Source organism: Enterobacter sp. Sphag1F (genome assembly GCF_014193275.1).
GTDB lineage: Bacteria > Pseudomonadota > Gammaproteobacteria > Enterobacterales > Enterobacteriaceae > Pantoea > Pantoea symbiotica.
In genome coordinates this window covers 230341-287444 of the sequence record NZ_JACHZD010000002.1, presented here as the reverse complement: position 1 = coordinate 287444, position 57104 = coordinate 230341, and the positions used below count along the sequence as shown (strand labels likewise).

The following is a 57104-nucleotide window of genomic DNA, read 5'->3' as shown; positions in this document are numbered from 1 at the left end:
AGTGCCGGCTGCGCCACCACTGTTACGGCAGCGGCGGTGAGCGCCGTGAAACTGCTGGAATACGCCGATCATGCTTTGTATCAGGCAAAGCGTGAAGGGCGTGATGGGGCGAAAGGCATGAATATCGCCTCGCTGCCAGAAGAGCAGAAATAACCGTGGGCTTATTCCACGGCAGGCAGCTGGTATTTTATATATTGACGCAGCGCTTCGTGCATCTGGCTATTCCTTTCGTCCTCTAAGCCGCGCTCTTCATATTCTTTCGCCAGCTGAATAATCACCTCATCATATTTCCCTTTGAAGGTGATGTTATTTACCGCCACCTGCTTAATCATTAACTCGCGCAAGGCAGCGACTTCAATCTGCAGCTGGTTTACCGTTTCTTCCAGCTCGTTTACGCGTTCTTCATTCGACATAGGTTCTCCGGATGTTATTAAGCTGTGGCTGTGTCAGGGCCTGAATATCGCATTGGCATGCGCGTAATTCAAGCGTGAAGCGGTTACTTCGCCAGCGGAAGATCCTCTAAGGGCTTGAGTCTGCGATGCGCTGTGAAAATAAAAACCAGCGCTGCTTCTTGTTGGGAAATGTACGATAAAGCTGGAAGCATAAGGGATTATAAAAGTTGTTTGAAAAAGGTGATATCAGCGGCGTCCAGGCGCAGGACGCGGAATGCATTCGGCTTCTGGTCATCTATGAAGCGCTCTCCACGGATGAATTCAGAAACTATCCGCGCTGACTGGCGTAATGCTTGTCAGTTAAACCAACGACGAGTGCGCTGACCGGGGACACTTTTGGTCCGGCGGTCCTCGCGCCGCTAGCGCGGTACCTTCACTTCGCTCGTCTGCCTGACGGACCGGCGGAGACGGGACGTCCCTGTCCCGGCTCCGCCTTTCGCCCGCGTCCTGCGGGCTCTCCTGACATCCTCGCTGCGTTCAGCGCTGCGGATTGCCTGCCCAAAAGCGCACCCGGCCTGCTTAAACTTCAGTGCGTGTTATTGAAAAGGGCACATTTGTTTCAGGCGCTGGCGGCGCGAGGACGGCCCGTGACGCAGCAGATGTGTCAGAGCCCGCAACAGATTAGCTGTGGCCGTGTCAGGGCCTGAATATCGCATTGGCATGCATCTAATTCAAGCGTGAAGCGGTTACTTCGCCACAGGCAGATCCGCCAGCCGCGTGGTGTACGCCGGTGACAGCATCTCGCGCTTCATCGACCAGGGTTTCTGAATCCCCTGGCCAGCAAACCATAGCGCGCCGCGCTGGTGAGCATTCATCTTATCGATCAGGGCCATCAGTTGGTCACTATTATGACGCGGCTGATATTCCGCAAACAGATCAAGCTGCGCCACGCCATCGCTAAAGAAATCGCCCAGCATCACGCCGCCTTTCATATAACGCTTACCGGGAACCCAGATACGATCTAAACAATTAAGCGTGGCCTGAATAATATCGCGACTGTCAGCGGTCGGCGTAATCAAAGTTTGACTGGCCGCATTGGCGTAATAAGGATGATGCGCATCGTGCGGGCTAGTGCGAATAAACGTACCGATATGACGACAATATTGCCGCTCGCTGCGCAGCTTTTCTGCGGCGCGCGCGGCGTAATTGGCGATGGCTTCGCGCATATCCTGATATTCGGTAATACGATCGCCAAACGAGCGTGAGCAGAGAATATTTTGTCGGTTGGGAATCACCTCCTCAAACGCCAGACAAGACTCGCCACATAATTCACGCACCGTGCGCTCCAGCACCACGCCGAAGTGTTTCCGGATCAGCGCGGTTGGGGTTTCCGCTAATTCCAGCGCGGTGTTAATCCCCATCAGGTTGAGCTTTTTCGATAAGCGGCGGCCAACGCCCCACACCTCTTCAACCTTGACGAGTTTCATCAACTCGCGCTGACGGCGGGGCAAAGAGAGATCCATCACGTTCTCGGCTTTGGTCCAGCGTTTGGCCGCCCAGTTGGCGAGTTTGGCGAGGGTTTTGGTCGGTGCAATGCCGACACCCACGCGCAGATGGGTGTCCCGATAAATGCGGTCGCGAATGTCGCAGCCTAACTGTTCAAACGTCATGCAGGCGTTGATGCCGGTGACGTCAACGAAGGCTTCGTCGATGGAGTACTCATCCACGCGCGTGGATATCAGCGCCAGCGTCTCCATCACGCGGCGCGACATATCGCCATACAACGCATAGTTAGACGAGAACACCACCACTTTATGGCGCATCAGCTCTTCGCGATGTTTGAAGTAGGGCGCGCCCATCTTGATGCCCAGCGCCTTGGCTTCTCTGCTCAGGGAGATAATGCAGCCGTCGTTATTCGACAGCACCACAATCGGTTTGCCACGCAGATCCGGGCGAAACACCGTTTCACAGCTGGCATAAAACGAGTTCACATCCACCAGGGCAAACATCAGCGGCCTATGGTTTTAATCACGTGTTTAACGATACCGAAGACTTCGAACTCATCGGCGTCAGGAATAGCAATAACCGCATGCGCAGCATTCATCGGTTTGAGATGCAGGTAAGGCTGCAGCATCAGCTGTTTCACAGTGAACTCGCCGGAAAGCGACGCCACCACAATGTCACCGTGTTTGGGTTTCAGCGAGCTGTCCACTACCAGCATGTCGCCTTCATTGATACCGATGTCGATCATTGAGTCACCGCTGACTCGGATGAAGTAGGTTGAGCTGGGGTGGTCGACTAAAAAGTCGTTGAGGTCGATGCGTTGTTCAACGTAGTCCTGCGCCGGGGACGGGAAGCCGCAGGGCACGCGGCTGATGAACAAGGGTAAGGCGAGAATGGCGCGGATTTCCGCGGGTTGATAAAACTGCATGGCTGCGATCTCAAATCATTACTGTATATGTATACAGTAATGTCGATTGGGCAGTTTGATCAAGCCAGAACCCGCAATGATTTGCAAAACAGTTGGCAACAAAGGAAATTTATTTTGTGCCAAAGGGCTTGCCGCTGCGCTTAAATCATCATTCCCATGATCTGCATCGTGCTCTGCTGCGAAGCGGTGACAAACGGAATGTCTTTGATGTGCTGCATACCAAAGGCTTCATAGAATTTACGTGCACGCACGTTATCGCCTAACACTTCCAGCCACAGATAGCCTTCACGCTTGTCGCGCGCCTCATTGATGATGCTCTCGAACATCCAGCGACCGTAGTTTTTGCCGGTTTCTTCCGGATTGAGATACAGCTTATTCAGCAGCGCGCCGCTCATGCCGGAATCCGGTACCGGCGTGTTCCAGGTGACTTTGGCAAAGCCAATCGGCTTGTCGGTCTCGGCGATCAGCCAGCTCTCGTTGGGCGCCGCCAAGCTGCTATTCAGTTCCGCCAGACCGTATTCCTTGTCGATAAAGGCATCCAGCTCTTCTGCGGAAACCCACATATGTTTAAAATGCGCGCTGTAGGTCATGCGGCCCAGCAGGTGCAGCAGCTCTGCATCCTCTGCCTTGGCTTTGCGTATGGTGAACTCCATGCCAGATTTCCTTGCTTCATTCTTGTTATTAATCACATCGTCGGTGCGAGCAGAGGCCACCGAAGGGCAGTTACCATAACGTGTTAGTAACAAAAACCCAAGATAACCAGAGCTTTCTGTTAACAAGGCACCACGCTGATGATCTATAGTGAGTAGTGAGAAGCAAGCGTAAGCCCATATTCTCAGGAGGTAGAAGATGTCAGATTCGCAACCTAAAATTATCGGCGAAGCGGCCTATGCGTTACTGCTACGTCGTGAGGATGTCAGCGTCTCCTCACTGCTGGCAGAACTCGCGTGCATGGCGAGAAAAGAGCAAAACACGCAACAGCAGCAGCGCATTAGCCAGGCTCAGCAATGGCTGCTCACGCACCGTCAACCGGCGGGCAGCGATAACCGCGTCCATTCCGCGTTGCGCGGGTTGAGTCGTCAGGAAGGCAGCGTCAGAATGCCTTCGGCCGATGCCGACGACAGTTGACTAGCCCAACAGGCTCACGCGTCGATGACTTTCGGCGCTGAGCGCACGGATTTGGAAACAAAAGCTTTCCAATTATCCTAATTCACCTTTATTAGCACTTTTTGCAACAAATCCCGCCTGCTAACTTGAGTAAGCTCCTTGTACAGCTTTTTGCTATCTGTACAACTTTACTTAGGTCAAATGACCTAACTTTTTTAATTATTGGGGTCAATTATGCGTCAGAACGGATACACGCCGAGTTCAGTCGAGGCCATTGCCAACTACTTCAGCAAAGCGTCGCTGCCATCGCAGCAGGAAACATTGGGTCAGATCGTGGTTGAAATCTTACGCGAAGGCCGTAATCTCAACCGCAAATCGCTCTGCACTAAGCTGCTGCGCAGACTGGAACTGGCCGCCAATGCCGAAGAAGAGCATCATTATCATCAACTGATTGGCTTGTTATTCGAACGCGAAAGCTGAGAGCCTGTCAGACGTCAAACTTGTACAAGTATTAAAATTTTACTCTGAATACGCTCCCACACTGGCTTCGCCCCGCACCGGGGCGAAGCGGCGATCAGAGATTCGTTATGAATGATTCGTTATGAATAGAAGTGAACAGCAGAAAATAATCGATGAAATTATTGGCGAAGCCGCGCTGGCGTTGCTGCAGCAGCCGGGCCCCGTTAATACTCAGGCGCTGATGGATCAGCTGACGCTGATGAAACAGCAGAGCACCGATGACGAACAGCGTAAGGCGATTACTGCCGCCATCACCGATGTGCGCAACAGCATTTCGGCGGGGAAAAAACTGCGCGAAGAGCAGCCGCAAAGAGATAACGTTCTCCAGCTGTTTGGTCATAACCAGCAGTCTGGCAACAATCGTAAACATTGACCGATTGGCTCGCGTTTAGGACATAGCAATGCGGGCACACACGCAATCACGGGACTGGAATCATGTCGGAAAATCACAACCTCTATGCTGCACTGCCTGATACCGAGTTGGCAGAGCATTTTCGCAATGCAGACAGTACGTTAAGAAACGAAGCTGCCGTATTGGATAGGGTTATCCGCCACGTGCTGGCCACGGAAGGGCGCGTCAGTAATAAATCGATTATTCTTTGTCTGATTATGGCGCTGGAAACCGCAGAAAGTGATGCTGAAGCCGATGTGCTGCGCAAAACGCTGGAAATTGTGGTGGGCTATACGCCTGACGACGCCTGATATTCCTTTCTGTCCCCCATGCGGGGACAATCTCATTACTCCTTTCGTAACAGAGCCAACCGGCGTTTTGCTTTACCAATGTTAATTCTGTGTAACCAGGTGCGAAACTGTTTTAACTGAATATGTGACGCAATCTCAGTAGAAAGCGTGCAAATATAAAGTTGACTCTGGGTATGATTATTGGTGCCGGTGGCGTAAATTTCGCTTTTATTATCACGCTGTTGTAATTCTATTCCTGTGAAGTGTAAATCCCCCCACAGCTGAAGAGTGGCCTCGAACTTTTTAAAGTCCATCATGATTACCTTATTATTTTGACTTATTATGGAGTGTTGCTGGCTCGGTACAACATAAATAATTAAGCCAGCATCTTTGATTATTAAATTATGGATAGTCGCGTTTAGGCGCAGACTTCCGGATCCATTTGCGTTTATTACCGCTTTGCTTATCCATGGCTAATGCGCTGGCGCTAGCCGGATCAAACAGCGACAAACTTTCTATTTGATGCACCATAATCACTTTGCGAAACTCAAGGGCACTTTTCGGTGACGAAGAGAAATCGATGTCGTGATTGTGGTACCACTTGCTGTAATTATGCTCAATTGCCAAATTTAACGTGCGTGAATCGCGATAGCCGCTCAGCATCGGGATCAACACAATATTGGCGGTATTGGCATACTCAAAGGTCGCCGCGTGAATCATGCCGATATAGATACGGCGCGATTTCAGCGTAACCCACGCCAGTTCGCCTTCTTCCATACACTGCAGCAGCAACTGTTCGATGCCGTTGGAGCGTGAAAGGCGCTGATACAGCTCTTTGCGCCCACCGGCGTTGAGCCGGGCGCTCACCGCCCAATTGGAGCGATACATACAGAACAGAATGGCAAAGGCCAACATCAGCACTACCGGCGCCTGAATGCCTAAAAAACTCCACGTCATGAAATCGACGTTCCAGTGCACATTTTCTGCTGAAGTCAGGGCAAAGGCATTGTTCACGCCGGATGCGGCCAGCAGAATTAGCCAGATAATGGCGGTCGCCAACACGCCTTGCAGTACAAATATGCAGCCATACAGTGCAATAAGAAAATAGACATCCCAGCCAAAAGAGCGCTTAATTTTCAAACGGCTCGACATGTCGCGGCTAGTATACCAATAACCGCATACCATCATTACCATAAATATCGCCGTGCCCATTTAAATATCCTTTAATGTGCTGACATGATGGGCAAAATCGCGCTGTACTTCAGGGCTCAATGGATTAACCGAAGCGTTACCATCTTCGTCAATAATAATTCTGTCACCTTCCTCAATCGATTCCTGAATGTCCTGGCGCGTCATGACTTGCACTAATGATTCTGGACTACCAAAAAGAGAGGTTAAAAAGCCAAACATAGCAGGATCCTTTATATTTCATATCAACATGAACTATGGCACATCCTGCAAAGAGAACGCCTCATAACCGAATATTAAGCAAAATTTCCAGATTAATCTGCCGATAGATCTAGCGTAATTGGCGATAAAACGGGAATAACCGATGCGGCTAATAACAGGCAATGCTGTTCATTCAGCATCGCCTATTTAGCATTAATCAGAACAGTTCACGATAAAGCGATCTAATCATTTCAACGCTGCACTCACGTGGATTGCCCGGCGTACACACATCAGCGAAGGCGGCGGCGGCGAGCGCATCCACATCCTGCTCCTGCATGCCGATATCACGCAGTCTGAGCGGAATACCGATATCGTGGTTCAGGGTGATCACCGCATCAATCGCCAGCGCACGTGCGTCGGCTAATGAACAGGCATAGGCACCTTCCATGCCAAGCGCATGCGCGATAGCGCGGTACTTCTCGCCGGTATGCTCAGCATTGAACGCCATGATGTGCGGCAGCAGGACTGCATTGGCGATGCCGTGCGGCGTGCCATAAAACGCGCCCAGCGGATGCGCCATACCGTGCACCAGACCTAATCCGACATTCGAGAAGCCCATTCCGGCGATGTACTGACCCAGCGCCATATCGGCAACGCCCGCCGGCACGCCTTTGACCGAGTCACGCAGCGAGCGGCCAATAATTTCGATTGCCTTGAGATGGAACATGTCGGTGAGCTCCCACGCACCGCGCGTGATGTAGCCTTCAATGGCGTGGGTCAGCGCATCTACACCGGTCGCCGCTTTCAGGCTGGCGGGCATGCTGGCCATCATGTCGGGATCGATGATGGCAATCGCCGGAATATCGTGCGGGTCGTAGCAGACGAACTTGCGCTTCTTCTCTTCATCGGTGATGACGTAATTGATGGTCACTTCCGCTGCGGTACCCGAAGTAGTCGGTACCGCAATGATCGGTACGGAAGGATTACGTGTGGCAGCACCGCCTTCCAGCATGCGCACATCGCTGAACTCGGGATTGGCAATCATCATGCCGATGGCTTTGCAGGTATCCTGCGGCGAGCCGCCGCCCACGGCGATCAGATAATCGGCACCCGAACGACGAAAAGCATCGACGCCCGCATGCACCACATCAACGGTGGGATTAGGAATCACTTCATCATAGATTTCGAAACTGAGGTCGTGCTGCGCCAGCAGATCGGTAATGCGGGTGGCGACAGCAAACTTGATCAAATCTTTGTCGGTGACCACCAACGCTTTAGTAAAACCGCGCTTGTGAATCTCATCGACAATCGAATTAATCGCGCCCGCACCGAAATAAGCGGTCTCATTGAGGATCATTCTGTTAATCATATTAATTACCTTCACGTAGATGCCAGATTTAAGTTTTTTCGATTAAATTCATCAAGATAAGAAGATTTAACCTGATCTAGATCTACGGGGTAATCGGCGGGCAGGTATTGAGATTTCTCAATAAAAACGTGGTTTCCGGGTGGCTGGAATTTTGCGGGCAAACTTCCCCTAACGCGAGATCAGGGGAAGGGGAGAAATTAACGCATCAGAACAAATAGCGTGCGCCCAGCGTAAACTGGTTCTCAACCAGATGGGCTTTCATTTGCTCATCCTTCAAACCACGCGCATTGACGAAGGTGTTATAGCCGCTCTCAATTTTGCCCATATCCACGTAGCGATAGCCGACGTCGATGGCGATGCGATCGATCGGTGCGTAACTCAAGCCGGCACCAATGCTGTAGGTGAGATTGTTTTGCGTGCTTGAGGCGTACTCACGCGATGGCACGCCTTGCCAGCCGCCCGCTTTGATTTTGCTCACGCCCACGCCAGCGGTGCCGTACAGCGAAACGTTATAGCCGAGCTCGATATCACGATAGAGGTTGAACATCAGGCGCTGCACATCGGTTTGCAGATGGTTGTAGCTGGTGGCGAAGGTGGATGAACCGCTGGTGAACTCCGCGCTTTGACCAAAGGTGTATTCACCTTCGGTGCGCCAGCCGTTGCCCCATTGATAACCGAGCGCCAGCGCGGCAGTGGCCTGATGCGCCTTCTCGTTACCCGCAACAAACTGGCCCACGCCCGGACGCGCGCTGGTGTTCATCTCTTTGGCATTCTGTTGGTTTTGCAGATATTTCGCCGAAGCGTAATAGCCTTGATTCACATCCGCTGCCACGGCCGAACCGGCGATGATCATCAAGGGCAGAGCGCAGCATAGTTGTTTTAATTTCATCTGAATCCATTCTCTTCGTCAGGTGGAAAGGAGGAACGCGACTGTTCCTGATGACGAATCATAGGTAATGCTCAGGCGGGAAAAAATGCGGTTGAATACGCAGGGGATTAGGTAGAACTACGCAGGCAGCGCGCCGGAAAACCGGCGCAACAATCACGAACCTAAACGCAGGGTCTCGGCACGCTTTGCGGTGTCGTAGACGTATTGCAGCATCGGTTCCAAATCGGTGTCGGGCCCGGAGCTGATGATCTTGGCGCGCAGCCACTCAATCTCGCTGGTTATATCCGGCGGGAAAATGGTGTTGTTCTGCGCATTACGCAGCCATTTCAGCAGGAAGTTATTCTTGCCGCGCACACCGCCAGACTTCTTAGTTTTGGCGTTGATTTTCAGGGCGACCAGAATGCAGTAATAGAAGTGAACGCGTTGGCTATAGCTCTGCGGGATCATCGTCGTTCACCCGCCATGACATATGAAAAATGTGATGTCGATCGGTTTTCCATCATCTGGATTCCTGCCTGAATTCATCTAAAAGCCGTGATCTATGCGGTTCAGGGCTCTATCTCCGCGCTGTAGCCGCACGGTAAACGCACCATATGATAATCCGCGCGGCGGATGCAAGTCGGCATAATCCGGGAATTAAGGCGGGAGAAGGGCGTAATACTGCCAGAAATAAGCGAAGCGTATGAAAAACCCGTGAGGCGATTCTTTTGCGGCATAACCCCTAAAACTGCCACTTATCCTATAGCGAAGCCGCATGAATCTGGCAATATCGTGATCTGCGTCTACACTTAAAGCTGACGATGTTCGCAGTCAGCCTGGCGAGTGAGTTCAAATGATGTTTGTTTGTGGAGAGTTATCTATCGAAATTCCGTGTTATCTGCAAAACCTCCTCGCACACACTTCTGCGGTTGTAACCGCCTCGATCGCCCAGCCAGCTTCCGAACATCCTGTGATGGTAAATTCCACAAGACAGGAGAAGAGTCGTGACCCCCGCGGTTAATCAGAACAGCACCTTGCCGTCGTTAAGTGGCGGACTTTATGCCTTCTTTTTTGATGTCGACGGCACGCTGGCAGCGATTCAGTCGCAGCCCGAGTCGGTCTCCATTCCCGCCTCGGTACGCCAGCTCCTGCAACAAATTTCCAATCTCAGCCACGGCGCAGTCGCGCTGGTTTCCGGACGTCCGATTGCGCAACTCGACGCCTTAGTGGCACCGCTCGAAGCGCCAGCCGCTGGTGTGCACGGTGCAGAACGCCGCGATGCGGCGGGCCGCGTACATCGCCACAGCTTGCCGGGCGATGTTGCGCAAACGCTGCAAACCGAACTGCAGCAGACGCTGGATCAATGGCCGAATACGCTTTTAGAAGTGAAAGGCATGGCGTTTGCGCTGCACTACCGCAATGCGCCGCAGTATGAAAACGCCATCATGAAGCTGGCCGAAGACGCCGTTGCGCGCTTTCCCGAGCTGGCGCTGCAGCCAGGCAAATGCGTGGTGGAACTGAAGCCGCAAGGCATCGATAAAGGTGCCGCCGTGCGTGAATTTATGCAGGAAGCGCCCTTTGCCGGACGCATTCCGGTATTTGTGGGAGACGACCTGACAGACGAAAAAGGATTCCTCGCGGTCAACGCCATGCAGGGCATTTCTGTCAAAGTCGGTGAAGGGGCCAGCCATGCACGCTATCGCCTCGACAGCGTTGAGGCCGTATGGCACTGGCTTGAACAACTATTATTACAACTAGAACATGACAATGTGGGTAAGGAGTTTAGGTTATGAGTCGTTTAGTCGTCGTATCTAACCGTATCGCGATTCCCGATGGTAGCAAGGCCAGCGCAGGCGGGCTTGCTGTCGGTATTTTGGATGCTCTGCGAGATACCGGAGGATTATGGTTTGGCTGGAACGGAGAGATCAGCGAATTCTCGGGCGAAGAGGAAGATGAAGAACTTTCGCAGATCGAAAAAGACGGCATTACCTACGCGTCACTGCCGCTGAATCAAAACGATTACGATCAATATTATCTCCAGTTCTCCAATACCGTGATTTGGCCGGCTTTCCACTATCGTCTCGATCTGGTGCAGTATCAGCGCGAAGCCTGGGATGGCTATTGCCGCGTCAACACCTTGCTGGCGCAGCGCCTTAAACCGCTGCTCAAGCCTGACGATATTCTGTGGATCCACGATTACCATCTGCTGCCGTTTGCCGCCGAGCTGCGCAAACAGGGCATTAATAACCGCATCGGATTCTTTCTGCATATCCCGTTCCCAACGCCTGAGATCTTCAACGCGTTGCCGCCGCATCAGGAACTGCTGGAGATGCTGTGCGACTACGATCTGCTGGGTTTCCAGACAGAATCCGACCGCGTTGCCTTCCTCGATAGCCTGAGCCAGCTGACGCAGCTGCAGAATAAAGGAGAGAAGAAGCATCGCGCCTTCGGCAACACCTTTATGACCGAGGTCTATCCGATTGGTATTGAGCCGGACACCATTAAAGAGATGGCGGAAGGGCCGTTGCCACCGAAAATGGCGGCGATGAAACGTGATCTGGGCGATCTGCAGAACATCATCGCCTGCGAGCGTCTGGATTACTCCAAAGGGTTGCCGGAGCGTTTCCTCGCCTTTGAAGCCTTGCTGGCCAACTTCCCGCAGCATCGCGGCAATGTTCGCTACTCGCAAATTGCGCCCACCTCGCGCGGCGACGTGCAGGCTTATCAGGACATCCGTCACCAGCTGGAAACGGAAGCGGGGCGCATCAACGGTAAATACGGCACCTTGGGCTGGACGCCGCTCTATTACCTCAATCAGCACTTTGATCGCCGCCTGTTAATGAAGATCTTCCGTCTCACCAACGTGGGCTTGATTACGCCACTGCGTGACGGCATGAATCTGGTGGCGAAAGAGTATGTGGCGGCGCAGGACCCGGATAATCCTGGCGTGCTGGTATTGTCACGCTTTGCCGGTGCGGCCAATGAGCTGACGTCGGCGCTGATCGTCAATCCATACGATCGTGATGAGGTGGCGGCGGCGCTGGACCGCGCGTTGACCATGCCGCGTACCGAACGTATTTCGCGTTATAACGACATGATGGCGGTGTTGCGCAAACAGGATATTTCGCACTGGCGCGAAAGCTTCCTGAAAGATTTAAATACATTGCCGGTACGCAGTGACGATCACGGCACGGCAAATAAAGTCGCTACCTTTCCGAAATTAGCGTAACGCGCACTCAACAAGTAGGGTCGCCATTAATGGCGACCTTTTTTCCAAAAACTCCCAGCCATCAATGACAATCTCCTCACCAAAAAACTTCCCGCCATTACGCCACCGATCGCCACCGCATTTCTGCTTCACTGCACAGCGTTTTCACGCGCCATCCTAACTTCACGAAATCGATTTCATTTCTTTAAGCGCTAATGCGCTGACTCATCAGCAAAAAGCGCACATTTTGGTTAAAAAGCACGCAATCGAAAGGCCAAAAAAGCTTTTTTTCATCTCAACCCTAAAGATCTCAGGTGGTACGCCGATAGTAATCGCGTAGCAAACCGAAAAAACACCGATTCATTCATTTCTCTAATGTAACGCTCTGTTACATCCCCTGCCGTGCGCTAAACACTCCCTACAATCCATTGACAGTTCCCAGGCGCTCTACGCCCAGTCTTCACGCTTCGCTAGCGTCTCGCTTTACGGCACATGGGCAATATTCCCTGTAAGTGATTAATTTAGAAGCGAATAGTTTCGCGCTAATTCAGAGTATTATGCTGCATATAATTCTTTATATGGCGCGTTATAGCACTCTAATTCCAACAAAACAGATATCTGATCGTGTGGTAATGACAATCTTCCGCAGAGCCTAAAATCCGCCTTACTTCAGCAAAATATTAAAGAAATAATCAGAAATCGCGCAAAAAACAGACAACAGAAAAGCGATGCTGAAGGGTTAGCGAAAAAATTTGCCTTAAAAGTGTGACGCAGATCACACTTTATCTAAAATTTCGCGCCACTCACGTTGTATGTCGAAATCAGACGATATAGATTTGCCTTGTTTTCAGATTAGTCTTAAAAAACTGTAAGCAGACGTCACGGAAGATGGTTACTACTCAAGCAAAGAATGGCCTGGAGTTTTGATTACTACTGATCAGTGTCCTGACGGGAAGTGAAACAGTTAGGTACGCGTTGGCTCAAGCCTGATTATTTTTTGCCATCTTTAGATTTACCAACCAGCAGCCCGAACCATAGAACAATTTAATTCTGTGGCCGTATATGTGTCGCGTCTATCAGGATGGAAAAAAATGGGTACATCAGAATTACTAAAACATATATATGACATCAATCTGTCATATTTGCTTCTTGCTCAGCGTTTAATTAACCAGGAAAAAGCTTCAGCAATGTTTCGTTTAGGCATCGATGAATCGATGGCTGATGCATTGTCGCAATTAACCTTACCTGAAATGGTAAAATTAGCGGAAACCAATCAACTGGTTTGCCAGTTCCGTTTTACCGATCACAACCATATTAATCGTCTGACTCAAGAGTCACGCGTGGATGACTTGCAGCAAATCCACACCGGTATTTTATTATCCAGCCGCCTGCTGCGGAATGCGTCTAAAGATGACGTCTCCGCGAAGAAGAGGGCAGTTTAATGACCGAAAAAAGTATTGTTCAGGAAGCGCGCGATATTCAGCTGGCAATGGAGCTGATTACGTTGGGCGCACGACTGCAAATGCTGGAGAGTGAAACGCAGCTGAGCCGTGGTCGCCTGATTAAACTGTATAAAGAACTGCGTGGTGCTCCACCACCGAAAGGCATGCTGCCATTCTCTACTGATTGGTTCATGACCTGGGAACAAAACATCCACTCTTCTATGTTCTGTAACGCCTGGCAGTTCCTGCTGAAAACCGGCTTGAACAGTGGCGTTGAAGCGGTAATCAAAGCTTATCGCTTGTATCTTGAGCAGTGTCCGCAATCGGACGAGGGCCCGCTGTTGGCGCTAACGCGTGCATGGACCCTGGTGCGATTCGTTGAAAGCGGCATGCTGGAACTTTCTGACTGTAAGTGCTGTGGTGGAAGCTTTATTAACCACGCGCACCAGCCCGTTGGCAGCTTTGTCTGCAGCCTGTGCCAGCCGCCATCACGTGCCGTAAAAAGACGTAAACTTTCTGCAGATTCTGCCGATACCTTTCCACAACTGCTGGATGAACAGGTTAAACGCGCCGTTTAAGTTTGTTCGCATCGTGGAAAACATCCAGCAGCGGTTAATACCGCTGCTTTTTTTTTGCCTGCGATAAACGAATAACACCTGCGGCTCTCTGGCTTAACTTCCATCAACACGTTACGGACGTAAGGATTTTTTGTGCTGATAATTCTGGGTTATATCGTGGTCGTCGGCTCCGTGTTGGGCGGCTACGCGATGGTCGGCGGACATTTAGGCGCGCTATATCAACCGGCGGAGCTGATCATTATCGGCGGTGCCGGTATTGGTGCTTTTTTAGTCGGCAATAATGGCAAATCGATTAAGAAAACATTAAAAGCGCTGCCATTGTTAATGCGCGGCTCGAAATATAACAAAGCGGTATACATGGATTTAATGGCGCTGCTGTATCGCCTGATGGCGAAATCGCGTCAGCAAGGCATGTTGTCATTAGAACGTGACATTGAAGATCCCAGCCAGAGTGAAATTTTCGCTAACTATCCGCGTATTTTGTCCGATAAACAGTTAGTCGATTTTATTACCGATTATTTGCGTTTAATGGTCAGCGGAAATATGAACGCCTTCGAAATCGAAGCATTGATGGATGAAGAGATCGAGACCTACGAGCACGAGTGCGAAGTACCAGCGCAAAGTATATCGGCGGTGGGTGATGGCTTACCGGCTTTCGGTATTGTCGCGGCGGTAATGGGCGTGGTGCACGCACTGGCATCAGCCGACCGTCCGGCGGCCGAACTGGGTGCGTTAGTGGCCCACGCGATGGTCGGTACCTTCCTCGGAATTTTGCTGGCTTACGGCTTTATTTCTCCGCTGGCGTCGGTGCTGCGTCAGAAATGTGCCGAAACCACCAAGATGATGCAGTGCGTGAAGGTGACGTTGCTCTCCAGCCTCAATGGTTACGCGCCGCAAATCGCCGTGGAATTTGGGCGTAAAACGCTGTACTCCGCCGAGCGTCCATCGTTCTCAGAGTTGGAAGAGCACGTGCGTAACGCCAAGAACCCGGCGAAACAAACTTCGGATGAGAATTCATGAAAGCAGGCAATCGCCCCATTGTGCTGGTTAAAAAGCGCAAACATAAAGGTCACCATGGGAGCCACGGTTCGTGGAAGATTGCCTATGCCGACTTTATGACGGCGATGATGGCGTTCTTTATGGTGATGTGGTTGCTCTCCATCTCCAGCCCCAAAGAGTTGGTCCAAATTGCGGAATACTTCAAAACGCCGTTGAAAGTGGCGTTAACCGGCGGTCAGCGCAGCAGCGACAGCGAAAGCCCGATCCCCGGCGGCGGCGACGATCCAACGCAGCAAAAGGGTGAAGTAAAGAAGATTGTCGATATGGATGCGCAGAAGAAGAAGCTGGAGGAGATCCGCCTGAATCGCCTGCGTGAAAAGCTCGACCAGCTGATTGAAGCCGATCCGCGTCTGAAAGCGCTGCGTCCGCACCTGATTATCAACATGGTGGAAGAGGGACTGCGCATTCAGATTATCGATAGCCAGAACCGCCCGATGTTTAAAACCGGCAGCGCGGACGTGGAGCCTTATATGCGCGACATCCTGCGCACTATCGCGCCGGTACTGAATGATATCCCGAACAAAATCAGCCTCGCGGGTCACACCGATGATTTCCAGTATGCCAACGGCGACCGTGGCTACAGCAACTGGGAACTGTCGGCGGATCGTGCCAATGCCTCACGGCGCGAGCTGGTGATTGGTGGCCTCGACGGCGCCAAAATGCTGCGTGTGGTCGGTATGGCCGACACCATGAAGCTGAAAAACCGTGGTGCTAATGATGCAGTCAACCGCCGCATTAGCCTGCTGGTGTTGAATCACGACACCGAAGCGGCGATTGAAAAAGAGAATGCCGAGAGCGATGCCGTTCAGGTAAGCGACCCGGCGCAAATTATTCCCGACATTACCGCACCCGCTGTACCGGCTGCGTCGACTGCCCCAACAGGTTCCACTGCGACACCGGCTGCGCCGGCTGCTGCAACGGCACCTGCGGCAGCGGCGACGCCCGCGGCGAGCGCGGTGACACCAGACCAACCCTCACAGCCGAGGTGATCCCGTGAGCATGGACATCAGCGATTTTTACCAGACGTTTTTCGATGAAGCCGATGAGCTGTTAGCGGATATGGAGCAACACCTGTTGGGACTTGATCCCCAGGAGCCCGATTCCGAGCAGTTGAATGCCATCTTCCGCGCCGCCCACTCCATCAAGGGCGGAGCCGGTACGTTTGGCTTTACGGTTTTACAGGAAACCACCCACATCCTGGAAAACATTCTGGATGGTGCGCGCCGCGGCGAGATGCAGCTCAGCACCGATATCATCAACCTGTTTTTGGAAACCAAAGATATTATGCAAGAACAGCTCGATGCCTATAAAACGGCGCAGGAGCCGAATGCAGAAAGCTTTAAATACATCTGCGAAGCGCTGCGTCAGCTGGCACTGGAAGCGAAAGGCATTGCGCCTGAAGTACCGAAAGTGGCCGAAGTGGTTGAGATTGCTGCAGCCGTTGTCGCCAGCGGTCTGCGCCTGCAACTGGTTGACCTGAAAGAGAAAGAGCCGGAGCTGATGCTGGAAGAGCTCGGCAATCTTGGCACCGTCAGCAACGTGGTGAAAGGCGCCAATTCGCTGGAAGTCACCATTGATGGCGTCGGCAAAGATGACATCGTAGCGGTGCTCTGTTTTGTGCTGGATGAAGCACAGATTCACTTCCCGACAGGCGCAGCGGCAGTTACCGAAGCGCCGGTAGCGGAAGTGGCTGCCGAAGCGGTGCAAACCGCCACCGTGACCGATATTACGCCAGCGGTGAAACGTGAACCTAAGCGTGCCGCCGCACCGGCTAAAGGCAGCGAATCCAGCAGCATCCGCGTGGCCGTGGAGAAAGTTGACCAGCTGATTAACCTGGTTGGCGAACTGGTGATCACCCAATCGATGCTGGCGCAACGCTCCGGCGCGCTGGATCCGGTGGCGCACGGCGACCTGCTGAACAGCATGGGTCAGCTGGAGCGTAATGCCCGCGATCTGCAGGAATCGGTGATGTCGATTCGTATGATGCCGATGGAGTATGTCTTCAGCCGCTTCCCGCGTCTGGTGCGCGATCTGGCCAGCAAGCTGGGCAAAGAAGTGGAACTGACGCTGCTCGGCAGCTCGACCGAACTGGATAAGAGCCTGATTGAGCGCATCATCGATCCGTTAACGCATCTGGTGCGTAACAGCCTCGATCACGGCATCGAAACCCCGGAAAAACGTCTGGCGGCGAATAAAACCGCCGTCGGCAACCTGACGCTCTCTGCGGAACATCAGGGCGGCAACATCTGCATCGAAGTGATCGATGACGGTGCCGGTCTGAACCGCGAACGTATTCTGGCGAAAGCGCTGTCGTCTGGTCTGCCGGTGAGCGACAGCATGAGCGACGAAGAAGTCGGCATGCTGATCTTCGCGCCGGGCTTCTCCACCGCTGAGCAGGTTACCGACGTGTCGGGCCGTGGCGTGGGCATGGACGTGGTGAAACGTAATATTCAGGAGATGGGCGGTCACGTCGAAATCTCCTCGAAGCAGGGCAAAGGCACCACCATTCGCATCCTGCTGCCGCTGACGCTGGCGATCCTCGACGGCATGTCAGTGCGCGTGGCTAACGAAGTGTTCATTCTGCCGCTCAACGCAGTGATGGAATCGCTGCAGCCAACCGCCGAAGAGCTGAAACCGCTGGCCGGTGGCGAGCGCGTGCTGGAAGTGCGTGGCGAATATCTGCCGCTGGTGGAGTTGTGGAATGTGTTTGAGGTGCAGAACGCCAAAACCGACGCCACCCAAGGCATCGTGGTGATTCTGCAAAGCGCAGGCCGTCGCTATGCGCTGCTGGTTGATCAGCTGATTGGTCAGCATCAGGTGGTAGTGAAAAACCTTGAAAGCAACTATCGCAAAGTGCCGGGCATCTCTGCCGCCACCATTTTGGGCGATGGTAGCGTGGCGCTGATTGTGGATGTCTCAGCACTGCAATCGTTGAACCGTGAAAAGCGTGTGGCCGGTGCCGCAGCGTAATAGATAACGAAAGGGTAAAAAAATGACTGACATGGCAACCGTGACCAAAATCGCTGGCGAAACCGTGGGCCAGGAATTCTTAGTTTTCACACTGGGTGACGAAGAGTACGGCATCGACATTCTGAAAGTGCAGGAGATTCGTGGCTACGATCAAGTAACCCGCATCGCCAACACGCCGGAATTCATCAAAGGCGTGACCAACCTGCGCGGCGTGATCGTGCCGATCATCGACCTGCGCGTGAAATTCTCGCAGCCGGATGTGGTGTACAACGAGAACACCGTGGTGATCGTACTGAATCTTGAGCATCGCGTGGTGGGCATCGTGGTCGATGGCGTTTCTGACGTGCTGTCGCTGACGCAAGAGCAGATTCGTCCTTCACCAGAGTTCGCCGTCACCATGTCCACCGAGTACCTGACCGGACTGGGCGCGCTGGGTGAACGCATGTTGATTCTGGTCGACATCGAAAAGCTGCTGAGCAGCGAAGAGATGGCGCTGGTGGACAACCTGCGTACCGCATAATCCCCGCAACGGGCCGCGCTGCTGCGGCCCGTTATCATCACGCGCGTGAATTAATTCCTTACAAATCAACAACAAAACCGCGAAAAACCTCTGTAATATCCCTCAATATTCTCCGCCTTTGGTCGATAACGGGTCTGTACCATTTTTCTTCATTTTCCAGGGCAAACTATGTTTACGAGAATCCGCGTGGTCACTAGCTTATTGCTGGTGTTGTTGGTGTTTGGCTTTTTACAGCTGGCATCCGGCTCACTGTTTTTCAAAGCGTTAAGCGATGACAAAAACAGTTTTAACGTTTCACAACTGGCGAGCAAAAACACTGCCGCCATCAACGACGCCTACATGAGCCTCAACCAGAGCCGTGTGGTGTTAACGCGTATTCAGTTGCGCATGGCAACCAGCAAACTCACCGGCAGCGAAGCGGATATCGCCGGTTTGTATGACGACAGCAAAGCCTTCCAGAAAGATGCCGCCGATAACTATCAGCTGTTTAAAGCCACGCCGGACACGCCGGGACAGGATGCTGCACTGAATAAGCGTGTGGATGAAACCTATACCGCCTATGCCAGCGCGCTGGGCCAGTTGCACGATGCGCTGGTGGCAAAAGATCTCGATCAGGCAGCCAAAGCGCCGGTTGCGCCGAGTCAAAACGCCTTCCTGAAGGAGTATCGCCAGTGGCGTGCCGATCAGGATCGCCTGACCGCTGCGGGTGTCGAAGCCAACAGCTCAGCCTACGACCACATGATTTGGCTGTTAGGCGCGGTTCTGGCGATTGTGGTGGCGGTGATTGTGCTGTGCTGGTTTGGCATGCGCAAAATTCTCATCAAGCCGCTTAATGAGAACATCCAGCATATTCAGCACATTGCGCAGGGCGATTTGACGCAGAGCATCGCGGTTGAAGGGCGCAACGAAATGAGCCAGCTGGCGGAAAGCCTGCATGAGATGCAGCAGTCGCTGGTGCGCACGGTGAGTGATGTGCGTGACGGTTCGGATGCCATCTTTACCGGGGCGAGCGAAATCTCTGCGGGCAACAACGATCTCTCGGCACGTACCGAAGAGCAGGCGGCTTCACTGGAGCAGACCGCCGCCAGCATGGAACAGCTGACTGCCACCGTGAAGCAGAACGCCGAAAACGCGCGTCAGGCGTCACAGCTGGCGCTGAGCGCCTCCGAAACCGCGCAGAAGGGCGGCGACGTGGTGCAAGGCGTGGTGCGCACCATGAGTGACATCGCCGGCAGTTCGAAGAAGATTGCCGACATTACCAGCGTGATCGATGGCATCGCTTTCCAGACCAATATCCTGGCGCTGAACGCGGCAGTAGAAGCGGCGCGTGCCGGCGAGCAGGGCCGTGGCTTTGCAGTGGTCGCCGGTGAAGTGCGTAATCTGGCGCAGCGCAGCGCGCAGGCGGCGAAAGAGATCAAAGGGCTGATTGAAGATTCCGTCCAACGTGTGAACAGCGGATCTGAACTGGTTGGCACCGCCGGTGAAACCATGAGCGATATCGTTAATGCGGTGACGCGCGTCACTGACATCATGGGCGAAATTGCCTCGGCGTCGGATGAGCAGAGCCGTGGTATCGATCAGGTTGGTCAGGCGGTAACGGAGATGGATCGCGTGACGCAGCAGAACGCCTCGCTGGTGGAAGAGTCGGCGGCGGCGGCAGCATCGCTGGAAGAGCAGGCCAGCCGCCTGAGCCAGTCGGTAGCAGTGTTCCGCGTACCGCGCGCGGCGCAAGCGCAGCCGCAGGCCAAAGCCGGCGTACGTCATCCACAGATAGCACCACCAACGCTGGGCACACCGCGTAAAGCGGTGACTGCGGCGGCGGGGGACAGTAACTGGGAGACCTTTTAACGCGTTAAATAGCGGTCGGCATTAATGCCGACCCTACGCAAACCTCACTTGTAGGGTCGCCATTCATGGCGACCAACATTAAAAAAATGCGCCTTTATCGCTCACCCGATAAAAGGCGCATTTTTTTTTTACTGTTAATTTTTTTAGTTATAAAACACTGCAATCATGCTCAAACGCAGAGTTTTAATTCGTAAAGTAGCTTAAGCACCCTGAAATATTCAGATTACCGGTCGATAACTGGGGGAGCCGAAACGCATCCCTGGAGAACCCATGTTAAAACGAATCAATGTAGTGACCAGCCTCATCGCCGTATTGCTGGTTTTTGGCGCTTTACAATTACTGTCGGGCGGCCTGTTCTGGTCCGCCTTACAAAAAGATAAAGAGGCGTTTGCGGTAGCGCAGATCTCCTCCAATAACGTCGGCGCGATGTCCGATGCCTGGATTGAATTGAACCAAACCCGCACGGTACTCAACCGCGCCATGTTGCGTATGCAGGGCACCATGGCCGCGCAGGCGAATGGCGGCCAGTTGGCGGCGTTAATTGCGCAAACTGAAAAGCAGCTCAATGTGGCTGCCGGTCACTATCAACGCTACTACGACTTACCGGCCACGCCGGGCTTGCCGGAAGCGCTGCGCGACAAGCTGGAAGCGAACTACGCTGCCTTTAACGACGGATTGAAAGCCATGCTGGATCGCCTGAAAGCCAACGATCTGCAAGGCATGTTTGCGCAGAATATCGAAGCGAAACAGGTGGCGATGAAAGCCACTTACGAAGAGTGGCGGACTGAGCAAAGCAAACTGGCGGCAGAAGGCGTGGCGCAAAACCAGCGCGCCTTCCAGACCATGATGTGGTTGCTGGCGTCCGTGGCGCTGGTGGTGGTGGTGGTGATTGTTGGCTGCTGGTTTGGCCTGCGTAGTGTGCTGATTCAGCCGCTGCATCAGCTGCTGGCGCATATTCGTCATATCGCTGCTGGCGATCTCACGCAACATATCGTGGTGGAAGGGCGCAATGAAATGAGCCAGCTGGCCGGTAGCCTGCACGAGATGCAGCAGTCGCTGGTTAGCACCGTTGGCAATGTGCGTGACGGTTCCGATGCGATTTTCACCGGCGCCAGCGAAATCGCCGCCGGGAATAACGATCTCTCTGCGCGTACCGAAGAGCAGGCCGCCTCACTGGAGCAGACTGCAGCCAGCATGGAGCAGCTCACCGCGACGGTGAAACAGAACGCCGAAAATGCGCGTCAGGCATCGCAGCTGGCGCTCAGCGCGTCCGACACCGCGCGCAAGGGCGGCGAAGTAGTGGATGGCGTAGTGCGTACCATGCAGGATATTGCCGGCAGTTCGAAGAAGATCGCCGACATTATAAGCGTGATTGATGGCATCGCTTTCCAGACCAACATCCTGGCGCTGAACGCGGCGGTTGAAGCGGCGCGCGCCGGTGAACAGGGCCGTGGTTTTGCCGTGGTGGCAGGTGAAGTGCGTAACCTGGCACAGCGCAGTGCGCAGGCGGCGAAAGAGATTAAAGGCTTGATCGAAGACTCGGTGAACCGCGTCAATAACGGTTCGCAGCTGGTAGGCACCGCCGGAGAGACCATGAATGATATCGTCGGTGCCGTCACGCGCGTCACCGATATTATGGGCGAAATCGCTTCGGCATCGGATGAGCAAAGCCGTGGTATCGATCAGGTAGGACAAGCGGTGACCGAGATGGACCGCGTCACCCAGCAGAACGCCTCGCTGGTGGAAGAGTCCGCTGCTGCCGCCGCGTCACTGGAAGAGCAGGCGAGCCGCCTGAGCCAGGCGGTTTCGGTGTTCCGCATTCCACGCGCCGCGCAGGCGCAACCGAAGGCGAGCATGGTACGTCAGATCGCCAGCGCACCGCGCAAAGCGGCTGCCGCGCCGGTGAGTGACGGCAACTGGGAGACGTTTTAACCGTTAGTAACAGGTCGGCATAAATGGCGACCCTATAAAATCCCCCGTAGGGTCGCCATTTATGGCGACCTTCTTCATCTCCAAGCTGGTCCAACCCCTACGAACACACATAAAGATCCCTCTTTGAGCGCCGATAACAGAGGCGATCCGCCAACCAATGAGGTGTTTATGTTTAGTCGTATTCGTGTTGTATCCGGCCTGCTTTGCGTGCTGGCGCTGTTTGCCTTACTGCAGCTGTTCTCCGGTGGAGTGTTCTACTCCACGGTCAAAGCCGATAAAGATAATTTTGCCTATAACCAGCGTCTTAGCACGCTGCAGCGGGCGATGGGCACCTCATGGGTATCGCTGGTTCAGGCGCGTAACACGCTGAACCGTGCGGGGATCCGTTACCTGCTGGACAGTCAGCAGGCTGGCTCAGGCGCAACCGTGAAAGATCTGGTGGCGCTGGCGAGTGAGGAGTTGAAGAACGCCGATCAGGGTTTTGCCGAATTTAACGCCAACCTGTCTGAAAAGGGCAAAAAGGCCGAGAACGTGCTGACGCTGCAGGCCAACTACAACGCCTATCGGGGTGCATTGGGTGAGTTGATCGATTTCCTCGGTAGCGGAAATTTCAAAGGATTTGTTGATCAGCCGACGCAGGGATTCCAGGACAAATTTGCCAAAGATTACAACGCGTGGCTGAGCTACAACATTGTGCTCGCTAATCAGGGCATTGAAGCCAATGACGCGGCGTATACCAAGTCAATCATGCTGGTGGTCGGCACGCTGCTGGTGACCTTGCTGGTGATTGCGCTGGTGTGGAGCGGCATGCGTACGGTACTGATCCGTCCGCTGAAGCAGAGCATCGAGCACATTCGTCACATCGCACGCGGTGATTTGACGCAGCAGGTCGACATCACGGTACGCAACGAGATGGGCGAGCTGCTCACTTCGGTGCAAGAGATGCAGCAAGAGCTGGCGCGGACGGTGCGTACCGTGCGTGACGGTTCCGATGCCATCTACACCGGTGCCAGCGAAATCGCCATGGGCAACAACGATCTCTCCTCGCGTACCGAGCAGCAAGCGGCTTCGTTGGAAGAGACCGCTGCCAGCATGGAGCAATTGACTGCTACCGTGAAGCAGAACGCCGAAAACGCCCGTCAGGCGTCGCAGCTGGCGCTTACCGCCTCGGAAACCGCGCAGCAGGGCGGCAAAGTGGTGGATGGTGTGGTCACCACCATGAAAGAGATCACCGGCAGTTCGAAGAAAATCGCTGACATCATCAGCGTGATCGATGGCATCGCCTTCCAGACCAATATCCTCGCACTGAACGCCGCAGTAGAAGCTGCGCGCGCCGGTGAGCAGGGACGTGGATTTGCTGTGGTAGCGGGCGAGGTGCGCAGTCTGGCACAGCGCAGCGCACAAGCGGCGAAAGAGATTAAAGGATTGATCGAAGATTCGGTCAGCCGCGTCAACACCGGTTCTGTGCTGGTGGAGAGCGCCGGGGAAACCATGACCAACATCGTGAATGCGGTTACGCGCGTCACCGACATCATGGGCGAAATCGCCTCGGCGTCGGACGAGCAGAGCCGTGGTATCGATCAGGTCGGTCTGGCGGTGAACGAGATGGATCGCGTGACGCAGCAGAACGCCGCGCTGGTTGAAGAGTCTGCGACTGCGGCAGCGGCGCTGGAAGATCAGGCCAGCCGACTGAAACAGTCAGTTGCGGTGTTCAATATCGGTAAAGAATTTGTCGTTCAGGCCGTTAACGTATCTACAGCGGCAAAAAATTTGCGTTCTGGCACGCCAAAAGCATTGGCACCGGCAGGCGCACGTAGCACTGACGATAACTGGGAAACCTTTTAATCCTTGTGGCCGCCGCAAGGCGGCCCATAAGAATGGCGCGACTGGCAGCACAGTAGCAACCGCAGTATCACAATTTAAACAGTTTGTTGCCGGGTGACCTGAAATGAAGAAATCGACGTTATTGGATCAAAGTGAAGCGACGACGCTGCTCTCGCAAATGGTGCAGCGCTTACCCCTCTCAGATACGCATTTTCGTCGCATTAGCCAGCTGATCTATCAGCGTGCGGGCATTGTGCTGGCCGACCATAAACGCGAGATGGTTTACAACCGTTTGGTGCGTCGTCTGCGCATGCTGAATATTGATGACTTTGGCCGCTATCTGGCGCTGCTGGAGCAAGACCAAAACAGTGCGGAGTGGCAGGCGTTTATTAACGCGCTGACCACCAATCTGACCTCTTTCTTCCGCGAGGCGCATCACTTCCCGATCCTCGCGGATCACGCGCGTAAGCGCACGGGTAATTACAGCGTCTGGAGCACCGCCGCCTCAACCGGCGAAGAGCCGTACTCCATCGCCATGACGCTGGCGGAAACGCTGGGCACCGGTCCGGGTAAATTCCAGGTCCATGCCAGCGATATCGACACGCAGGTATTAGAGAAAGCCGTGGCGGGCGTGTATCGCCAGGAAGAGCTACGCACGCTATCGCAGTCACAGCTGCAGCGCTTTTTCCTGCGCGGCACCGGTCCGCACGAAGGCATGGTGCGCGTGCGTTCCGACCTCGCCAACATGGTGAACTATACGCAACTGAATTTACTGGCTAACGACTGGGCGTTGCCGGGTCCGTTCGACGCAATTTTCTGTCGCAACGTGATGATCTATTTCGATAAAGAGACGCAGGAACAGATTCTGCGCCGTTTTGTGCCCCTGCTGAAACCCGGCGGTCTGCTGTTTGCCGGGCATTCCGAGAACTTTAGTCAGATCAGCAAAGAGTTCTGGCTGCGTGGACAGACAGTCTATGGACTGAGCAAGGAAAGACGATGAGCAAAATCACCGTGATGTGCGTGGATGACTCTGCGCTAATGCGACAGTTGATGACGGAAATCATCAACAGCCATCCCGATATGGAGATGGTCGCGAGTGCGCCAGATCCGCTGGTGGCGCGGGATTTAATCAAACAGTACAACCCGCAGGTGTTGACGCTGGATGTCGAGATGCCGCGCATGGATGGCCTCGATTTCCTCGAGAAGCTGATGCGCCTGCGCCCGATGCCGGTGGTGATGGTCTCCTCGCTGACCGGTAAAGGTTCAGAAGTAACGCTGCGCGCGCTCGAGTTGGGTGCGGTGGATTTCGTCACCAAGCCGCAGCTTGGTATTCGCGAAGGCATGCTGGCATACAGCCAGATGATTGCCGATAAGATCCGCGCCGCCGCACGCGCCAAGCTGCATGTGCGTGCCTCCACGCCGATGCCGGTGACGCTGAAAGCGGGTCCGCTGCTGAGTAGTGAAAAGCTGATTGCCATCGGCTCTTCCACCGGCGGTACCGAGGCGATTCGCCATGTGCTGCAGCCGCTGCCGGCGACCAGCCCGGCGCTGCTGATTACTCAGCATATGCCGCCTGGCTTTACCCGCTCGTTTGCCGAGCGTCTGAACAAACTGTGCCAGATCACCGTGAAAGAAGCGGAAGACGGCGAGCGTATTTTGCCGGGCCACGCCTATATCGCGCCGGGCGCCATGCACATGGAGCTGGGCCGTAGCGGTGCCAACTATGTGGTGAAACTGAATGACGGTCCGCCAGTGAACCGACACAAGCCATCGGTGGATGTGCTGTTCCGTTCGGTGGCGGTGCACGCAGGACGAAATGCGGTGGGTGTAATTCTGACCGGGATGGGTAACGACGGCGCGGCCGGGATGCTGGAAATGCATCGCGCAGGCGCCTGGACCATCGCGCAGGATGAAGCCAGCTGCGTGGTATTTGGTATGCCGCGCGAAGCGATTGCGATGGGCGGCACCAGTGAAGTGGTCGATTTAGGCCACATCAGTCAGCACATGCTGGCGAAAATTAGCGCCGGACAGGCATTGCGAATTTAACGAGCCCGTCCTGCTGGACGAGACAACACGGGAGTAGATATGGCTGATAAAAATATGCGCTTTTTGGTGGTGGATGACTTCAATACGATGCGTCGTATCGTCCGTAACCTGCTGAAAGAGCTTGGATTCAACAACGTCGAAGAAGCAGAAGATGGCGTCGATGCCCTGACCAAACTGCGTGCCGGTGGCTTTGATTTCGTTGTTTCCGACTGGAACATGCCGAACATGGACGGTCTGGAGCTGCTGCAAACCATTCGTGCTGACGCCACGCTGAACAAACTGCCGGTGCTGATGGTGACCGCGGAAGCGAAGAAAGAGAACATCATCGCGGCCGCGCAGGCGGGCGCCAGCGGCTACGTGGTGAAACCGTTCACGGCGGCCACGCTGGAAGAGAAGTTAGGCAAAATATTCGAAAAACTGGGTATGTAAGGAGATGTGATGAGCGACCTTCCGAAATCAACCGAAGAAGCCTCGGCACACGACATTATTACCCGCATCGGCTCACTGACGCGCATGTTGCGTGACAGTCTGCGTGAGCTGGGGTTAGACCAGGCGATTGCTGAAGCGGCGGAAGCCATTCCTGATGCGCGCGATCGTCTGGATTATGTTGTGCAAATGACGGCGCAAGCGGCAGAACGTGCGTTGAACTGCGTTGATGCAGCGCAGCCACACCAGGACCAAATGGAAGCCGGCGCCAACCAGCTGAAAGGCCGTTGGGATGCGTGGTTTGAAAATCCGATTGAACTGACTGATGCGCGCGAGTTGGTTTCGGATACGCGCCAGTTCCTGACTGACGTTCCGGGACACACGTCGTACACCAATAAGCAGTTGCTCGAAATCATGATGGCGCAGGATTTCCAGGACCTGACCGGTCAGGTGATCAAGCGCATGATGGATGTGATCCAGGAGATCGAGCGTCAGCTGTTGATGGTGCTGCTGGAGAATATGCCAGAAGCCAACGCCGCGGCGCGTAAAGAGGGCAACAGCCTGCTGAACGGTCCGCAGATCCACGCCAATGCACCTGGCGTGGTGGCGAACCAGGATCAGGTTGATGACCTGCTGGATAGCTTAGGGTTTTAACGGTTAGCGAGCGGTCGGTCGGCATCAATGCCGACCCTACAAAACCGCGTAGGGTGGGCATTTATGCCCACCTGGTTTTACACCGCGCGCTTCTGCGCCAACGCCAATTGCGCCACCAACACTTCAACGCCTAACGCCTCAAACGCCGCAACCTGCGCCGGAGAAATGCCGCTATCGGTAATCAGATAGTGAATATGGCTCCAGTCACACGGCAGCGCGAACATCGACACCTTATCGATCTTGCTGGAATCCGCCACCACATACACGGTGTTGGCTGACTTGATCATCGCCATTTTCACCTTGATATCGGTCTCGCTGGGAAAGCTCAACCCCAGACGCGGCGAGATACAGGCCGTGGCAAGAAACAGCTTTTCCGCCAGCACGTTTTCGAAAAACGAAGCCGCTTTCTCGCCCGAAGTCGAAAGCGTCGGGAACTTGAACGTCCCACCGGTCAGCAAAATATTAATGCCCGGCTCGCCGCCCAGCTTCAGCGCAATATTCACCGCCGTGGTAATCACTGATAACCGACGAATATGGCTAATCGCCTCGGCAATCGCCGTGGTGGTGGTACCGGAATCGAAAATCACCGTATCGCCATTTTCTACATGCTGCGCGGCGAGTCGGCCAATCGCCTGTTTTTCTTCAAGATGCGTCTGACGCTCCAGCAACATTGCGCCGGTATTCTGCTTGCCGGTCATCAAGGTGGCGCCGCCGTGATAGCGCTGCACGTGCCCCTCTTGCTGCAACATGCGCAGGTCGGTGCGAATGGTGGCTTCGGTCAGGCCGAAGGTGTCGGTTAGCGCTTTAACCGTGACTGTGCCGTCTTCGCGGATCATCTCCAGAATCTTCTCACGGCGCTGCTGCATATCAGCCAGCTGCTCAGTTTTGCTTTTCAATCGAAATGCTCCCTCTTTCCAATCACGGTCTGGTTTCGCCAATAAGGAAACCCGAGCTGATTTTACTCTGCGTTTTGGGCATTTGCGAGGCAGCTTCCACAATCATTCATTTTCGAACGAAAATAATCATCTGCTATGCGATTGATTTCGCAGAAAGCCACTAGCAGCTCTCTCCATGTAATAAATTCAGTGATTTGCACAAAGTTAATAAAATCATGAGGATAATTTTTCTTGTTGCGATTTGTATGAAATTTGATCTCCTCCACAAACCATTATTAAACGATAGCTTATATTTTTGTTCGAAAATGATATTTACCAAAACGATAACCCGGCCAGCCGTAACCAGAGCCGCCGTACACCATTATGGAGAGAGACGATGAGTGGGGAATATGACGTTAACCTGCGCTACGGCGTGAACATTGAGCAGGATTTAACCGGCAAAGTGGCGGTGGTCACCGGCGGGCTAGGCGGGATTGCGATGGCCAGTAACGCCATGCTGCTGGAGAAGGGCGCACGGCTGGCGCTGCTCTATCCGCCCTTCGAAAGCGACAAAGTGGCTGGCGTGCAGGATCAGTTTGCTGCCGATCGTGTGCTGCTGGTGTGCTGCGACGTGACCGATCCAGCCTCGGTTGAAGCGGCATTTGATAACGTCGAACAGCATTACGGCAAGATTGATATCCTGGTGAACTGCGCGGGCTACGTGATGTTGCAACCGGTGTTAGAAACCGATTTTGCCGAGTGGCAGAAGCAGATCGACGTCAATCTTACCGGACCTTTCCTCTGCTCACAGGCGGCCGGTAAACGCATGGTGCGCGCCGGTAACGGCGGCAAAATTATTAATATCGCCTCGCAGGCCGCTTCCATCGCGATCGATAACCACGTTGCCTACACCTCGGCCAAAGCCGGTCTGCTCGGCATGACCAAAGTGATGGCTAAAGAGTTCGCTCCCTATCGCATCAACGTTAATACCTTATCGCCCACCGTGGTGCTGACGCCGATGGGTGAAAAAGCCTGGCGCGGCGAGAAGGGCGAGCAGATGAAAAAGCTGATCCCACTCGGACGCTTTGCCTATACCGACGAAATCGCCGCCGCAGTGCTGTTCTTCGCCAGCAACGGTAGCGACATGATCACCGGCGCAGATTTAATGATCGACGGTGGCTTTACCATCTGGTAAGCCGCGCCAACACCAGAACGGCTGACCCTGCGTGACCCAATATAACAATGAGAGAACCTCACCATGAAAAAACGTACCCTGCTGTTAACTGCCATTGCCAGTTGCATGATCTCCCAAGCCAGTTTCGCTGCCGATAAAGGCACCATCATGATTCTGGTGAACTCGCTGGATAACCCGTATTACGCCTCCGAAGCCAAAGGTGCCAACCTCAAAGCGCAGCAGCTGGGCTATAAAACCAGCGTGCTGTCGCATGGCGAAGATGTGAAAAAACAAAGTGAACTGATTGATGCCGCCATCGGCAAAAAGGTGCAGGGCATCGTGCTGGATAACGCCGACTCCACCGCCAGCGTGGCCGCCATCAAAAAAGCCAAAGATGCCGGCATTCCGGTGGTGCTGATCAACCGTGAAATTCCGGTAGACGACGTGGCGCTGGCGCAAATCACCCACAACAACTTCCAGGCCGGATCTGACGTGGCCAACGTGTTTGTCGAGAAGATGGGGGAAAAGGGCAGCTACGCGGAACTTACATGTAACCTCGCCGACAACAACTGCGTGACGCGCTCTAAATCCTTCCATCAGGTGCTCGACCAATATTCAGACATGAAAAGCGTCGCGCGTCAGGATGCCAAAGGCACGCTGATTGACGGCAAACGCATCATGGACAGCATTCTTCAGGCGCATCCGGATGTGAAAGGGGTGATCTGCGGTAACGGTCCGGTGGCGCTGGGCGCGATTGCGGCCCTGAAAGCGGCGGGCCGTAACGACGTCATCGTGGTGGGCATTGACGGCAGCAATGATGAACGTGACGCGGTGGAAAAAGGCGATTTGAAAGCCACGGTGATGCTGCAGGCCCAAGCCATCGCCGCGCAGGGCGTGACCGACCTCGACAACTTTATCCAGAAAGGCACCAAGCCTGAGAAGCAACGCGTGATGTTCCGCGGCATTCTCATCACGCCAGACAACGCCAAAGGCGTGCAGGACTTTAACTTCAAGTCGTAATCAATGCGGTGCGCCCGTCTATCGGGCGCCCAGGAGAATGTGATGCACAGACGACTCTGGTTACTGCTTCCTGTCGTGATCCTTAGCGGTTGCCGCATTGTGTCGCAGCAGGAGCTGGCCGACCTGAAAAATCCTCCCAATCCCAAAATGGGCAATATTGCCCAAACGTGGCAACAGAAGCTGGTGCCGCAAGTGCAGCATGATGCGAAGCCGGTGGCTGAGTTGTTGAATGCGCTGAAGTCCGCCAAAGATTTTGATAGCGCCTGTAAAACCTACGGCTATCGCAGCCAGGAAGAGAACCCGTGTGTGTTCAGTGTCAACGTGAGCGGCGAAGTTACCGCCGTCAACACCACGTCGCGTAATGGCCGGATGACGGTGAAGGATGTGTCCGGTGACAACATCACGGTGCAGGTCGGCCCAATATTTCCCGGCACCGTGTTACGCGATGCCTACAAAGGTGCCAGCTATCAGGACTTTAACGATCAGGTGCTGTTCGGCGACTACAGCCGCGCGATCAATCAGCAGGCGGCGAACATGATGAGTGCTTTCAAGCCCAAAGTGGGTGACAAAGTGCAGCTTGCTGGCGTGTTTAGCAGCTTCGATACGCCGGAGCAGGTGCCGAATGTGACACCTGCGGCGATTACACGTCAGTAAGGAGCGGATATGCAACAGCCTCAACATGACGTGATTATTGAAACCCGCAACGTGTCGCGCATCTATCCCGGCGTCACCGCGCTGGATCAGGTCAATTACCGCGTCTATCGCAACAAAGTGAACGTGCTGATTGGCGAAAACGGCGCGGGAAAATCCACCATGATGAAAATGCTGGCGGGCGTGGAGATCCCCTCATCGGGCGAGATTCTGCTGGACGGCGCGGCGGTGTCGCTAAGCTCCACACATCAGGCGGAAAAACAGGGCATCAGCATTATCTTTCAGGAGCTGAACCTGTTTCCCAACATGAATGTGATGGACAACATCTTCATGGCAAATGAGTTTTTCCAGCGCGGCGTGATCAACGAGAAGTACCAATATTCACTGGCCAAAGCGCTGCTGGAACGGCTGGAGCTGGATGTCGATCCCTACGCGCCGCTGGCTGAACTCGGTATTGGCCATCAGCAGCTGGTGGAGATCGCCCGCGCGCTATCAAAAGACACGCGCGTGCTGATCATGGATGAACCGACCAGCGCGCTCAGCCAGTCAGAAGTGAAGGTGCTGTTCAACGTCATCGACCAGCTCAAACGGCGCGGCGTCACCATCATCTATATCTCACATCGACTGGAAGAGCTGATGGAGATTGGCGATCACATCACCATCTTCCGCGACGGACGCTTTATCAGTGAACGCGAAGTCCGCGACGCCTCGATTCCGTGGATCATCGAGCAGATGGTGGGCGACAAGAAGAAACACTTCGACTACCAACCGGCGACCCAGGGCGAAACGGTACTCAGCGTCAGCGGGCTTACCGCGCTGCATCAAAACGGCGGCTACAAACTCAATGATGTCTCTTTCTCGCTGCGCAAAGGCGAAGTGATTGGCATCTACGGCTTGCTGGGCGCCGGGCGCACCGAGTTGTTCAAAGGGCTGATTGGCATGATGCACTGTCAGTCGGGCAGCGTCAGTCTAAATGGCGAAGCGCTGGAGAAACGCAGCTTCCAGCAGCGACTGAAAAAAGGCATCGCGCTGGTTCCAGAAGATCGTCAAACCGAAGGCGTGGTGCAGCTGATGTCGATCACCGCCAACATGACGCTCAGCGATCTCAGTCTGCGCGGCTTCCGCCGCTGCTGGCGCATGCTCAATCCGCACAAAGAAAAGAGCCGCGTAGATGAAATGATTGGTCATCTCGCCATCAAAGTCAGCGATGCCGAATTGCCGATCACCTCGTTAAGCGGTGGCAATCAGCAAAAAGTGGTGCTGGGCAAAGCCCTGATGACCGGGCCGCAGGTGGTGCTGCTGGATGAGCCGACGCGCGGCATCGATGTGGGCGCCAAAACCGACGTCTATCACCTGATTGGCAGTCTGGCGCAACAGGGATTGGCGGTGATGTTCTCCTCGTCCGAGCTGGATGAAGTGATGGCGCTGGCTGACCGCATTTTGGTGATGGCGGATGGTCGTATCACCGCCGATTTACCGCGCGCGGCGGCCACGCGCGAAGCCCTGATTAGCGCCTCAACGCCGCATGATTGAGCCCGCTGGAGAGTAAAACGATGAATCAAAAATACCTGATCTACATGTACCTGCTTAAGGCGCGCACCTTTATTGCCTTATTAATCGTGGTGAGTTTCTTCAGCTTTATGGTGCCTAACTTTCTCACCACCTCCAACTTGCTGATCATGACGCAGCATGTGGCGATCACCGGCTTGCTGGCGATCGGCATGACGCTGGTGATTTTGACCGGCGGCATCGATCTGTCCGTGGGCGCGGTGGCGGGCATATGCGGCATGGTAGCGGGTGCGCTGCTCACTAACGGCGTACCGCTATGGGGCGGCAACGTGCTGTTTTTCAACGTGCCCGAAGTGATTTTGGTGGTGGCGCTGTTTGGCGTGGGGCTGGGGTTGATTAATGGCGCGGTGGTCACGCGACTCGGCGTAGCCCCCTTTATCTGTACGCTCGGCATGATGTACGTGGCACGCGGCGCGGCACTGCTGTTCAACGATGGCAGCACCTACGCTAACCTCGTCGGCACGCCAGCGCTCGGCAACACCGGCTTCGCTTTGCTCGGTTCCGGTTCAGTGCTGGGCGTGTATATACCGATATGGATGATGCTCGGCTTCCTGCTGCTGGGTTTGTATCTGACACGCAAAACGCCGCTCGGACGTTACATCTACGCCACCGGCGGCAACGAATCGGCGGCGCGCCTGGCGGGTGTACCGATCATCAAGGTCAAAGTGTTTGTCTACGCCTTTTCCGGTTTGTGCGCCGCGTTGGTCGGTTTGATTGTGGCGTCGCAGCTGCAAACCGCGCACCCGATGACCGGCAATATGTTCGAGATGGACGCCATCGGTGCCACGGTGCTGGGCGGCACGGCGCTGGCGGGCGGACGCGGGCGGGTCTCGGGCTCGATTATCGGCGCTTTTGTCATCGTGTTCCTCGCCGATGGCATGGTGATGATGGGCGTCAGCGATTTCTGGCAGATGGTGATTAAAGGCTTGGTGATTGTTACTGCGGTGGTGATCGACCAGTTTCAGCAAAAATTACAAAGTAAGGTGGTGCTGCTGCGCAGACATGAAAAAAAGCAGCAATCGGCCGCCCTGCCTGAAGCGACACATGGATAACAGGAGGCAATATGACACGCGATTTTAGTGGAAAAACGGTGGTGATTACCGGCGCATGCCGCGGCATTGGCGCGGGCATCGCGGCGCGTTTTGCCCGCGACGGCGCGCGATTGGTGATGGTGTCGAATTCGGAACGCGTCTTCAGTACTGCGCAGGCCATCGAGCAGCAGTTTGGTAGTGAGATTCTGGCGCTGCAGGTTGATGTTACCGATGAAGCTGAGGTACAGCAGCTCTATCAGCAGGCGGCTGAGCGCTTCGGCAGCATTGATGTGTCGATTCAAAATGCGGGCGTCATCACCATCGATCGCTTTGACTCAATGCCGAAAAGCGACTTCGAGAAGATCCTTGCGGTGAACACCACGGGCGTGTGGTTGTGCTGTCGGGAAGCGGCGAAATATATGGTCAAGCAGGGCAGCGGCAGCCTGATTAACACTTCGTCCGGCCAGGGACGTCAGGGCTTCATTTATACTCCGCACTATGCCGCCAGCAAGATGGGCGTGATCGGGATTACCCAAAGCCTGGCGCTGGAGCTGGCGCCGTGGCATATCACGGTTAATGCCTTCTGTCCGGGCATTATTGAGAGTGAAATGTGGGACTACAACGATCGCGTGTGGGGCGAGATCCTCAGCAGCGATAAAAAGCAGTATGGCAAAGGCGAGCTTATGGCGGAGTGGGTGGAAAATATCCCGCTTAAGCGCGCGGGACAACCGGAAGATGTCGCCGGTTTGGTGGCTTTCCTCGCTTCTGACGATGCACGCTATATCACCGGGCAGACCATCAATGTGGATGGCGGTTTAATCTTCTCCTGATAGAACGCTGTAGGGTCGCCATTTATGGCGACCAGGTTTCCAGGTGCCCATAAATGGGCACCCTACGAAACAATTGCTGCATCCGCCGGGTCGCCATTTATGGCGACCCGGTTTACAGGTGCCCATGAATGGGCACCCTACAAAACAATTGCTGCATCCGTAGGGTCGCCATTTATGGCGACCTGGCTTCCAGGTGCCCATGAATGGGCACCCTACAAAACAATTGCTGCATCCGCCGGGGCGCCATTTATGGCGACCTGGTTTCCAGGGGCGCACGAATGCGCACTCTACAAATCCGAAAATACCCGCCATTGTCTTAATCGAAACCAGACATTTCCGGCACTTGCATCAGAATATGCTAGGGTAGACTTATGCACTTTTGTGAGCCACCTCAAATTCTGAACTGGGTCGAACCCTATTTTTAGCTATGTTATCTACTTTGTTATCACTCAAAAGCGTGCGATATCTCTCTGGTTTTTCATTACTTGCTGCATCCGCACCTGCGCTGGCGTTGATTTCTGACACTAAACTCGCCGATGCGCCGTTTAGCGATCCCACACGTTTTCAGAAAATGGCCGATCAGTTACCTGCGTTGGGCTATCAGGACGAAACCGAAGCGTTCAACAAAAAGCTGGCGACCATTGCCAAAAGCATTGGCGAAGCCAGCCAGAACAGCACGGATGAAAATTCGTTAAGCCAGCAGGCCGGACTTTGGGCTTTTAATCATTTCCGCGATGAAGTGGGAAATCGTCTGGTCAATGAAGGTCAATCATTGCTGTCGCCGTATGGCAACGCGCAGATCGACTTCAACGTGGACATCGATGGCAACTTTAACGGCAGCGGTGCTTCGCTGCTGACGCCGTGGGCAGATAACTATCGCTATTTGACCTTCAGTCAGGTGGGTTTCCATCAAACCGATGATGGGCTGGTGGGCAATGTGGGTCTCGGCCAGCGCTGGATGGCGGGCAAATGGCAGTTGGGCTATAACGGCTTTGTGGACCGCATGTTCAGCAGCGGCCTGCAGCGCGCCTCGCTGGGTACCGAAGCGTGGGGCGATTATCTGCGCTTCTCCGCCAACTACTACACGCCGCTATCGGGCTGGCAGGATCGCAATCCTTTCCAGCAGCAGCGTATGGCGCGCGGCTACGATTTCACCACCCAGGGCTATTTGCCGCAGTATCGCCAGCTCGGTGCATCGGTGAGCTGGCAGCAATATCTTGGCGATAACGTCGATCTGTTTAGCTCCGGCAATCGCTACCACAATCCGTCGGCGTTGACCTTTGGCGTCACTTACACGCCAGTGCCGCTGGTGACCTTATCCGCCAGCCACAAAACCAGCGACAGCGGTGAGAGCCAGGATCAACTCGGCTTGCGCCTCAACTATCGCTTTGGCGTGGCGCTCAGCCAGCAGCTGAGTCCGGATAACGTGGCGGCGGCGCACTCACTGCGCGGTAGTCGCTATGATAACGTGACGCGTAGCTATACGCCGGTGCTGGAATATCGCCAGCGTAAAACGCTGTCGGTGTTTCTCGCCACGCCACCGTGGCAGCTGAATGGCGGAGAAAGTTTGCCGCTGAAACTGCAGATCCGCAGCACCAACCCAATCACTAAAGTGATGTGGCAGGGCGATACGCAGGCGCTGAGCCTGACACCGGGTGCCAATCCCAACGATCCGCAGGGCTGGAGCGTGATCATGCCAGCCTGGGATAGCTCGCCGGGCGCGCATAACAGTTATCGCTTGTCGGTGGTGTTAGAAGACAGCAAACAGAATCGCGTCACTTCGAACGAAATCGTCCTGCAATTGCAACCGCCGTTCTCATTGGATCAGGGTGATGATAATCGTTTTGATTTGATGGCGCCGTAATCGCATCACGCCAATAAAAAAGGGCAGCTTTCGCTGCCCTTTGCGCATATTCAGCCGACACTAGCCGAATAGCAATGAGGGTAAAGCAACTTAGAATTGGTAAACCAGACCTACTGCGGTGACATCGTCAGTTGGGATGTTCAGCGCATTGTTATCTTTCAACAGGTTAATCTTGTATTCAGCATACACAGACATGTTTTTGTTGAAGTAGTAAGTCCCGCCAACACCAACGTATTTGAAGATGTCAGCGTCGCCAATACCTTCAACGTCTTTAGCTTTAGAGGATACGTAGCCGATTGAAGGACGCAGACCGTTCAGGAACTGGTACTGTGCAACCGCTTCAAAGTTAACCGCTTTGTTAGCAAAACCACCCGTGATTGGCGTCGCGTTCAGCGTTTCGCCGTAGATGGTTGCCAGGTAAATTTGGTTTGCGTCGTATTTCAGACCTGCGGTCCAGTGCTGCGCTTTGTCACCGTCACCACGCGCTGCCAGGTTCTGGGTATTGGTACGATCCAGGCTGGCGTAGGCCGCCAGCAGGCTCAGACCGAAATCGAAGTCATATGAGGTTGAAAGCGCATAGCCATCACCATTCGAACGGCGTACTGCAACGCTTGCATCGGTACGATCGTTTTTACCTTCGTACTGAGCCGCAACGTTCCAGCCTTTTACCAGACCGAAGAAATCTTTGTTGCGCCAGGTCAGCACGCCACCAGAGCGGCCAGACAGGAACGCATCGGTATAACCGGAATCACCGCCGAAGAATGGCAGCATATCGGTAACGCCCAGCACGTCATAAATCAGGCCGTAGTTACGACCGTAATCGATAGAGCCAAACTGACCGAACTTCAGACCGGCAAAGCCCAGACGGGTTTTGTTGCCGACGTTGGCATCGCTGCCTTCAGAGTTGGTGAGGCTGTACTGATACTGCCACTGGCCGTAACCGGTCAGTTGGTCGTTGATCTTGGTTTCGCCTTTAAAACCCAGACGGGTATAAGACGAGGTGTCGCCATTTGCTGCATCGTTATCGGAGAACAGATGCGAGACGTTAATTTTGCCAGTCAGGTCCAGCTTGTTGCCATCTTTGTTATAGATTTCGGCGGCCTGAGCCGAAGAAAGTCCCAGCAGTAAAGGCATCACTGCTGCCAGTAAGGAGCGCTTCATCATTTAATTTTTACCCTGTGATATTTTTTAATTTTGTCCCCTTATTCGGGGTGAAAAGAAAATGACACAAAAGGTTCAAGATCGACAGTGCAATATATGTAACTAAATATTTCTCGTTAACTTTTTGTGTGATTTTTAATCTTAAATTCCATTATATGGAATTTTGTATTGGTTAAACTTATCCCTAAAACAACAAGGGATATGAATGTTTAAATAGTTATCTTAATGATTTTATACTATAATTTAAAAATTAAAGATGCGTAAATAAAGTAACTAGCTTGTTCGTGAAATAGCACAAGCCTATGCATAATTGTTCAATAGCAAATATCTGAATCCAGCTAATCGTTAGCATGGTAATTATCTGGTTCATGGCTTTGTGTCTGTTTATTTCTGTTCTGATAATAACCTTGGTCACAAAATGTTATTTAGGTTTCGTTTAATAACGAACTGGCGAAATAACATTCAATTTGAACATGTAAATGTTAAAAACCGATTAATCCACTCCATGCTAAATCTGCACCGCGCTAACACTTTCCTGCACCAATCAGGCACATCTCGCCCCAAAAAAGTGCGTTTATCGCATTAATTTGGCGAAATATTTCCTGCCCGATCACAAAAGCAATATTTCATTTTGCCGATGCATAAATCCGCTAAATAAATTGCTGCTATTCAGCCTGCATCAGACTGATATTCACTTTTTATGCAATTAATGTGAATAGTCGCACTGGTTAAGTTATTGATATTTCGTAGTGGCAAGACGTTTATGCATTTTTGCGGCTGGCTGGCACGCTATCTGCAAGATACAGTAGAGCTGCCACTTAACATTTTTAACAATTTCAAAACAAAGGCTTCACCGGGTGTGGAGCAGGAGAAAGGGCTATGTCACAGCAGGTTTCGCGTCAAAATTTTGATCAATGGATGATGCCAGTTTATGCACCCGCGGCTTTTGTTCCGGTTCGTGCTGAAGGTTCTACGCTGTGGGATCAGCAAGGTAAAGAGTATATCGATTTCGCCGGTGGCATTGCCGTTAACGCCCTGGGTCATGCGCATCCCGCGTTGCAGCAGGCGTTGACCGAACAGGCGAGCAAACTGTGGCATACCGGTAACGGCTACACCAATGAACCGATCCTGCGTCTCGCCAAACAATTGATTGATGCCACCTTTGCCGACCGCGTGTTCTTCTGTAACTCCGGCGCCGAAGCGAATGAAGCCGCGCTGAAGCTGGCGCGTAAAACCGCGCACGACCGTTTCGGCGCTGAGAAAAATGGCATAGTTGCCTTTAATAACGCCTTCCACGGTCGCACGCTGTTTACCGTGACAGCGGGCGGACAACCGGCTTATTCCCGTGATTTTGCGCCGCTGCCGCCAGCAGTTGAGCACGCTAATTTCAACGATCTGGCCTCGGCAGCCGCGCTGATCAATGACCAAACCTGCGCGGTGATCGTCGAGCCGATTCAGGGTGAAGGCGGCGTACTGCCAGCCGATCCGTCTTTCCTGCGCGGATTGCGCGAACTCTGCGATAAGCATCATGCGGTGCTGATTTTTGATGAAGTGCAGAGCGGCGTGGGGCGTACTGGTTCGCTGTACGCCTACATGCATTATGGCGTGACGCCGGATGTGTTAACCACCGCCAAAGCGCTGGGTGGCGGCTTCCCGATTGGCGCCATGCTGACGCGTGAAGATTTAGCGCAGGTGATGGGCGTGGGCACGCACGGCACCACGTACGGCGGCAACCCGCTGGCGGGCGCCGTCGCGGGCAAAGTGATGGAGTTGATTAACCAGCCAGCCTTTATGGCCGGCGTAACCGAGCGTCATCAATGGTTTGTTACTGCGCTGCAGGAACTGAACCAGCGTCTGCCGGTGTTTAAAGAAGTGCGCGGACTGGGACTGCTGATTGGCGCGGTGTTAAACGACGATTTCGCCGGTAAAGCCAAACAGTTCAACCTCACTGCGGCCGAAGAGGGCGTGATGGTGCTGATTGCCGGCGCTAACGTAGTACGTTTCGCGCCAGCGCTGAACATCAGCGAGCGTGAAGTAAAAGAAGGCCTGGCGCGCTTCGAACGTGCCTGTGAACGCGTGCTCAAAGGAGCCACATCATGATGGTGATTCGCCCCGTCGAACGTGACGATCTTTCGCAGTTGTTGTCGCTGGCGGGCAAAACCGGGGGCGGCTTAACCTCGCTGCCTGCGGATAGCGATACGCTCAAAGCCCGTATTGAGCGTTCGCTGCTCACCTGGCAAGGTGCGCTGCCGCCTGCCGAACAAGGCTATGTGTTTGTGCTGGCCGACAGCGCAGACAATCGCGCCGTCGGCATTTGCGCCATCGAAGCGGCGGTAGGTTTGCAGGATCCCTGGTACAACTTCCGCGTCGGCACGCAGGTGCACGCCTCGAAAGAGCTCAATGTCTATGCCAGCTTGCCGACGCTGTCGCTGAGCAACGATCACACCGGCAGCAGCGAGCTGTGTACGCTGTTCCTCGATCCCGATTACCGCGATGGCAAAAACGGCCATCTGCTGTCGAAATCGCGTTTTCTGTTTATGGCCAACTTCCGCGACCGCTTTATGAAGCACGTGGTGGCGGAGATGCGCGGCGTCAGTGATGACAATGGTCACTCGCCCTTCTGGGACAGCGTCGGCAGCCGCTTCTTCTCGATGGAGTTCAGCAAAGCCGATTTCCTCAGCGGCACCGGCCAGAAAGCCTTTATCGCCGAGCTGATGCCCAAACATCCGCTCTACATTCATTACCTGTCTGAAGCGGCGCAAAAAGTGATTGGCGAAGTCCATCCGAAAACCGCACCGGCGCGTGCGGTGCTGGAGGCGGAAGGCTTCCGCTATCTCAACTATGTCGACATCTTCGACGGCGGCCCGACGCTGGAGTGCGAAATCGATCGCATCCGCGCCATTCGCAAGAGTCGCCAGTTAACCGCTGAGAGCGGTGCCGCCGATGAGAGCTGGCCGCTGTGTCTGGTGGCGAACGCCGATTACCAGCATTTCCGCGTGGCGCTGCTGCCGGTGGATATGGCATCCGGTACGGTAAAACTGACTGAAAGCCAGCGCGCGGCGCTGCACTGCAACATTGGCGATCAACTGCGTGTGGTCACGCTGTGTCGCGAGGAGAAAAAAGCATGACGCATTTTATTCAAGGTCAATGGTTGACCGGCGGCGCTGATGCCCTGAGCAAACACAATCCGGTAACCGGCGAAACGCTGTGGCAGGGCAAAGCGGCATCGGCAGCACAAGTGGCTACGGCCTGTGAAGCGGCACGCGCGGCGTTCCCGCAGTGGGCGAAAAAACCGTTTGTGGAACGTCAGGCGCTGGTGGAAGGTTTTGCCCGTCTGCTCGAAAGCCATAAAACCGCGCTGGCGGAAACCATCGCCCAGGAAACCGGCAAGCCGCGCTGGGAAACGCTGACCGAAGTGCAGGCGATGATCAACAAAATCGCCATTTCGATTAAGGCCTATCACAGCCGCACCGGCGAACAGGCCGACGGCGAGAGCTCGCTGCGCCATCGTCCGCACGGCGTGCTGGCGGTGTTTGGTCCGTATAATTTTCCTGGCCATCTGCCGAACGGCCATATCGTGCCGGCTCTGCTGGCGGGGAACTGCGTGGTGTTTAAGCCAAGCGAGCTGACGCCGCTGACGGCAGAAAAAACCGTGCAACTGTGGGAACAAGCCGGTTTACCGGCGGGCGTGATGGCGCTGCTACAGGGCGGTCGTGAAACCGGTCAGGCGCTGGCGAATGCGGCTCAAATTGATGGCCTGCTGTTTACCGGCAGCGCCGCCACCGGCTATCACCTGCATCGTCAGTTCGCCGGGCAGCCGGAAAAAATGCTGGCGCTGGAGATGGGCGGCAACAATGCGCTGATTGTCGAAGATCCTTCCGATCTCGATGGTGCGGTACATATCGCTATTCAGTCGGCCTTTATTACCGCCGGACAGCGCTGCACCTGTGCACGTCGTTTGCTGGTGAAGCGCGGCGCGGCGGGCGATGCCTTCCTGCAGCGATTGGTTGAAGTCAGCGCGCGTTTGCAGCCTGGCGCGTGGAATGCCGAACCGCAGCCGTTTATGGGCAGCGTGATTTCCCCTGCCGCCGCCGGACATATTTTTGCCGCCTGGCAGCAGCAGGTAGAAAAGGGCGGGAAAGTGTTGCTCGGCATGCACTGGTCGGATCGCGACAGCGCCATCATCACGCCGGGCATCATTGATGTGACCGAAGTGAAAGAGTTAGCGGATGAAGAAGTCTTTGGTCCGCTGCTGCAGGTGATTCGCTACGACAGCTTCGAGCAGGCGATTGCCATCGCCAATAACACCCGTTATGGCTTGTCATGCGGCCTGATTTCGCCGCAGCGCGCGCAGTTTGATCAGCTGTTGCTGGAGGCGCGCGCCGGTATCGTTAACTGGAACAAACCGCTGACCGGCGCGGCCAGCACCGCACCTTTTGGTGGCATTGGCGCTTCGGGGAATCATCGTGCCAGCGCATGGTACGCCGCTGATTACTGCGCGTGGCCAATGGCGTCGCTAGAGAGCCCAAGCCTGGCGCTGCCGGGCAGCTTATCGCCGGGCCTCGATTTCTCCGCGCAGGGAGCGAAATAATGAAAGCGTTTGAAGCTAACTTTGATGGGCTGGTCGGCCTGACACATCACTACGCGGGATTGTCTTTTGGTAATGAAGCCTCGACGCGCAATCAGTTGCAACCCTCTAACCCGCGTCTGGCGGCGAAGCAGGGCTTGCTGAAGATGAAAGCGCTGGCGGATATGGGCTACGTGCAGGGCGTGATCCCACCGCACGAGCGTCCTAATCTGCCGCTGCTGCGTCAACTTGGTTTTAGCGGCAGTGATGAGCAGGTGCTGGCGCAGGCGGCGAAGCACGCGCCGCAGCTGCTCTCGGCGGCCAGCTCCGCCTCAGCAATGTGGGTGGCCAATGCCGCCACGGTGTCGCCGTCGGCGGATAGCGCCGATGGTCGCGTGCATTTCACCGTTGCCAATCTGAATAACAAATTCCATCGCGCCATTGAGGCGCCGGAAACTGCCGATCTGCTGCGCGCCATTTTCCGTAACCCGCAGCACTTCAGCGTGCACGATGCGCTGCCGCAAGTGGCGCAATTCGGTGATGAAGGCGCGGCCAATCACAATCGCTTCGGCAGTGATTACGGCGATGCGGGCGTGCAGCTGTTTATTTATGGCCGAGATGGTCAGCAGCAGGGCGCAACACCGGCACGTTATCCGGCGCGCCAAACGCGGGAAGCCAGCGAAGCGGTGGCGCGTTTGCATCAGCTCGATGCGCAGCGCACACTGTTTGCGCAGCAAAATCCGGCGGTGATCGATCAGGGCGTGTTTCATAACGATGTGATTGCGGTGAGCAACCAGCAGGTGCTGTTCTGCCATCAGGATGCCTTTGTCAATCAGCCGCAGTTGCTGAAAGACCTCGCCGCACGCGTTAACGGTTTCCAGCCAATTGAAGTACCGCGCGATAAAGTGTCGGTGACCGATGCGGTCAATACCTATTTGTTTAACAGCCAGTTATTGCAGCGTGCCGATGGTGACATGTTGCTGGTGCTGCCCGAAGAGTCGCGCCAGCATGCGGGCGTGTGGCGTTATCTCACCGAGCTGGTGGAGAGCGGCGGGCCGATTCGTGAACTAAAAGTGTTCGATCTGCGTGAAAGTATGTTTAACGGCGGCGGCCCGGCCTGTTTGCGTCTGCGCGTGGTGCTAACCGAAACCGAGCGTCAGGCGCTGAATCCGGCGGTGCTAATGAACGATCGCCTGTTTGCCACGCTCAACGATTGGGTGGATCGCCACTACCGCGATCGCCTAACCCAGGCCGATTTAGCCGACCCGCAACTGCTGCGTGAAGGGCGCACCGCGCTGGATGAGCTGACGAAGCTGCTAGACTTAGGCAGTGTCTACGCGTTTCAGCGTTAACGCCGGGGTGAGAGGTTCGCCCCACGTCGTTAAAAAGGAGTGAACATGCAGGATTTTTTACAGCAGACCTTGTCTGGTGAGCCGCCACAGCAAAGAGAGGGCAGCAACGATCATCTGAGTTGGCAATGGCATAACGAGGGACTTCTGTCCCTCACGCCGCACACGCCCACGCAGCAGGCGCTGGTGCTCTCTGCGGGCATTCACGGCAACGAAACCGCGCCGGTTGAGATTCTCAATCTGTTGCTGACGCCATTATTGAAAGGCGAGAAACCGCTGGCGGTGCGTTTGCTGGTGATTTTGGGTAATCCCGCTGCGTTGCGCAGCGGCAAGCGTTACCAGCAATACGATATCAACCGCCTGTTTGGTGGCCGCTGGCAGCAGGTGGCCGATGTACCGGAAGCGCAGCGTGTGCTGCAGCTGGAGCAGGAGTTGGAGAGTTTCTGGCGCGCCTGTCTCGATCACGAAGTGCGCTGGCATCTCGATCTGCATACCGCAATTCGCGGCTCGTATCATGCGCGTTTTGGCGTGATGCCGCTGAATCCCAATCCGTGGCCCGAACAGTTTATGCACTGGCTGGCGGCGGCAGAAATGGAGGCGCTGGTGTTCCATCGTTCACCGGGCGGCACTTTCACCCATTACAGCTGTGAGCACCATAATGCGGCGAGCTGCACGCTGGAGCTCGGCAAGGCTTTGCCGTTTGGTGAGAACGATTTGAGTCAGTTTAGCGGCGTGCAACGGGCGCTGGCGGCGTTGCTGTATGGCGAGACCTTGCCGGAGGTGCGCGAGCAGCCGCGCCATTATCGTGTGGCGCAGCAGCTGACCCGCCACGGTGATAAGTTTGTGTTGCACATGGGGCCAGAGACGCTGAACTTCACCGCTTTCCCGCAGGGCACGCTGCTGGCGGAAGAGGGCGATCGGCGCTACTACGTGCAGCAGGCACGTGAGTATGTGCTGTTCCCGAATCCGAATGTCGCGCCGGGATTGCGCGCCGGGCTAATGCTGGTGGAGGAGAATGAACAGACGCAGGCGCTGGCGTTGTAATTTTCCCTCACCCTAACCCTCTCCCGCAGGCGGGAGAGGGAATCGATCGAGCTAACATGTTGCAGCGTTTCCCTCTCCCTGTGGGAGAGGGCCAGGGTGAGGGTATCAAAGTGCAGAGGTGTTAAAACCGCCGACATTTCCCTTCCTGAAAACCGACAATACCGTTACACTCCTCCTTAATTCCTGCGTTTTTCCCTTGATTGTCATAAACTTTTGCAATTCCTCACGCATTTCTTCTCTTTCTCTCCATGATTGCCTGATCTCTGTCTTTTATGCTTTCAGGGCTTTACTCAGCCTCTGAGTAGTTGACGTTCAGCGTCGTATGCTTGTTTCCGAAGACGCGACACAGGCTGTCGTCATTAAACTGATAAGTAAGGACAATATTATGCGTAAATTAACTTCTGTGTTCCTGGCTACCGCAATGGCTCTTGGTGCTGCAAATATCGTCCATGCAGCGGCAGACAACCTGACACCGCCGCCAGCAGGCAGCGAAAAACCGATGCATAAGCCGCCGATGCGCCATCACGGTATGGAGATGATGTTTAAAGGTCTGAACCTGACCGATGCGCAGAAAGCGCAGATCAAAACTATCCTGCGTGATGGCCACAAAGATATGAAACGCCCGTCGCTGGAAGAGCGTCGTGCTGACCATGCCATCATCGCTTCCGATACCTTCGACCGTGCGAAAGCCGAAGCGCAGGCTGAGAAGATGACAGCGAACGCGAAAGACCGCGCGCTGCAGATGATGGAAACCCAGAACAAGATCTATAACGTGCTGACACCAGAGCAGAAGAAACAGTACAACGCCAACTTTGAGAAGCGCTTAACCGAGAAAGGCCCGCACGATGGCAAAATGACGCCACCGCCGGCTGATGCTGAATAAGTTCTTTCGCTAACTGAATAGAGACCGCCGGGGTTGTCCATCGCATCTGATGCTTTGGGCAACCTCGGCGGTTTTGTTTTACAACTCGATCAACGGGAACACCCCAGAAAGCAGCGGACGACAGAGGATTTTATAGCCGTCATGATCGAAGCCGTGCGAGGCGCGCTGCAGCTGGCGTGCTTCGGCTTCACTGTTTACCGATCCCAGCCAGAACCAGTGATCGATCACATGGATTTGCGTGAGGTCCGTGCCCGTTTCCACCATGCCAACCGGGCCTTGCCACGGCCAGCACTGAATGCGCATTTGCTCTAACGCCGCATGCAAGCGCTGCTGATGCTCAGCAACCGATTCGTTGCCACAGCAAGCACCGGCACAGCGTTTCAGGGCGGCACGAAAACAGCCGCGCCCCGGACGCAACGATTCCAGCCCCAGCAAGCCATGACACAAACGCTGCTCATCGGCGATGGCTTTTAGCTTCTCCAGCGCGGCAAAGCGACTGCGAAACAGGCCATAAAGATTGGGCGAGCGCGAGAAGTCGAGATCCTTTGCGTATACCACCTGTGGCGCACCGTCTCCCAGCTGCAGCGAACAGAGCTGGCGATTCTTACGCAGGCGCTTATTAAATAGCGGCTGTTGCGTTTTGATCATCTGCGCTTCCAGCAGCTGTGCGCCGACGTCGCCAGCGGTGGGGATCCAGGTGACGCGTCGCGCCTGACGCAGCATTTTGGCTTCATCCGGCGTGCGGAAATGCGCCATCACCCGACTGCGCAGGTTGACGCTTTTGCCGATATACAGCGGCAGGTTTTCGCTTTCACCGTGAAAGGTATAGACGCCCGGCTGGTTGGGTAAACCTTCCAGCCACTGACGTAAATGTTCGGGATATTGATAGATTGCTGCCGCATCGAAATCGAGGCGGTGGCTGGCTGCACGTCTGACCAAAGCACACTCCAATTACTGGTTGTCTATCCAGTATATCAAACTGTGCTTTTTCTCGCCACTTTAGGTTCTGATTTGAATTAGGTCGACATGAATGGCGACCCTACAGTGATTTGGCGGGGGCGCATTCATGTGCACCTGCGTAACTTACGAGTAAATTACGGTTTCCAGAAATCGTCGAACACGGTGATCGGCGGGCGACGTTTGTGTTCGGTTTTCAGATACCAGCCTTCGATGGTTTTCGCTGCAGCGGCATCGATGGTTTTGCCTTCCAGATAAGCATCGATTTGCTGATAAGTCACGCCGAGCGCCACTTCATCCTGCAAGCCGGGACGATCATCTTCCAAATCGGCGGTGGGATGTTTGAGATAGAGATGCTCCGGGCAGCCCAGCGTTTTCAGCAGTTGTTTGCCCTGGCCTTTGTGCAGACGGAAGATGGGGTTGATGTCGCTGCCGCCGTCACCGTACTTGGTGAAGAAACCGGTGATCGCTTCTGCCGCATGGTCAGTACCGACCACCACGCCTTTGGTCATGCCAGCGATGCTGTACTGCGCTTTCATGCGCTCGCGCGCTTTTTCATTGCCGCGCACGAAATCCGACACCGTGATACCTGCGTCTTTCAACGCACGTTCGCTGGCCAGAATCGCTTCTTTGATGTTTACCACCAGCGTGCGGTCCGGCTGGATAAACGCCAGCGCATCCTGACAATCCTGCTCATCGGCCTGCACGCCATACGGCAAACGCACGGCGATAAAGGTGTAATCGTTATCGCCGGTCTCTTCACGCAGTTCGCGAATCGCGGTCTGCGACAAGATGCCGGTCAGCGTCGAATCCTGGCCGCCGCTGATGCCGAGCACCAGCGTTTTCAAAAAGGGATGGGCTTTCAGGTAAGACTTCAGAAAATCAACGCTGACGCGGATCTCCTGCTGCGGGTCGATAACGGGTTTTACACCAAGGGCTTCAATGATTTCCTGTTGCAGTGACATGAACCTCTCCTCAAGTCAGTAGCCTGACGGCACAATGCGAATCATCTGCTAAAGCTAACGCCTCTCCCCACAAACAACAAGCCGCACGGCTTGTTGTTCAGGTTATTTGCTGGCAAATCAGGCGTTTTTTGCCTTCTGCACCAGCAGATTGAACGACACAATCGCCAGCATAAAGCAGCCAAAGATGGTGCCGGTCATGCTCGCCACCGAGGTGCCGCCCAGGCCGGTGATCGGCACGCTGATGGCACCAAAGGTGAACATGCACACGCCAATCACCGCCGAGGCGCTGCCCGCACGCTGGCCCTGGCTTTGCATCGCCAGCGAAGAAGCGGTGGTAGCAATCACGCCGTTACTGGCAATGGTGAAGAACAGCGCGACCAGCAGAATCGGCAGCGCGGCGCCTGTCAGTCCCGCCAGCAGCAAACAGCTCGAAGCGACAAACGCCAGCGTCAGGCCGCCTTTAAGTACACGGTATTCACCCCACAGCGGACAGAGGCGCGCACTGGTTTGTGATGCAATAATCAGGCCGAGGCCGTTAGCAGCGAAGCAGAAGCTGAAGGCTTGCGGTGTCAGGCCGTACAGCTGTTGCAGTACAAACGGCGAGGCGCCGATGTAGGCAAACATGCCGGACATCATAAAACCTTGCGTCAGGCAGAAGCCCATAAACTGACGATGCGTGACGACCTGGCCGAGCGCCGCCCAGGTAGAAAAGATCGAGCCCTGGCTGCGGCGCTCTGGCGGTAAAGTTTCGTGCAATTTCCAGCGGGCGAGAAAGATCAACACGATGGCGATGCAGCCGAGCACCACGAAAATGCCGCGCCAGTTGAGCACCGTCATCAAGGCGCCGCCCAGCACCGGCGCACCAATTGGCGCTAAACCGTTGACCAGCATCAGCAGGGCAAAGAAACGCGTCAGTTCATGCCCGCTGTACATATCACGGGCAATGGCACGTGACAGCACCGCGCCGCCTGCGCCCGCCAGGCCTTCAAACAGACGCGCCACTAACAGCGAGTTGATATCTTTTGCCAGCGCACAGCCAATCGAGGCAATAAACAGCAGCACCAGCGATAACAGCAGCGGACGCAGGCGACCAAACTTGTCGCTCATTGGCCCAAACAGCAACTGACCGGCACCCAAACCGAGCAAGCCGGCGGTGAGGCTCAGCTGCGCCGTGGCGGTTTCGGTGTGCAGATCGCGCGCCAGTTCCGGCAGCGCCGGCAGATAAAGATCGATACAAAGTGGCCCGAGCGCCGCGAGCAAGCCCAGCGTGATGGCATAAACCAGCCGATTAGAAGGTGCAGGTGTCATTAATCCTCTGTCTTTATTCATTGCTATAGGTATTTTTTCGCGGGTGATTATACGAACCGTAGCGCATCAACACAGCATTTTTAGCAAATCCTAACGCTTCGGAATTTGGCTGAATTTGTCCCATAAAGTTGATAAATCTGGATTTATGTTCCAGGCTTATTCCACATGGACAAAAAACGAGGAACAACAACATGAATAAAGTGATGGGATGTATCGCTGCCGCTATGACGCTGGCAGCCCTGTCTGGTTGTACGACTTATGACAAAGCTGAAAGCTACGTAACCAAGCCGGTGGTGAAGGATGTGAAGAAAGGCATGACACGTGATCAGGTTCGCCAGATTGCCGGTCCAGCCTCCACTGAAATCACCATGGTTCACGCCCGCGGTACTTGCCAGACTTACGTGATTGGCGAGCGCGACGGTAAACCGCAGACCTATTTCGTTAGCTATAACGATACCGGTCGCGTCATGAACTACGGTTTCCAGAGCTGTAAAGACTACGATACCGATCCGCAAGCGGCTCAGTAATCGCAGCAGAATAAGAAACGGCCCGTCATTGACGGGCCGTTTTTCGTTGTGGCGCTTATAAACCGTACGGGCGCGGCACTTCGATATAATCACCACCGATCTCGCGCTGGTAGTAATGGCCTTCCTGAACGTAATAGCGCTTGCCGTTGAAATCCAGCACGCGCATTCCGCCGCCCGGCGGGGCTTCAGGTGGCTGCACCACGACATAGGTGTCGCCCTGGCGCTGATAGTAGTTGCCGTTCAACATGTAATAGGTCAGGCCGCCCAGCAAAACTGCGGTTGCCGCTTCGGGTAAGAAGCGCAGCGGGCCGGGACCGCCCCAATGTGGACCTCCACCCCAATGCGGACCTGGACCAGGGCCCCAACCGCCGGGATGGGCGAAACTGATTGCTGGTGTTAATAAGGTTAACGCCAGCACCGAGGCGATAACTGTTTTCATCGGTGATTCTCCTGCTGTGACTGACAGCAGAATTGGCCTTCCTGAGCGAAAACTCAAGCGAAAAGCGGCTGATTTTTCCTCTGTTTACCATGCTTAACGCTTTCCTGACGCTAGCGCCATGATTGGGGGGAATTGGGGAGGAAAGGGCATAAAAAAACGGCAGACCTTACGATCTGCCGTTGTTGGGACTCATCACATTTAGCGGTGTGCCAGTTCGGCGTGCTCGTCGCTCTCCAGCACTTTTTTGTCGGTCAAACCAAGCCAGCGGCTGGTGAGTGAACCGGCGGTCATTGAACCATTTACGTTGAGCGCGGTACGGCCCATATCGATCAGCGGTTCGATGGAGATCAGCAGCGCCACCAACGTCACCGGCAGGCCCATCGCAGGCAGCACAATCAGAGCAGCGAAGGTTGCACCGCCGCCGACGCCGGCCACACCGGCAGAACTCAGCGTCACGATACCCACCAGCGTCGCAATCCACATTGGGTCAAACGGGTTGATGCCCACGGTTGGCGCAACCATCACCGCCAGCATGGTGGGATAGAGACCCGCGCAACCGTTCTGACCGATGGTGGCACCGAACGATGCCGAGAAGCTGGCGATCGATTCCGGCACGCCCAGACGACGCGTCTGGGTTTCCACGTTCAGTGGAATACTGGCGGCGCTGGAGCGGCTGGTGAAGGCAAAGGTGATCACCGGCCACACTTTACGGAAGAAGCGCATTGGGTTGATGCCGTTAACCGACAGCAGCAGCGCGTGCACGGCAAACATAATTGCCAGACCGAGATAAGAAGCCACCACGAAGCCACCCAGCTTGATGATGTCTTGCAGGTTGGAACCGGCCACCACTTTGGTCATCAGCGCCAGTACGCCGTACGGCGTCAGCTTCATGATCAAACGCACCAGCTTCATCACCCAGGATTGCAGGGTGTCGATTGCAACCAGCACGCGCTCGCCTTTTACCTTGTCATCTTTCAGCAGTTGCAGCGCGGCTACACCGAGGAAGGCAGCGAAAATCACTACGCTGATGATGGAAGTTGGATTGGCACCCGCCAGATCGGCAAACGGGTTTTTCGGAATGAAGGAGAGCAGCAATTGCGGCGTGCTGAGGTCAGCCACTTTGCCTACGTAGTTGCTCTGAATTGCGCTCAGACGCGCGGTTTCCTGCGCACCTTGCACCAGACCTTCCGCGCTCAGGCCAAACAGCCCAGTCACCAGCACGCCGACCAGCGCGGAGATTGCGGTGGTAAACAGCAGCACGCCAATGGTCAGCACGCTGATTTTACCCAGCGATGAGGCATTGTGCAGACGTGCGACCGCGCTCAGGATCGAGGCGAACACCAGCGGCATCACGATCATCTGCAACAGTTGCACGTAGCCGTTACCGACAATGTTGAACCAACCAATCGACGCTTTGACGGTTGGGCTGTTCTCGCCATAGATGGTTTGCAGCGCCAGACCAAAGGCCACACCGAAAACCAAACCTGTCAACACGCGCTTTGACAGGCTCCAGCTTTGGTTGCCAATGCGATTCAGCAGAATCAGCAGCGCGACAAACGCCACGATATTAATAATGAGGGGAAAATCCATGCTCAACTCCAGAGTGTGACGTGCCATCGCCCTGGGATGGCACGTAAAACAGTAAGTCCCCGTTAGGGAATATTTAGAATGTTATCAGTTCAGCGTGGGGCGGGCTTATACCCAAAAAGAATGTTTTATAACTTTATCGCTTGATTCGACTGGTTATTGACCGCCTTGACCATTAACCAACCGACCGACGCCATTTTGGAGCGTATTGAACAGTTGTTCCGGCCAGCCGTTGGCACCAAAAGAGGGCATGCCGGGCGGGAACCACAATGCATAACCGACCAGCGCCAGGCAAAGTGCCCGCTCCAGCTGATTACCTTTCTGGCTATTGAGGATTGGCAAACGGAAGCGCCAGCGGCAAGGCCACAGCAATGGCACGCCAGCGGGCGTTAGCATATCGGCGACAATATGGCTGAGATAGCCGAGCGTCATACCTTGCAGCACATCGGCGGGCAGAAACCAGTCGGCGGGCACATTGATTTGGAATAGCCACAAACTCACCGCTACCGCCAGCAAACTGTGGGTAAAACCGCGATGACCAAAGGCGCGAGCGATGGGATGCGACAGCCACTTTAATCGCTGGCCTAACACGGATTTAGGGTGATCGATATCGGGCAGCAGGCAGGTTAACAGCGCAGCAGGCACTAAATGCCACCAATCGGCGCTGGCCAGGACTGGCGTCAGCTCCGCGCGCTTGGCAAAAATGGCGCTGGCAATGGCAAAAATGATATGGCCTTCGGCCGTCATGATGAAACCTGGCTGCATAAAACTGTCGATGCATCCAGTATAGGGATTTATCCAGTGAATGAGAATGGTGACGCTGTAACGAAGCGTTAATATTTTTCACTTTCCCGCGTCACAATGACGCGGGAAAAGAACGGGTTAGCTTAGCGCGCTAACCATCCACCATCGACGGCCAATGTATAACCTTGCACATAATCGGAGGCGCTGGAGGCGAGGAAGACAATCGGGCCCATCATGTCGTCCGGGACGCCCCAGCGACCTGATGGAATGCGGCCCAAAATTTCCTCGTTGCGTGACTCATCGCTGCGCAGCTGTTCGGTGTTATTGGTGGCCATGTATCCTGGCGCAATGGCGTTAACGTTGATGCCGTGCTTGGCCCATTCGTTGGCCATCAGGCGGGTTAATCCCATCACCGCGCTTTTAGATGCGGTATAAGAAGGCACGCGAATGCCGCCCTGGAACGACAGCATTGAGGCGATATTGATGATCTTGCCGCCGTTGCCTTGCGCGATAAACTGACGCGCGACCTGCTGCGACAGGAAGAACAGGCTTTTGCTGTTGATGTTCATCACATCATCCCAATCCTGTTCGCTGAAGTTGAGTGCATCCTCGCGACGAATGATGCCAGCATTATTTACCAGAATGTCGATGCGGCCGGCATGCGCCACCGCCTGTTCAACAATGTGCGGCACGATGGAGGGTTTGGTCAGATCGGCCTGAATCGACCAAAAGCGGCGGCCTAACGCCTCAACTTTGGCCTGCGTATCATCTGGCCCAGCGCGATTGACGCCAATAACGTCACAACCTGCCTGCGCCAAACCCAGCGCCATGCCTTGTCCTAAACCGGTATTGCAACCGGTGACCAGTGCGACTTTGCCTTCAAGACTAAATGCGTTAAGTATCATGATTCGCTCCTTGTTAGCGCAGCGCGCTGATGGCGACGTGGTCCATGTCATCGAAAACCTGGTTTTCGCCCACCATGCCCCAGATAAAGGTGTAGCGCTGCGTTCCCACGCCCGCGTGAATCGACCAGCTCGGTGAAATCACCGCCTGCTCGTTGTGTACTAATAGATGACGCGTCTCCTGCGGCTGGCCCATCATGTGGAACACGGCGCTGTCGTCGGCCATATCGAAGTAGAAGTAGACTTCCATGCGGCGTTCGTGGGTGTGACACGGCATGGTGTTCCACAAGTTGCCATCATCGAGGCGGGTTAATCCCATGGTTAATTGGCAGGTTGGTAACACGTCGGGCACGATGAATTTATTGATGGTGCGGCGATTCGAGGTGGCCGCGTCGCCCAGCGTGGCTTTCACCGCTTCGGCGAGGGTGATTTTTTTGTCCGGATAATGAGTGTGTGCCGGCGCGCTGTTGTAGTAAAACTTCGCCGGATGATTGGCATCGCTACTGCGGAAAATCACGCTCTGCGCGCCTTGTCCGACATACAACGCTTCCTGATTACCTACTTCCCAGGTTTTGCCATCCACTTCAATCAATCCCGGTCCACCGATGTTGATTACGCCGAGCTCGCGGCGTTCGAGGAAGTAACTGACGCCCAGTTGTTTACCCACTTCATGGCCGATGGTCACGGATTTCTGCACCGGCATTACGCCGCCGATGATGATGCGATCGATATGGCTGTAAGTGAGGGTGTAATTGTCGGCGTCGAAAATCTTGTCGATCAGAAACTCACGGCGTAGGCCGTCAGTGTCCAGCGTTTTGGCATGTTCGCTATGAATGCTTTGACGAATGTCCATCTCAGGCCTCTCAAGAGTCAAAGGAAGTGGTCCCGATGCGGGTCTTTGGGCATCTTAGGCAGGATGGGATATGAATTCAATAAAAATGAAACGATGTTTTATTTATTTGCGTGTGCGATCAAATTGCACAAAAAAGCCCGCGATAAGCGGGCTGCGGTTAACCGTGCAGATGTTCGGGTTTGAGCTGAGTTAAATTATCAAGAATCACATTGGCTAACGCCCAACGCGCATCATCGCGATGATCGGCTGCTGGCACCACGATCGAGCGCATGCGTGCGGCTTTGGTGGCAATCATGCCGTTGAAGGAATCTTCCAGCGTCACACAGTTCAGTGGGTCGATACCCAGTTTGGCTGCGGCGTCGAGATAGACCTGCGGGTGCGGTTTGCTGTACGGCAGCGCTTCCGCAGACGCCAGCACATCAAAGTATTTGCGCAGGTCAAACATCTCCAGCACGCGCTCCAGCATGTGCAGCGGCGAGGCGGAGGCGAGGCCGATTTTCAAACCTTGCTGCTGGCACAGTTGCAGTGCCTGCTCCACGCCAGGCAGCAGCGGACGCGTCTCTTCAACCAGCGCCAGCGCGCGGGCAATGATGCGTTGGGTCACTTCCTGCTGATCCGGGCCGTTCCACGGCAGCGCTTCAAACCACATGCGCACGGTTTGATCGATGCGCAGACCCAGCGTATCGGGCAATTCGTGACGGCGGGTGATGTCGACGCCAAGGCTGGCGAAGATATCCAATTCCGCCTGATCCCACAGCGGTTCTGAGTCGATCAACAATCCGTCCATATCAAAGATGGCGGCCAAAACAGGACGACGATATGACATACAACTGCTCCCTTGGAAATTTGGCTTACCTTAGCACGAGTGCCGGAGAAAGCCGACTTGCGGCAGGCCACGCATTTTTCAGGAAAAATTGCAGTAGTGCAGGTAGACTTAGGCAAAACTATTATCGGTTCAGGGAGACACCATGACTTACCAACAGGCTGGCCGCATCGCCATCCTTAAGCGAGTGGCTGGCTGGGTGATTTTTATACCAGCACTGTTATCCACCCTTATTTCGCTGCTGGGCTTTATGTTTAAGCACAGTGAAAAGCAGCCAGGCATTGATGCCGTGATGCTCGATTTTGTCCATGTTATGGTCGACATGGTGAAGTTCAATACGCCGTTCCTTAATGTGTTTTGGCAGAACTCGCCGGTGCCGGAGTTTAATGGCGGCGCGAATATCGGCTTTTGGCTGATCTATATCCTGATTTTTGTCGGGATTGCGCTGCAGGCTTCGGGGGCGCGGATGTGGCGTCAGTCGCGCCATATTAAAGAGGGCATTGAAGATCAGCTGATCATGGAACAGGCGAAAGGCAGTGAAGGGCGTACGCGAACGCAGCTGGAAGAGAAAATCCATATGCCGCGTCACACCATTTTCTTGCAGATTTTTCCGCTCTACATTTTGCCGATTATCATCGCGATTGCCGGCTACTTTGTGCTGAAGCTACTCGGCATGCTGTAACGCGTCAGGCCGGTCTGGCCTGACGTTCTCCCAACACATCTTCATCCAACAACTGGCCGATGGCGAACTGCGCTTCGCCCGTCCAGTTGCCGCCGAACACATTGGCGCGATTGAGCAGGTAATAAAGCTGATAGACCGGCTGACGCTGTGAGAATCCGTCCTCCAGTGGCCAAACCGCGTGGTAGCCATCATAAATCTGGCGCGGTAAATCGGCGTAGTAGCTCAGCATCGCCAGATCGCATTCGCGGTCGCCCCAATAGCAGGCGGGATCGAACAGCCACGGACCGGTTGCGCTGCCAGCGCAGTTGGCGGGCCATAAATCGCCGTGTAATAAAGAGGGTTGCGGATGATGGTTGGCTAACGTGCGCTGCACACAATCGACAATCAGCTCGGTATCGCCATAATGCACGCCTTTTTCGGCAGCCAGTTGCAGCTGCCAGCCGATGCGCTGCTCAGCGAAGAACACCGACCAGCGGCGTAACCAGCTGTTCGGCTGAGGTGAGGTGGTGATGTTGTTGTCGTAATCAAGACCAAATTGCGGTTGCTCGCTCCATTGGTGCAGATGCGCTAACTGTTGGCCGAGCTGGAAGGCACTCTGATCGGTAAAGGGTTGAGGCGGAATATATTCCAGCAGTAGGAAGCTGGTATCACGATCGTTGCCGACGCCATACACTTTCGGTACGCGAACGGTTTGCGTGCGCGCCAGCAGGTCGAGTTGATCGGCTTCCCAGCTAAACAAGGTGAGCATGTCGCGGGTGTTACATTTGACGAACACATCTAACTCGCCATAGCGGATACGCCAGGCAGGATGGACATCGCCACCGGGAAGTTCCTGACGGTCGGTGATTTCAGCATCACCGGCGTGCTCGCTTAACAGACGACTAATGGCTGACCACATCGGGTAATCCTCTTTGTTCGCTGCGTGAGTTCGATTGTAACGCGCAAAACCTGAGCAAACCTGGCGTCGATGCCGTTTTTTGCACTGCGTCAGGATTGGTCTTTCAAAAATGCCTCTAGCGTGGTGACGGTGACTTCAGGTTTTTGGTCGAGAGCGATTTGCGCGTATCCTGCGGCCTGCTCCGCCACTTCATGTTCCTCTAAAGCGCTGACAATGCCAAAGCTGTTAGTGCCCAGCTCATGCGGATGACCTTCATCATCACTTAACGTGGTGCTATATCCGCCATTGATCATGGCGCTATTCACTGACTGCAAGTCGCCAAGTCCATTTTCCTGATACTTTAGCGTGACAATGTAACGTTTGACATCATGGTCACTCATTATTCACCTCATTGTTATCGAACAGATTTCAGCGTAGACCAGCGGGCAGGATAGAGCGAATTTTAGGCGATTGATCAGCAGGAATGGCAGGTAAAGCTCTGTCAAAAAAGTTCAGAAAATTCTTCTGGCTTTTGGGCTGCTATTTGAGTAATTGCCCCCTATAATGCGCAACGAAAATGGGAAAAGTCCCATTAAAAGAGCGGTCCAGCGACTTTCCTGGCTTTTTTTGCGGGTACATAATTTTTTACAAAACTTACGGTAAATTGCATTGATTGACCGGAGAAACGCTTCAGACTCTTCGTTTTTTAAACTGTCGTACGGGTTACTTTTAATGAAAGCCTTTAACAAGCTGTCCGCTGTTTTATTGCTCTCTGCTGGAGCATTTTGTCACCAGGCATTTGCAGATAACGCCGTTTTCACCTCCATGGATGACCCTTCAACGGCGAAAAAACCGTTTGAAGGCAGTGCGTCAGCGGGTTACCTGGCTCAAACCGGTAACACCACCAGTTCTTCGCTGAGTGCGGCTACCAATATGACGTGGTACCAAACCAACACCGCACTGAGCCTGTGGGGTAACGCCTCGAACAACTCCTCTAACGATGAGCGTTCATCTGAGACCTACAACATCGGTGGCCGTAGCCGTTATAACCTCAACAGCGCCGATTACCTGTTTGGTCAGGCGAGCTGGTTGAGCGACCGTTTCAACGGTTATGACTCACGCGATGTACTGACCGCCGGTTACGGTCGTCAGCTCCTCA

General features: G+C 54.6%; 59 protein-coding genes (2 of these 59 only partly in view). 36 read left to right on the top strand and 23 right to left on the bottom strand.

The genetic code is table 11. The features are described from left to right. Positions 1–153, top strand: the 3' portion of a protein-coding gene (locus FHW71_RS06815; protein WP_179451183.1) for a sensor domain-containing diguanylate cyclase. The gene continues 1416 nt to the left of window position 1, outside the view; only the last 153 of its 1569 coding nucleotides appear in the window; its start codon lies off the left edge, out of view; its stop codon occupies positions 151–153. A gap of 8 nt (positions 154–161) precedes the next feature. On the opposite strand, the gene FHW71_RS06810 is transcribed toward FHW71_RS06815, so the two are convergent. From FHW71_RS06810 to FHW71_RS06795, 4 genes are all read right to left on the bottom strand, one after another. Beyond that, on the bottom strand, positions 162–413 hold the full coding sequence (locus FHW71_RS06810) for a hypothetical protein (protein ID WP_008102814.1): 252 nt from the start codon (positions 411–413) through the stop codon (positions 162–164). A gap of 725 nt (positions 414–1138) precedes the next feature. Continuing rightward, the gene (umuC, locus tag FHW71_RS06805; protein ID WP_179451182.1) at positions 1139–2401 is read right to left on the bottom strand and encodes a translesion error-prone DNA polymerase V subunit UmuC; all 1263 of its coding nucleotides are present in this window, start codon (positions 2399–2401) and stop codon (positions 1139–1141) included. After that, positions 2401–2823, bottom strand: coding sequence for a translesion error-prone DNA polymerase V autoproteolytic subunit (umuD, locus tag FHW71_RS06800; protein WP_061716746.1), 423 nt, complete (start codon positions 2821–2823; stop codon positions 2401–2403). The genes umuC and umuD overlap by 1 nt, the downstream gene beginning before the upstream one ends. Before the next feature lie 140 nt (positions 2824–2963). Further along, entirely contained in the window at positions 2964–3476 is a 513-nt protein-coding gene (locus FHW71_RS06795; RefSeq protein WP_061716745.1) for a GNAT family N-acetyltransferase, read from the bottom strand. A 196-nt stretch (positions 3477–3672) separates the two neighbouring features. Here FHW71_RS06795 and FHW71_RS06790 point away from each other — a divergent pair, with 196 nt between their 5' ends. From FHW71_RS06790 to FHW71_RS06775, 4 genes are all read left to right on the top strand, one after another. Next, entirely contained in the window at positions 3673–3951 is a 279-nt protein-coding gene (locus FHW71_RS06790) for a hypothetical protein (protein ID WP_179451181.1), read from the top strand. A 213-nt stretch (positions 3952–4164) separates the two neighbouring features. After that, positions 4165–4410 (top strand): regulatory protein YcgZ, encoded by a 246-nt coding sequence (ycgZ, locus tag FHW71_RS06785; protein WP_007891089.1) that lies wholly within the window; start codon positions 4165–4167, stop codon positions 4408–4410. Positions 4411–4531: 121 nt separating this feature from the next. Then, positions 4532–4822 carry a hypothetical protein gene (locus FHW71_RS06780; RefSeq protein ID WP_179451180.1) on the top strand — a complete coding sequence of 97 codons (291 nt, stop codon included), beginning with the start codon at positions 4532–4534 and terminating at the stop codon, positions 4820–4822. 62 nt (positions 4823–4884) lie between these two features. Next, positions 4885–5151 (top strand): biofilm development regulator YmgB/AriR family protein, encoded by a 267-nt coding sequence (locus FHW71_RS06775; protein ID WP_008102831.1) that lies wholly within the window; start codon positions 4885–4887, stop codon positions 5149–5151. 35 nt (positions 5152–5186) lie between these two features. Here the strand turns inward: FHW71_RS06775 and FHW71_RS06770 are convergent, their stop codons facing one another. The 6 genes from FHW71_RS06770 to FHW71_RS06745 form a co-directional block, all read right to left on the bottom strand. Further along, the gene (locus FHW71_RS06770) at positions 5187–5447 is read right to left on the bottom strand and encodes a hypothetical protein (protein ID WP_154181509.1); all 261 of its coding nucleotides are present in this window, start codon (positions 5445–5447) and stop codon (positions 5187–5189) included. An 85-nt stretch (positions 5448–5532) separates the two neighbouring features. Next, positions 5533–6342, bottom strand: a complete 810-nt coding sequence (locus tag FHW71_RS06765; RefSeq protein WP_008102835.1) for a hypothetical protein — start codon at positions 6340–6342, stop codon at positions 5533–5535. Then, the gene (locus FHW71_RS06760) at positions 6343–6540 is read right to left on the bottom strand and encodes a hypothetical protein (RefSeq protein ID WP_008102837.1); all 198 of its coding nucleotides are present in this window, start codon (positions 6538–6540) and stop codon (positions 6343–6345) included. It lies immediately after the preceding gene. A gap of 196 nt (positions 6541–6736) precedes the next feature. Next, positions 6737–7888, bottom strand: coding sequence for a lactaldehyde reductase (gene fucO, locus FHW71_RS06755; protein WP_179451179.1), 1152 nt, complete (start codon positions 7886–7888; stop codon positions 6737–6739). Positions 7889–8093: 205 nt separating this feature from the next. Further along, positions 8094–8777 carry an outer membrane beta-barrel protein gene (locus FHW71_RS06750; RefSeq protein ID WP_179451178.1) on the bottom strand — a complete coding sequence of 228 codons (684 nt, stop codon included), beginning with the start codon at positions 8775–8777 and terminating at the stop codon, positions 8094–8096. Between the two features lie 153 nt (positions 8778–8930). Continuing rightward, a complete protein-coding gene (locus FHW71_RS06745; RefSeq protein ID WP_061717562.1) occupies positions 8931–9221 on the bottom strand; it encodes a hypothetical protein in 291 nt (96 codons plus the stop codon). A 539-nt stretch (positions 9222–9760) separates the two neighbouring features. Here FHW71_RS06745 and otsB point away from each other — a divergent pair. The 15 genes from otsB to cheZ all read left to right on the top strand — a co-directional run bounded on the left by otsB (position 9761) and on the right by cheZ (position 27263). After that, positions 9761–10549 carry a trehalose-phosphatase gene (otsB, locus tag FHW71_RS06740; protein ID WP_179451177.1) on the top strand — a complete coding sequence of 263 codons (789 nt, stop codon included), beginning with the start codon at positions 9761–9763 and terminating at the stop codon, positions 10547–10549. Next, a complete protein-coding gene (gene otsA / locus FHW71_RS06735) occupies positions 10546–11985 on the top strand; it encodes an alpha,alpha-trehalose-phosphate synthase (RefSeq protein WP_008102848.1) in 1440 nt (479 codons plus the stop codon). Before otsB ends, otsA begins: the two co-directional genes overlap by 4 nt. A 1070-nt stretch (positions 11986–13055) precedes the next feature. Next, complete coding sequence (gene flhD / locus FHW71_RS06730) at positions 13056–13406, top strand: flagellar transcriptional regulator FlhD (protein WP_008102850.1); 351 nt, start codon at positions 13056–13058, stop codon at positions 13404–13406. Further along, positions 13406–13984 (top strand): flagellar transcriptional regulator FlhC, encoded by a 579-nt coding sequence (gene flhC, locus FHW71_RS06725; RefSeq protein ID WP_008102852.1) that lies wholly within the window; start codon positions 13406–13408, stop codon positions 13982–13984. The genes flhD and flhC overlap by 1 nt, the downstream gene beginning before the upstream one ends. Positions 13985–14116: 132 nt before the next feature. Then, the gene (gene motA / locus FHW71_RS06720) at positions 14117–15004 is read left to right on the top strand and encodes a flagellar motor stator protein MotA (protein ID WP_007891047.1); all 888 of its coding nucleotides are present in this window, start codon (positions 14117–14119) and stop codon (positions 15002–15004) included. Then, entirely contained in the window at positions 15001–16032 is a 1032-nt protein-coding gene (gene motB, locus FHW71_RS06715) for a flagellar motor protein MotB (protein ID WP_154194782.1), read from the top strand. Before motA ends, motB begins: the two co-directional genes overlap by 4 nt. A gap of 10 nt (positions 16033–16042) precedes the next feature. Then, on the top strand, positions 16043–18013 hold the full coding sequence (gene cheA / locus FHW71_RS06710; protein WP_179451784.1) for a chemotaxis protein CheA: 1971 nt from the start codon (positions 16043–16045) through the stop codon (positions 18011–18013). Positions 18014–18035: 22 nt separating this feature from the next. Continuing rightward, a complete protein-coding gene (cheW, locus tag FHW71_RS06705) occupies positions 18036–18533 on the top strand; it encodes a chemotaxis protein CheW (RefSeq protein ID WP_008102858.1) in 498 nt (165 codons plus the stop codon). A 168-nt stretch (positions 18534–18701) separates the two neighbouring features. Next, positions 18702–20381, top strand: coding sequence for a methyl-accepting chemotaxis protein (locus tag FHW71_RS06700; protein WP_154181513.1), 1680 nt, complete (start codon positions 18702–18704; stop codon positions 20379–20381). A 270-nt stretch (positions 20382–20651) separates the two neighbouring features. Beyond that, positions 20652–22313, top strand: coding sequence for a methyl-accepting chemotaxis protein (locus FHW71_RS06695; RefSeq protein ID WP_179451176.1), 1662 nt, complete (start codon positions 20652–20654; stop codon positions 22311–22313). A gap of 168 nt (positions 22314–22481) precedes the next feature. Then, entirely contained in the window at positions 22482–24158 is a 1677-nt protein-coding gene (locus FHW71_RS06690) for a methyl-accepting chemotaxis protein (RefSeq protein ID WP_061716731.1), read from the top strand. Positions 24159–24261: 103 nt separating this feature from the next. Next, positions 24262–25137 carry a protein-glutamate O-methyltransferase CheR gene (cheR, locus tag FHW71_RS06685; protein ID WP_008102867.1) on the top strand — a complete coding sequence of 292 codons (876 nt, stop codon included), beginning with the start codon at positions 24262–24264 and terminating at the stop codon, positions 25135–25137. Continuing rightward, a complete protein-coding gene (locus tag FHW71_RS06680) occupies positions 25134–26183 on the top strand; it encodes a chemotaxis response regulator protein-glutamate methylesterase (protein WP_008102868.1) in 1050 nt (349 codons plus the stop codon). Before cheR ends, FHW71_RS06680 begins: the two co-directional genes overlap by 4 nt. 39 nt (positions 26184–26222) lie before the next feature. Next, entirely contained in the window at positions 26223–26612 is a 390-nt protein-coding gene (cheY, locus tag FHW71_RS06675; protein WP_008102871.1) for a chemotaxis response regulator CheY, read from the top strand. Positions 26613–26621: 9 nt separating this feature from the next. Continuing rightward, positions 26622–27263, top strand: a complete 642-nt coding sequence (gene cheZ / locus FHW71_RS06670; protein ID WP_008102872.1) for a protein phosphatase CheZ — start codon at positions 26622–26624, stop codon at positions 27261–27263. Positions 27264–27340: 77 nt separating this feature from the next. On the opposite strand, the gene FHW71_RS06665 is transcribed toward cheZ, so the two are convergent. Then, complete coding sequence (locus FHW71_RS06665; RefSeq protein WP_008102874.1) at positions 27341–28159, bottom strand: DeoR/GlpR family DNA-binding transcription regulator; 819 nt, start codon at positions 28157–28159, stop codon at positions 27341–27343. A gap of 376 nt (positions 28160–28535) precedes the next feature. On the opposite strand from FHW71_RS06665, the gene FHW71_RS06660 reads away from it, so the two are divergent. The 7 genes from FHW71_RS06660 to FHW71_RS06630 all read left to right on the top strand — a co-directional run bounded on the left by FHW71_RS06660 (position 28536) and on the right by FHW71_RS06630 (position 36277). Beyond that, on the top strand, positions 28536–29333 hold the full coding sequence (locus tag FHW71_RS06660) for a GolD/DthD family dehydrogenase (protein ID WP_061716728.1): 798 nt from the start codon (positions 28536–28538) through the stop codon (positions 29331–29333). Positions 29334–29396: 63 nt separating this feature from the next. Continuing rightward, the gene (locus tag FHW71_RS06655; protein WP_008102877.1) at positions 29397–30332 is read left to right on the top strand and encodes a D-ribose ABC transporter substrate-binding protein; all 936 of its coding nucleotides are present in this window, start codon (positions 29397–29399) and stop codon (positions 30330–30332) included. Between the two features lie 42 nt (positions 30333–30374). Next, positions 30375–30986, top strand: coding sequence for a DUF2291 domain-containing protein (locus tag FHW71_RS06650; protein ID WP_179451175.1), 612 nt, complete (start codon positions 30375–30377; stop codon positions 30984–30986). Positions 30987–30995: 9 nt separating this feature from the next. Continuing rightward, positions 30996–32516 carry a sugar ABC transporter ATP-binding protein gene (locus FHW71_RS06645; protein WP_008102881.1) on the top strand — a complete coding sequence of 507 codons (1521 nt, stop codon included), beginning with the start codon at positions 30996–30998 and terminating at the stop codon, positions 32514–32516. Between the two features lie 20 nt (positions 32517–32536). Beyond that, complete coding sequence (locus FHW71_RS06640) at positions 32537–33604, top strand: ABC transporter permease (protein WP_179451174.1); 1068 nt, start codon at positions 32537–32539, stop codon at positions 33602–33604. 11 nt (positions 33605–33615) lie between these two features. Beyond that, the gene (locus FHW71_RS06635; RefSeq protein ID WP_179451171.1) at positions 33616–34413 is read left to right on the top strand and encodes a glucose 1-dehydrogenase; all 798 of its coding nucleotides are present in this window, start codon (positions 33616–33618) and stop codon (positions 34411–34413) included. A 427-nt stretch (positions 34414–34840) separates the two neighbouring features. Next, positions 34841–36277 carry a YchO/YchP family invasin gene (locus FHW71_RS06630; RefSeq protein WP_179451169.1) on the top strand — a complete coding sequence of 479 codons (1437 nt, stop codon included), beginning with the start codon at positions 34841–34843 and terminating at the stop codon, positions 36275–36277. A gap of 90 nt (positions 36278–36367) precedes the next feature. Here the strand turns inward: FHW71_RS06630 and FHW71_RS06625 are convergent, their stop codons facing one another. Then, on the bottom strand, positions 36368–37441 hold the full coding sequence (locus tag FHW71_RS06625) for a porin (RefSeq protein WP_061716723.1): 1074 nt from the start codon (positions 37439–37441) through the stop codon (positions 36368–36370). Between the two features lie 876 nt (positions 37442–38317). On the opposite strand from FHW71_RS06625, the gene FHW71_RS06620 reads away from it, so the two are divergent. The 6 genes from FHW71_RS06620 (at position 38318) to spy (ending at position 45281) form a co-directional block, all read left to right on the top strand. Next, entirely contained in the window at positions 38318–39538 is a 1221-nt protein-coding gene (locus tag FHW71_RS06620; RefSeq protein ID WP_154183270.1) for an aspartate aminotransferase family protein, read from the top strand. Continuing rightward, positions 39535–40566 (top strand): arginine N-succinyltransferase, encoded by a 1032-nt coding sequence (astA, locus tag FHW71_RS06615; RefSeq protein ID WP_179451167.1) that lies wholly within the window; start codon positions 39535–39537, stop codon positions 40564–40566. Before FHW71_RS06620 ends, astA begins: the two co-directional genes overlap by 4 nt. Next, complete coding sequence (gene astD, locus FHW71_RS06610) at positions 40563–42029, top strand: succinylglutamate-semialdehyde dehydrogenase (protein WP_179451165.1); 1467 nt, start codon at positions 40563–40565, stop codon at positions 42027–42029. Before astA ends, astD begins: the two co-directional genes overlap by 4 nt. Beyond that, entirely contained in the window at positions 42029–43357 is a 1329-nt protein-coding gene (gene astB, locus FHW71_RS06605) for an N-succinylarginine dihydrolase (RefSeq protein WP_179451163.1), read from the top strand. The genes astD and astB overlap by 1 nt, the downstream gene beginning before the upstream one ends. 45 nt (positions 43358–43402) lie before the next feature. Continuing rightward, positions 43403–44398 (top strand): succinylglutamate desuccinylase, encoded by a 996-nt coding sequence (gene astE, locus FHW71_RS06600; protein ID WP_154152517.1) that lies wholly within the window; start codon positions 43403–43405, stop codon positions 44396–44398. A gap of 385 nt (positions 44399–44783) precedes the next feature. Beyond that, a complete protein-coding gene (spy, locus tag FHW71_RS06595) occupies positions 44784–45281 on the top strand; it encodes an ATP-independent periplasmic protein-refolding chaperone Spy (RefSeq protein ID WP_061716717.1) in 498 nt (165 codons plus the stop codon). Between the two features lie 78 nt (positions 45282–45359). On the opposite strand, the gene cho is transcribed toward spy, so the two are convergent. The 3 genes from cho to FHW71_RS06580 all read right to left on the bottom strand — a co-directional run bounded on the left by cho (position 45360) and on the right by FHW71_RS06580 (position 48511). After that, complete coding sequence (gene cho, locus FHW71_RS06590; protein ID WP_179451161.1) at positions 45360–46220, bottom strand: excinuclease Cho; 861 nt, start codon at positions 46218–46220, stop codon at positions 45360–45362. Positions 46221–46375: 155 nt separating this feature from the next. Beyond that, the gene (gene nadE, locus FHW71_RS06585; protein WP_061716715.1) at positions 46376–47203 is read right to left on the bottom strand and encodes an ammonia-dependent NAD(+) synthetase; all 828 of its coding nucleotides are present in this window, start codon (positions 47201–47203) and stop codon (positions 46376–46378) included. A gap of 117 nt (positions 47204–47320) precedes the next feature. Then, the gene (locus FHW71_RS06580; RefSeq protein ID WP_091003186.1) at positions 47321–48511 is read right to left on the bottom strand and encodes a multidrug effflux MFS transporter; all 1191 of its coding nucleotides are present in this window, start codon (positions 48509–48511) and stop codon (positions 47321–47323) included. Between the two features lie 191 nt (positions 48512–48702). On the opposite strand from FHW71_RS06580, the gene osmE reads away from it, so the two are divergent. Further along, complete coding sequence (gene osmE, locus FHW71_RS06575; protein WP_007892614.1) at positions 48703–49038, top strand: osmotically-inducible lipoprotein OsmE; 336 nt, start codon at positions 48703–48705, stop codon at positions 49036–49038. A gap of 55 nt (positions 49039–49093) precedes the next feature. On the opposite strand, the gene FHW71_RS06570 is transcribed toward osmE, so the two are convergent. The 6 genes from FHW71_RS06570 to hxpB all read right to left on the bottom strand — a co-directional run bounded on the left by FHW71_RS06570 (position 49094) and on the right by hxpB (position 54389). Next, positions 49094–49477, bottom strand: coding sequence for a DUF6515 family protein (locus FHW71_RS06570; protein ID WP_008102911.1), 384 nt, complete (start codon positions 49475–49477; stop codon positions 49094–49096). A gap of 198 nt (positions 49478–49675) precedes the next feature. Continuing rightward, positions 49676–51067, bottom strand: coding sequence for an L-cystine transporter (locus FHW71_RS06565; RefSeq protein WP_154152512.1), 1392 nt, complete (start codon positions 51065–51067; stop codon positions 49676–49678). Between the two features lie 153 nt (positions 51068–51220). Then, positions 51221–51811 carry a metal-dependent hydrolase gene (locus FHW71_RS06560; protein WP_179451159.1) on the bottom strand — a complete coding sequence of 197 codons (591 nt, stop codon included), beginning with the start codon at positions 51809–51811 and terminating at the stop codon, positions 51221–51223. 140 nt (positions 51812–51951) lie between these two features. Next, positions 51952–52713 (bottom strand): 2-dehydro-3-deoxy-D-gluconate 5-dehydrogenase KduD, encoded by a 762-nt coding sequence (gene kduD / locus FHW71_RS06555; protein ID WP_179451157.1) that lies wholly within the window; start codon positions 52711–52713, stop codon positions 51952–51954. 13 nt (positions 52714–52726) lie between these two features. Beyond that, a complete protein-coding gene (kduI, locus tag FHW71_RS06550; RefSeq protein WP_179451155.1) occupies positions 52727–53563 on the bottom strand; it encodes a 5-dehydro-4-deoxy-D-glucuronate isomerase in 837 nt (278 codons plus the stop codon). A 157-nt stretch (positions 53564–53720) separates the two neighbouring features. Beyond that, entirely contained in the window at positions 53721–54389 is a 669-nt protein-coding gene (gene hxpB, locus FHW71_RS06545) for a hexitol phosphatase HxpB (protein ID WP_179451153.1), read from the bottom strand. Positions 54390–54531: 142 nt separating this feature from the next. Between hxpB and FHW71_RS06540 the strand changes: the two genes are divergently transcribed. Next, the gene (locus FHW71_RS06540) at positions 54532–55068 is read left to right on the top strand and encodes a YniB family protein (RefSeq protein ID WP_179451150.1); all 537 of its coding nucleotides are present in this window, start codon (positions 54532–54534) and stop codon (positions 55066–55068) included. Positions 55069–55072: 4 nt separating this feature from the next. Here the strand turns inward: FHW71_RS06540 and FHW71_RS06535 are convergent, their stop codons facing one another. Both FHW71_RS06535 and ghoS read right to left on the bottom strand, forming a co-directional pair. Next, on the bottom strand, positions 55073–55966 hold the full coding sequence (locus tag FHW71_RS06535; protein WP_179451148.1) for a fructosamine kinase family protein: 894 nt from the start codon (positions 55964–55966) through the stop codon (positions 55073–55075). 89 nt (positions 55967–56055) lie between these two features. Next, a complete protein-coding gene (ghoS, locus tag FHW71_RS06530; RefSeq protein WP_179451144.1) occupies positions 56056–56346 on the bottom strand; it encodes a type V toxin-antitoxin system endoribonuclease antitoxin GhoS in 291 nt (96 codons plus the stop codon). 331 nt (positions 56347–56677) lie between these two features. Here ghoS and FHW71_RS06525 point away from each other — a divergent pair, with 331 nt between their 5' ends. Then, a protein-coding gene (locus tag FHW71_RS06525; RefSeq protein WP_061716706.1) for a DUF481 domain-containing protein crosses the window boundary here: on the top strand, positions 56678–57104 show its 5' portion. It continues 335 nt past the right edge of the window; the window shows 427 of its 762 coding nt (coding positions 1–427); its start codon is at positions 56678–56680; its stop codon lies beyond the right edge, outside the window.

Coding starts and splice junctions, on each gene's coding strand:
- FHW71_RS06620 (WP_154183270.1), top strand. CDS start 38,318: ATGTCACAGCAGGTTTCGCGTCAAAATTTTGATCAATGGATGATGCCA.
- umuD (WP_061716746.1), bottom strand. CDS start 2,823: ATGCAGTTTTATCAACCCGCGGAAATCCGCGCCATTCTCGCCTTACCC.
- otsA (WP_008102848.1), top strand. CDS start 10,546: ATGAGTCGTTTAGTCGTCGTATCTAACCGTATCGCGATTCCCGATGGT.
- FHW71_RS06760 (WP_008102837.1), bottom strand. CDS start 6,540: ATGTTTGGCTTTTTAACCTCTCTTTTTGGTAGTCCAGAATCATTAGTG.
- kduD (WP_179451157.1), bottom strand. CDS start 52,713: ATGATACTTAACGCATTTAGTCTTGAAGGCAAAGTCGCACTGGTCACC.
- FHW71_RS06810 (WP_008102814.1), bottom strand. CDS start 413: ATGTCGAATGAAGAACGCGTAAACGAGCTGGAAGAAACGGTAAACCAG.
- kduI (WP_179451155.1), bottom strand. CDS start 53,563: ATGGACATTCGTCAAAGCATTCATAGCGAACATGCCAAAACGCTGGAC.
- spy (WP_061716717.1), top strand. CDS start 44,784: ATGCGTAAATTAACTTCTGTGTTCCTGGCTACCGCAATGGCTCTTGGT.
- ycgZ (WP_007891089.1), top strand. CDS start 4,165: ATGCGTCAGAACGGATACACGCCGAGTTCAGTCGAGGCCATTGCCAAC.
- FHW71_RS06690 (WP_061716731.1), top strand. CDS start 22,482: ATGTTTAGTCGTATTCGTGTTGTATCCGGCCTGCTTTGCGTGCTGGCG.
- FHW71_RS06540 (WP_179451150.1), top strand. CDS start 54,532: ATGACTTACCAACAGGCTGGCCGCATCGCCATCCTTAAGCGAGTGGCT.
- umuC (WP_179451182.1), bottom strand. CDS start 2,401: ATGTTTGCCCTGGTGGATGTGAACTCGTTTTATGCCAGCTGTGAAACG.
- FHW71_RS06680 (WP_008102868.1), top strand. CDS start 25,134: ATGAGCAAAATCACCGTGATGTGCGTGGATGACTCTGCGCTAATGCGA.
- FHW71_RS06565 (WP_154152512.1), bottom strand. CDS start 51,067: ATGGATTTTCCCCTCATTATTAATATCGTGGCGTTTGTCGCGCTGCTG.
- FHW71_RS06625 (WP_061716723.1), bottom strand. CDS start 37,441: ATGATGAAGCGCTCCTTACTGGCAGCAGTGATGCCTTTACTGCTGGGA.
- cheZ (WP_008102872.1), top strand. CDS start 26,622: ATGAGCGACCTTCCGAAATCAACCGAAGAAGCCTCGGCACACGACATT.
- FHW71_RS06795 (WP_061716745.1), bottom strand. CDS start 3,476: ATGGAGTTCACCATACGCAAAGCCAAGGCAGAGGATGCAGAGCTGCTG.
- FHW71_RS06695 (WP_179451176.1), top strand. CDS start 20,652: ATGTTAAAACGAATCAATGTAGTGACCAGCCTCATCGCCGTATTGCTG.
- FHW71_RS06580 (WP_091003186.1), bottom strand. CDS start 48,511: ATGACACCTGCACCTTCTAATCGGCTGGTTTATGCCATCACGCTGGGC.
- ghoS (WP_179451144.1), bottom strand. CDS start 56,346: ATGAGTGACCATGATGTCAAACGTTACATTGTCACGCTAAAGTATCAG.
- fucO (WP_179451179.1), bottom strand. CDS start 7,888: ATGATTAACAGAATGATCCTCAATGAGACCGCTTATTTCGGTGCGGGC.
- FHW71_RS06700 (WP_154181513.1), top strand. CDS start 18,702: ATGTTTACGAGAATCCGCGTGGTCACTAGCTTATTGCTGGTGTTGTTG.
- FHW71_RS06765 (WP_008102835.1), bottom strand. CDS start 6,342: ATGGGCACGGCGATATTTATGGTAATGATGGTATGCGGTTATTGGTAT.
- cheY (WP_008102871.1), top strand. CDS start 26,223: ATGGCTGATAAAAATATGCGCTTTTTGGTGGTGGATGACTTCAATACG.
- cheA (WP_179451784.1), top strand. CDS start 16,043: ATGGACATCAGCGATTTTTACCAGACGTTTTTCGATGAAGCCGATGAG.
- flhC (WP_008102852.1), top strand. CDS start 13,406: ATGACCGAAAAAAGTATTGTTCAGGAAGCGCGCGATATTCAGCTGGCA.
- astA (WP_179451167.1), top strand. CDS start 39,535: ATGATGGTGATTCGCCCCGTCGAACGTGACGATCTTTCGCAGTTGTTG.
- FHW71_RS06655 (WP_008102877.1), top strand. CDS start 29,397: ATGAAAAAACGTACCCTGCTGTTAACTGCCATTGCCAGTTGCATGATC.
- FHW71_RS06630 (WP_179451169.1), top strand. CDS start 34,841: ATGTTATCTACTTTGTTATCACTCAAAAGCGTGCGATATCTCTCTGGT.
- FHW71_RS06635 (WP_179451171.1), top strand. CDS start 33,616: ATGACACGCGATTTTAGTGGAAAAACGGTGGTGATTACCGGCGCATGC.
- flhD (WP_008102850.1), top strand. CDS start 13,056: ATGGGTACATCAGAATTACTAAAACATATATATGACATCAATCTGTCA.
- FHW71_RS06775 (WP_008102831.1), top strand. CDS start 4,885: ATGTCGGAAAATCACAACCTCTATGCTGCACTGCCTGATACCGAGTTG.
- astD (WP_179451165.1), top strand. CDS start 40,563: ATGACGCATTTTATTCAAGGTCAATGGTTGACCGGCGGCGCTGATGCC.
- FHW71_RS06535 (WP_179451148.1), bottom strand. CDS start 55,966: ATGTGGTCAGCCATTAGTCGTCTGTTAAGCGAGCACGCCGGTGATGCT.
- FHW71_RS06570 (WP_008102911.1), bottom strand. CDS start 49,477: ATGAAAACAGTTATCGCCTCGGTGCTGGCGTTAACCTTATTAACACCA.
- FHW71_RS06790 (WP_179451181.1), top strand. CDS start 3,673: ATGTCAGATTCGCAACCTAAAATTATCGGCGAAGCGGCCTATGCGTTA.
- motB (WP_154194782.1), top strand. CDS start 15,001: ATGAAAGCAGGCAATCGCCCCATTGTGCTGGTTAAAAAGCGCAAACAT.
- nadE (WP_061716715.1), bottom strand. CDS start 47,203: ATGTCACTGCAACAGGAAATCATTGAAGCCCTTGGTGTAAAACCCGTT.
- FHW71_RS06645 (WP_008102881.1), top strand. CDS start 30,996: ATGCAACAGCCTCAACATGACGTGATTATTGAAACCCGCAACGTGTCG.
- cheW (WP_008102858.1), top strand. CDS start 18,036: ATGACTGACATGGCAACCGTGACCAAAATCGCTGGCGAAACCGTGGGC.
- astB (WP_179451163.1), top strand. CDS start 42,029: ATGAAAGCGTTTGAAGCTAACTTTGATGGGCTGGTCGGCCTGACACAT.
- hxpB (WP_179451153.1), bottom strand. CDS start 54,389: ATGTCATATCGTCGTCCTGTTTTGGCCGCCATCTTTGATATGGACGGA.
- FHW71_RS06560 (WP_179451159.1), bottom strand. CDS start 51,811: ATGACGGCCGAAGGCCATATCATTTTTGCCATTGCCAGCGCCATTTTT.
- FHW71_RS06660 (WP_061716728.1), top strand. CDS start 28,536: ATGAGTGGGGAATATGACGTTAACCTGCGCTACGGCGTGAACATTGAG.
- osmE (WP_007892614.1), top strand. CDS start 48,703: ATGAATAAAGTGATGGGATGTATCGCTGCCGCTATGACGCTGGCAGCC.
- astE (WP_154152517.1), top strand. CDS start 43,403: ATGCAGGATTTTTTACAGCAGACCTTGTCTGGTGAGCCGCCACAGCAA.
- FHW71_RS06780 (WP_179451180.1), top strand. CDS start 4,532: ATGAATAGAAGTGAACAGCAGAAAATAATCGATGAAATTATTGGCGAA.
- cheR (WP_008102867.1), top strand. CDS start 24,262: ATGAAGAAATCGACGTTATTGGATCAAAGTGAAGCGACGACGCTGCTC.
- FHW71_RS06770 (WP_154181509.1), bottom strand. CDS start 5,447: ATGATGGACTTTAAAAAGTTCGAGGCCACTCTTCAGCTGTGGGGGGAT.
- FHW71_RS06640 (WP_179451174.1), top strand. CDS start 32,537: ATGAATCAAAAATACCTGATCTACATGTACCTGCTTAAGGCGCGCACC.
- FHW71_RS06650 (WP_179451175.1), top strand. CDS start 30,375: ATGCACAGACGACTCTGGTTACTGCTTCCTGTCGTGATCCTTAGCGGT.
- FHW71_RS06750 (WP_179451178.1), bottom strand. CDS start 8,777: ATGAAATTAAAACAACTATGCTGCGCTCTGCCCTTGATGATCATCGCC.